The 57671-nt window shown below is 71.6% G+C and carries 48 protein-coding genes, 3 tRNA genes and 1 pseudogene (2 of these 52 cut by a window edge); 19 read left to right on the forward strand and 33 right to left on the reverse strand.

The genetic code is table 11. The features are described from left to right. Both MWU75_RS00785 and MWU75_RS00790 read left to right on the forward strand, forming a co-directional pair. On the forward strand, positions 1 to 478 hold the 3' portion of the coding sequence (locus tag MWU75_RS00785) for an MDR family MFS transporter (protein ID WP_247087492.1). Its footprint begins 1154 nt before the window's first position; the window shows 478 of its 1632 coding nt (coding positions 1155-1632); the start codon falls outside the window, past its left edge; it ends in the stop codon at positions 476 to 478. Between the two features lie 53 nt (positions 479 to 531). After that, positions 532 to 1092 carry a dihydrofolate reductase family protein gene (locus MWU75_RS00790; RefSeq protein ID WP_247087494.1) on the forward strand — a complete coding sequence of 187 codons (561 nt, stop codon included), beginning with the start codon at positions 532 to 534 and terminating at the stop codon, positions 1090 to 1092. 323 nt (positions 1093 to 1415) lie between these two features. Here MWU75_RS00790 and MWU75_RS00795 read toward each other — a convergent pair whose 3' ends face one another. Beyond that, positions 1416 to 3284 carry a glycoside hydrolase family 15 protein gene (locus MWU75_RS00795; protein WP_348647716.1) on the reverse strand — a complete coding sequence of 623 codons (1869 nt, stop codon included), beginning with the start codon at positions 3282 to 3284 and terminating at the stop codon, positions 1416 to 1418. 167 nt (positions 3285 to 3451) lie between these two features. On the opposite strand from MWU75_RS00795, the gene MWU75_RS00800 reads away from it, so the two are divergent. After that, entirely contained in the window at positions 3452 to 4654 is a 1203-nt protein-coding gene (locus MWU75_RS00800; protein WP_247087498.1) for an NAD(P)/FAD-dependent oxidoreductase, read from the forward strand. Here the strand turns inward: MWU75_RS00800 and MWU75_RS20145 are convergent. From MWU75_RS20145 to MWU75_RS00830, 6 genes and pseudogenes are all read right to left on the reverse strand, one after another. Then, positions 4632 to 5666 (reverse strand): annotated as a pseudogene (locus MWU75_RS20145) (helix-turn-helix transcriptional regulator); the annotation flags it as partial. The gene MWU75_RS00800 and the pseudogene MWU75_RS20145 sit on opposite strands and share 23 nt — an antisense overlap. A 146-nt stretch (positions 5667 to 5812) precedes the next feature. After that, positions 5813 to 6661: an amino acid ABC transporter ATP-binding protein gene (locus MWU75_RS00810; RefSeq protein WP_247087500.1), complete on the reverse strand. Its 849-nt coding sequence runs from the start codon at positions 6659 to 6661 to the stop codon at positions 5813 to 5815. Further along, positions 6658 to 7509: an amino acid ABC transporter permease gene (locus MWU75_RS00815; protein WP_247087502.1), complete on the reverse strand. Its 852-nt coding sequence runs from the start codon at positions 7507 to 7509 to the stop codon at positions 6658 to 6660. Before MWU75_RS00815 ends, MWU75_RS00810 begins: the two co-directional genes overlap by 4 nt. Then, positions 7506 to 8435, reverse strand: coding sequence for a transporter substrate-binding domain-containing protein (locus tag MWU75_RS00820; protein ID WP_247087504.1), 930 nt, complete (start codon positions 8433 to 8435; stop codon positions 7506 to 7508). The genes MWU75_RS00815 and MWU75_RS00820 overlap by 4 nt, the downstream gene beginning before the upstream one ends. Positions 8436 to 8512: 77 nt before the next feature. After that, positions 8513 to 8586 (reverse strand) — tRNA-Phe (locus MWU75_RS00825). Positions 8587 to 8767: 181 nt separating this feature from the next. Then, positions 8768 to 10225, reverse strand: coding sequence for a CotH kinase family protein (locus MWU75_RS00830; RefSeq protein ID WP_247087506.1), 1458 nt, complete (start codon positions 10223 to 10225; stop codon positions 8768 to 8770). Between the two features lie 246 nt (positions 10226 to 10471). On the opposite strand from MWU75_RS00830, the gene MWU75_RS00835 reads away from it, so the two are divergent. Continuing rightward, on the forward strand, positions 10472 to 10996 hold the full coding sequence (locus MWU75_RS00835; protein ID WP_247087508.1) for a transferase: 525 nt from the start codon (positions 10472 to 10474) through the stop codon (positions 10994 to 10996). Positions 10997 to 11185: 189 nt separating this feature from the next. Here the strand turns inward: MWU75_RS00835 and MWU75_RS00840 are convergent, their stop codons facing one another. The 3 genes from MWU75_RS00840 to MWU75_RS00850 form a co-directional block, all read right to left on the reverse strand. Further along, positions 11186 to 12553 carry a hypothetical protein gene (locus MWU75_RS00840; protein WP_247087510.1) on the reverse strand — a complete coding sequence of 456 codons (1368 nt, stop codon included), beginning with the start codon at positions 12551 to 12553 and terminating at the stop codon, positions 11186 to 11188. A 208-nt stretch (positions 12554 to 12761) separates the two neighbouring features. Continuing rightward, positions 12762 to 12838 (reverse strand) — tRNA-Asp (locus MWU75_RS00845). Positions 12839 to 12894: 56 nt separating this feature from the next. Next, a tRNA-Glu gene (locus MWU75_RS00850) sits at positions 12895 to 12967 on the reverse strand. A 154-nt stretch (positions 12968 to 13121) separates the two neighbouring features. Here MWU75_RS00850 and MWU75_RS00855 point away from each other — a divergent pair. Beyond that, positions 13122 to 14834, forward strand: coding sequence for a BTAD domain-containing putative transcriptional regulator (locus MWU75_RS00855; protein WP_247087512.1), 1713 nt, complete (start codon positions 13122 to 13124; stop codon positions 14832 to 14834). Between the two features lie 79 nt (positions 14835 to 14913). On the opposite strand, the gene MWU75_RS00860 is transcribed toward MWU75_RS00855, so the two are convergent. Continuing rightward, a complete protein-coding gene (locus MWU75_RS00860) occupies positions 14914 to 15165 on the reverse strand; it encodes a nickel-binding protein (RefSeq protein WP_247087514.1) in 252 nt (83 codons plus the stop codon). Between the two features lie 323 nt (positions 15166 to 15488). Then, on the reverse strand, positions 15489 to 16517 hold the full coding sequence (locus MWU75_RS00865) for a PHP domain-containing protein (RefSeq protein WP_247087516.1): 1029 nt from the start codon (positions 16515 to 16517) through the stop codon (positions 15489 to 15491). 84 nt (positions 16518 to 16601) lie between these two features. Here MWU75_RS00865 and MWU75_RS00870 point away from each other — a divergent pair, with 84 nt between their 5' ends. From MWU75_RS00870 to MWU75_RS00880, 3 genes are all read left to right on the forward strand, one after another. Next, a complete protein-coding gene (locus MWU75_RS00870; RefSeq protein WP_247087518.1) occupies positions 16602 to 17063 on the forward strand; it encodes a GNAT family N-acetyltransferase in 462 nt (153 codons plus the stop codon). A gap of 325 nt (positions 17064 to 17388) precedes the next feature. After that, positions 17389 to 18285 carry a glycerophosphoryl diester phosphodiesterase membrane domain-containing protein gene (locus MWU75_RS00875; RefSeq protein WP_247087520.1) on the forward strand — a complete coding sequence of 299 codons (897 nt, stop codon included), beginning with the start codon at positions 17389 to 17391 and terminating at the stop codon, positions 18283 to 18285. Beyond that, the gene (locus tag MWU75_RS00880; RefSeq protein WP_247087522.1) at positions 18249 to 18875 is read left to right on the forward strand and encodes a glycerophosphodiester phosphodiesterase family protein; all 627 of its coding nucleotides are present in this window, start codon (positions 18249 to 18251) and stop codon (positions 18873 to 18875) included. Before MWU75_RS00875 ends, MWU75_RS00880 begins: the two co-directional genes overlap by 37 nt. A gap of 37 nt (positions 18876 to 18912) precedes the next feature. Here MWU75_RS00880 and MWU75_RS00885 read toward each other — a convergent pair whose 3' ends face one another. Genes MWU75_RS00885 through MWU75_RS00895 form a run of 3 tightly spaced genes read right to left on the reverse strand, consistent with a single transcriptional unit; the run spans position 18913 to position 21742 of the window. Continuing rightward, positions 18913 to 19680, reverse strand: coding sequence for a DUF4097 family beta strand repeat-containing protein (locus MWU75_RS00885; protein ID WP_247087524.1), 768 nt, complete (start codon positions 19678 to 19680; stop codon positions 18913 to 18915). After that, positions 19677 to 20339 (reverse strand): response regulator transcription factor, encoded by a 663-nt coding sequence (locus tag MWU75_RS00890; RefSeq protein ID WP_348647727.1) that lies wholly within the window; start codon positions 20337 to 20339, stop codon positions 19677 to 19679. The genes MWU75_RS00885 and MWU75_RS00890 overlap by 4 nt, the downstream gene beginning before the upstream one ends. A gap of 8 nt (positions 20340 to 20347) precedes the next feature. After that, entirely contained in the window at positions 20348 to 21742 is a 1395-nt protein-coding gene (locus MWU75_RS00895) for a histidine kinase (protein ID WP_247087528.1), read from the reverse strand. A gap of 131 nt (positions 21743 to 21873) precedes the next feature. On the opposite strand from MWU75_RS00895, the gene MWU75_RS00900 reads away from it, so the two are divergent. Further along, on the forward strand, positions 21874 to 24096 hold the full coding sequence (locus MWU75_RS00900) for an MMPL family transporter (protein WP_247087529.1): 2223 nt from the start codon (positions 21874 to 21876) through the stop codon (positions 24094 to 24096). Between the two features lie 144 nt (positions 24097 to 24240). On the opposite strand, the gene MWU75_RS00905 is transcribed toward MWU75_RS00900, so the two are convergent. Continuing rightward, positions 24241 to 24744: a MarR family transcriptional regulator gene (locus MWU75_RS00905; protein WP_247087531.1), complete on the reverse strand. Its 504-nt coding sequence runs from the start codon at positions 24742 to 24744 to the stop codon at positions 24241 to 24243. A 50-nt stretch (positions 24745 to 24794) separates the two neighbouring features. On the opposite strand from MWU75_RS00905, the gene MWU75_RS00910 reads away from it, so the two are divergent. Continuing rightward, positions 24795 to 25376 carry an AhpC/TSA family protein gene (locus MWU75_RS00910; RefSeq protein ID WP_247087533.1) on the forward strand — a complete coding sequence of 194 codons (582 nt, stop codon included), beginning with the start codon at positions 24795 to 24797 and terminating at the stop codon, positions 25374 to 25376. 37 nt (positions 25377 to 25413) lie between these two features. Here MWU75_RS00910 and MWU75_RS00915 read toward each other — a convergent pair whose 3' ends face one another. Beyond that, positions 25414 to 26139 carry a DUF2461 domain-containing protein gene (locus MWU75_RS00915; protein ID WP_247087535.1) on the reverse strand — a complete coding sequence of 242 codons (726 nt, stop codon included), beginning with the start codon at positions 26137 to 26139 and terminating at the stop codon, positions 25414 to 25416. Here MWU75_RS00915 and MWU75_RS00920 point away from each other — a divergent pair. Then, positions 26138 to 27067 carry a GNAT family N-acetyltransferase gene (locus MWU75_RS00920; protein ID WP_247087537.1) on the forward strand — a complete coding sequence of 310 codons (930 nt, stop codon included), beginning with the start codon at positions 26138 to 26140 and terminating at the stop codon, positions 27065 to 27067. The two genes, MWU75_RS00915 and MWU75_RS00920, sit on opposite strands and share 2 nt — an antisense overlap. Before the next feature lie 212 nt (positions 27068 to 27279). After that, a complete protein-coding gene (locus MWU75_RS00925; RefSeq protein ID WP_247087539.1) occupies positions 27280 to 28542 on the forward strand; it encodes an MFS transporter in 1263 nt (420 codons plus the stop codon). Between the two features lie 78 nt (positions 28543 to 28620). On the opposite strand, the gene MWU75_RS00930 is transcribed toward MWU75_RS00925, so the two are convergent. The 7 genes from MWU75_RS00930 to MWU75_RS00960 form a co-directional block, all read right to left on the reverse strand. Continuing rightward, on the reverse strand, positions 28621 to 29604 hold the full coding sequence (locus MWU75_RS00930) for a glycine betaine ABC transporter substrate-binding protein (RefSeq protein WP_247087541.1): 984 nt from the start codon (positions 29602 to 29604) through the stop codon (positions 28621 to 28623). Between the two features lie 100 nt (positions 29605 to 29704). Beyond that, positions 29705 to 30625 (reverse strand): proline/glycine betaine ABC transporter permease, encoded by a 921-nt coding sequence (locus MWU75_RS00935; protein WP_247087543.1) that lies wholly within the window; start codon positions 30623 to 30625, stop codon positions 29705 to 29707. Then, on the reverse strand, positions 30625 to 31881 hold the full coding sequence (locus tag MWU75_RS00940) for a glycine betaine/L-proline ABC transporter ATP-binding protein (protein ID WP_247087545.1): 1257 nt from the start codon (positions 31879 to 31881) through the stop codon (positions 30625 to 30627). The genes MWU75_RS00935 and MWU75_RS00940 overlap by 1 nt, the downstream gene beginning before the upstream one ends. A 280-nt stretch (positions 31882 to 32161) precedes the next feature. Continuing rightward, positions 32162 to 35428, reverse strand: a complete 3267-nt coding sequence (locus tag MWU75_RS00945) for a S41 family peptidase (RefSeq protein WP_247087547.1) — start codon at positions 35426 to 35428, stop codon at positions 32162 to 32164. A gap of 239 nt (positions 35429 to 35667) precedes the next feature. Then, entirely contained in the window at positions 35668 to 37047 is a 1380-nt protein-coding gene (locus MWU75_RS00950; RefSeq protein ID WP_247087549.1) for an SPFH domain-containing protein, read from the reverse strand. Next, complete coding sequence (locus tag MWU75_RS00955) at positions 37040 to 39130, reverse strand: SPFH domain-containing protein (RefSeq protein ID WP_247087551.1); 2091 nt, start codon at positions 39128 to 39130, stop codon at positions 37040 to 37042. The genes MWU75_RS00950 and MWU75_RS00955 overlap by 8 nt, the downstream gene beginning before the upstream one ends. 519 nt (positions 39131 to 39649) lie before the next feature. Next, positions 39650 to 40621 carry a type IV toxin-antitoxin system AbiEi family antitoxin domain-containing protein gene (locus MWU75_RS00960; protein ID WP_247087553.1) on the reverse strand — a complete coding sequence of 324 codons (972 nt, stop codon included), beginning with the start codon at positions 40619 to 40621 and terminating at the stop codon, positions 39650 to 39652. A gap of 371 nt (positions 40622 to 40992) precedes the next feature. On the opposite strand from MWU75_RS00960, the gene MWU75_RS00965 reads away from it, so the two are divergent. From MWU75_RS00965 to MWU75_RS00985, 5 genes are all read left to right on the forward strand, one after another. After that, positions 40993 to 41994 carry a pirin family protein gene (locus MWU75_RS00965; protein ID WP_247087555.1) on the forward strand — a complete coding sequence of 334 codons (1002 nt, stop codon included), beginning with the start codon at positions 40993 to 40995 and terminating at the stop codon, positions 41992 to 41994. Between the two features lie 12 nt (positions 41995 to 42006). Next, entirely contained in the window at positions 42007 to 44256 is a 2250-nt protein-coding gene (pabB, locus tag MWU75_RS00970) for an aminodeoxychorismate synthase component I (protein ID WP_247087557.1), read from the forward strand. A gap of 12 nt (positions 44257 to 44268) precedes the next feature. Further along, entirely contained in the window at positions 44269 to 45123 is an 855-nt protein-coding gene (locus MWU75_RS00975) for a hypothetical protein (RefSeq protein WP_247087559.1), read from the forward strand. Positions 45124 to 45334: 211 nt separating this feature from the next. Next, positions 45335 to 45820, forward strand: a complete 486-nt coding sequence (locus MWU75_RS00980) for a hypothetical protein (protein ID WP_247087561.1) — start codon at positions 45335 to 45337, stop codon at positions 45818 to 45820. Between the two features lie 31 nt (positions 45821 to 45851). Then, positions 45852 to 46700 carry an aldo/keto reductase gene (locus tag MWU75_RS00985; protein WP_247087563.1) on the forward strand — a complete coding sequence of 283 codons (849 nt, stop codon included), beginning with the start codon at positions 45852 to 45854 and terminating at the stop codon, positions 46698 to 46700. A 57-nt stretch (positions 46701 to 46757) separates the two neighbouring features. Here MWU75_RS00985 and MWU75_RS00990 read toward each other — a convergent pair whose 3' ends face one another. The 5 genes from MWU75_RS00990 to MWU75_RS01010 all read right to left on the reverse strand — a co-directional run bounded on the left by MWU75_RS00990 (position 46758) and on the right by MWU75_RS01010 (position 51974). Continuing rightward, positions 46758 to 47366: a hypothetical protein gene (locus MWU75_RS00990; RefSeq protein WP_247087565.1), complete on the reverse strand. Its 609-nt coding sequence runs from the start codon at positions 47364 to 47366 to the stop codon at positions 46758 to 46760. Between the two features lie 491 nt (positions 47367 to 47857). Beyond that, a complete protein-coding gene (locus MWU75_RS00995) occupies positions 47858 to 48484 on the reverse strand; it encodes a response regulator transcription factor (protein ID WP_247087567.1) in 627 nt (208 codons plus the stop codon). Between the two features lie 46 nt (positions 48485 to 48530). Continuing rightward, positions 48531 to 48854, reverse strand: a complete 324-nt coding sequence (locus tag MWU75_RS01000; RefSeq protein ID WP_247087569.1) for an ATP-binding protein — start codon at positions 48852 to 48854, stop codon at positions 48531 to 48533. Continuing rightward, complete coding sequence (locus MWU75_RS20150) at positions 48851 to 50038, reverse strand: histidine kinase (protein ID WP_247087571.1); 1188 nt, start codon at positions 50036 to 50038, stop codon at positions 48851 to 48853. The genes MWU75_RS01000 and MWU75_RS20150 overlap by 4 nt, the downstream gene beginning before the upstream one ends. Positions 50039 to 50129: 91 nt before the next feature. After that, positions 50130 to 51974 (reverse strand): lipase family protein, encoded by a 1845-nt coding sequence (locus tag MWU75_RS01010; RefSeq protein WP_247087573.1) that lies wholly within the window; start codon positions 51972 to 51974, stop codon positions 50130 to 50132. Positions 51975 to 52171: 197 nt separating this feature from the next. On the opposite strand from MWU75_RS01010, the gene MWU75_RS01015 reads away from it, so the two are divergent. Then, positions 52172 to 53173 carry an ATP-binding cassette domain-containing protein gene (locus MWU75_RS01015; RefSeq protein ID WP_281496635.1) on the forward strand — a complete coding sequence of 334 codons (1002 nt, stop codon included), beginning with the start codon at positions 52172 to 52174 and terminating at the stop codon, positions 53171 to 53173. Next, positions 53170 to 54018, forward strand: a complete 849-nt coding sequence (locus tag MWU75_RS01020) for an ABC transporter permease (RefSeq protein ID WP_247087577.1) — start codon at positions 53170 to 53172, stop codon at positions 54016 to 54018. The genes MWU75_RS01015 and MWU75_RS01020 overlap by 4 nt, the downstream gene beginning before the upstream one ends. A gap of 87 nt (positions 54019 to 54105) precedes the next feature. Here the strand turns inward: MWU75_RS01020 and MWU75_RS01025 are convergent, their stop codons facing one another. The 4 genes from MWU75_RS01025 to MWU75_RS01040 form a co-directional block, all read right to left on the reverse strand. Further along, positions 54106 to 54618, reverse strand: coding sequence for a hypothetical protein (locus MWU75_RS01025; RefSeq protein WP_247087578.1), 513 nt, complete (start codon positions 54616 to 54618; stop codon positions 54106 to 54108). A gap of 75 nt (positions 54619 to 54693) precedes the next feature. After that, complete coding sequence (locus tag MWU75_RS01030; protein WP_247087580.1) at positions 54694 to 56796, reverse strand: MMPL family transporter; 2103 nt, start codon at positions 56794 to 56796, stop codon at positions 54694 to 54696. A gap of 183 nt (positions 56797 to 56979) precedes the next feature. Continuing rightward, the gene (locus tag MWU75_RS01035; protein WP_247087582.1) at positions 56980 to 57192 is read right to left on the reverse strand and encodes a dodecin; all 213 of its coding nucleotides are present in this window, start codon (positions 57190 to 57192) and stop codon (positions 56980 to 56982) included. Between the two features lie 85 nt (positions 57193 to 57277). Next, positions 57278 to 57671 carry the 3' portion of a class I SAM-dependent methyltransferase gene (locus MWU75_RS01040; protein ID WP_247087584.1) on the reverse strand. Its footprint extends 212 nt past the window's final position, so the window shows 394 of its 606 coding nt (coding positions 213-606); its start codon lies beyond the right edge, outside the window — the gene reads right to left on this strand; its stop codon occupies positions 57278 to 57280.

Below are 57671 nucleotides of genomic sequence, written 5' to 3' on the forward strand. Positions count from 1 at the left end.
CTTCGTCCTGGGTGCCGGGCTGGGTCTGGTGATGCAGACCATCGTCCTCGCCGTGCAGAACGCGGTCGACCCGCACGAGCTGGGCACCGCCACGAGCGCCAACAACTTCTTCCGCGAGATCGGTGCGGCCGTCGGCATCGCGCTGTTCAGCAGCATCTTCACCTCCCGGCTGGTCACCAACCTCGAGGGTGTCTTTGCCGGCGTGCCGATCCCCGAGGGGGGCGGCGGGGCGGAGTCGCTGACGCCTGAGATCGTCAAGAACCTGCCCGAGCCGCTGCATACCGGCGTCATCGAGGGGTATGCCGACGCGCTGGCTCCCGCGTTCTGGTATCTCGTGCCGCTGCTTGCCCTGGGCTTCCTCCTGACCCTCTTCCTCAAGGAGATCAAGCTCTCGGACATCGCGGGAATGGTCGCCCGTGGCGAGGCGGTCACCGAGCCGCCGGCACCGGTCCTGGACGGTGACCCCGCGCACCGATGAGTTCCTGAGGACGGACCGGTCCACACGACATACTCGCCATCCCAGGAGGAGCCATGCGCAAGATAGTCAGTGGACTGTTCCACTCCCTCGACGGTGCCGTCGAGAGCCCGGACCAGTGGCAGTTCGACAGCTTCGACCCCGAGCTGGAGGAGTTGATGATGCGGACCATCGGCAGCATCGACGAGACCGTGATGGGCCGGGTGACCTATGAGGAGTGGGCCGGCTACTGGCCGTCCCCGGAGCGGGAGGCGGACGATGAGTTCGCCACCTTCATCAACACCGTGCCCAAGCACGTGGCCTCGACCACGCTGACCGGGCCGCTGGAGTGGCAGAACTCGACTCTCATCGAGGGCGACCTGCACGACCACGTCCGCTCGCTGAAAGAGCAACAGGGCCAGGACATCGGCGTGCAGGGCAGCACCAGCATCGTGCGCGACCTGTTCCTCGCCGGGCTGCTCGACGAGCTGATCCTGATCACCCACCCGGTGGTGGCTGGCGGCTCCTTCCGGCGCCTGTTCCAGCCGGGTGATCCCACCACCCGGCTGGAACTAGTCGACCTGGTGCGGACCTCGGCCGGCAACGCGGTGCAGACCTACCACCTGCGTCGCGACTGACCGCCGTCCTCGCCCCAGCGGGCGCCACACACCAGTTGCGCCACACCTCATTTGCGCCACAGGCGCCCAGTCGCACCTCCGCGCGGCCACCGCCACTCGTCTTCGAGCGCCCCCGCGTTCTTCGAGCCGACTGCAGTCGGCCTGAGGAACGGTGAGGGGCTCGAAGTAGTGGGAAGCCGCCGTGTGCGGGGCCGAAGTAGTGGGGAGCCGGCGTGGGGAGCGAAGTGGTGGGAGGCGGCGCGGGGACCGAAGTGGTGAGCTCGAAGTGGGCGAAGCGGTAGGGGAGCCGGCGTGGGGGCGAAGCGGTGGGGAGTCGAACTGGCTCAGCGGCCGATCGGCTCCTCCCCGCGCGACACCGCGTCGTGGTGGGGCTCCACCCTTCGTGCCCGGCCCTCTGCGTGCTCGGCTGCCTTCTGCAGGCCGCTCAGGCGCCGGGCCGTGTTGACCAGGCCCACGTGGCTGAACGCCTGGGGCGTGTTGCCCAGGTGGCGGCCCGAGACGGGGTCGACCTCCTCGGCGAGCAGCCCGAGGTCGTTGCGCAGTGCGAGGAGGCGCTCGAAGTGCTCGCGGCCCTCGTCGACCCGCCCGATGCCGGTGAGGGCGTCGGCCAGCCAGAAGCTGCACAGCAGGAAGGCGCCCTCGTCGCCGGGGAGCCCGTCCACGCCGTGCTCGGTCCGGTAGCGCAGCACGTAGCCACCCTCGGTCAGGTCGCGCTGGACCGCCTCGACCGTGCCGACGACCCGCTCGTCGTCCCACGGCAGGAAGCCCACCTGCGGGATCAGGAGTAGCGCGGCGTCCAGGCCGGGCGAGCCGTAGTACTGGGTGAACGTCCCGCGGTCGACGTCGAAACCCTCCGCGCAGACCTCGTCGTGGATCTGGGAGCGCAGTGCCTTCCACCGGTCGACAGGGCCCTCCAGCCCGAACTTCTCCACCGCCTTGACCGCACAGTCCAGCCCGGCCCACGCCATCACCTTGGAGTGCACGAAGTGACGGTCTGGCCCGCGGATCTCCCACAGCGACTTGTCCGCGCGCTGCCAGTTGCCCTCGAGGAAGTCGAGCATCGCCAGCTGCAGGTCCCACGCGTCGGGCGCGGCCGACAGGCCGGACTCCCGGGCGATGTGGAGCATGTCGAGGACCTCGCCCCAGACGTCCAGCTGGAACTGGCCCGCGGCACCGTTGCCGATCCGGACCGGTGCTGAGCCCTCGTAGCCGGGCAGCCAGTCCAGCTCGTACTCCGGCAGCCGGCGACGGCCGTCGATGCCATACATGATCTGCAGGTCTGCCGGGTCGCCGGCGACGGCACGCAGCAGCCAGTCGCGCCAGGCGCCAGCCTCCTCGACGAAGCCGGTGCCGAGCAGCGCCTGGAGGGTGAACGTCGCGTCGCGCAGCCAGCAGTAGCGGTAGTCCCAGTTGCGCGAGCCGCCGATGTCCTCCGGCAGGGAGGTCGTGGCGGCGGCGACGATGCCACCCGAGGGGGCATAGGTCAGGCCCTTCAGCGTGACCAGGGACCGGCGCACCGCCTCGTCCCACCCGCCGTCGTAGGACAGGTGGGAGGTCCACTCCTCCCAGTACCGCTCGGTGTCGGCGAGCACCCGCTCTGGGTCCCGGCGGACGGGCTCCGGGTCGTGGCTCGGGTGATGGGTGAGGACGAACGGCACCCGGTCGCCCGCGGCGACCTCGAAGTCGGCGGAGGTCGTCAGGTCGTGCCCGTGGACGTCGATGGGCGTGTCCAGCCACACCGAGTCCGGTCCGGCGATGGCCGAGAGCTGGTGCCCGTCGCGCCGGACCCACGGGACGACGCTGCCGTAGTCGAAGCGCAGCCGCAGGTCGGTGCGCATCCGGACTCGCCCGGACACTCCCTCCACGATGCGGACCACGTCCGCGGCATTGTCGCGCACCGGCATCAGGTCGATCACCCGGACGCTGCCCTCCGGCGTCTCCCACTCGGTCTCCAGGATGAGCGAGTCGTCGCGGTACTGCCGCCGCGTGCACCGGTCGGCCCCAGCCGGGGCGAGACGCCAGAAGCCGTGGTCGTCGGTGCCGAGCAGCTTGGCGAAGCACGCACCGGAGTCGAACCGGGGCAGGCACAGCCAGTCGATCGAGCCGTTGTTGCCCACCAGCGCCATGGTGTGCAGGTCGCCGATGACCCCGTAGTCCTCGATCGGCAGTGCCACGCGTCCTCCGTCCCACACCGTCGCGGCCCGACGGCACTCTCCCGTCCTACCGGTCGAGCGCCCGACCCGCAACCGAACGGTCCCGCCACCCCGTGGGAAGACCCCCCAGGTGGGGGGTGGTGCCGACGCGCGTGGTGCCGGACGGTGGATTCAGCGGCCGATCCTCGGCCGGGTGAGGGAGCGTCATGGACGACGAGGTCATGGTGATCGGCGGGGGACCGGGAGGGTTGTCCTGCGCGGCCGAGCTCGGGGCGCGCGGGGTCTCCGCGACGGTGCTGGAGCGCGGCGACGGTCCGGGGGCGGCCTGGGCGAGGCGCTACGACGCGCTCCGGTTCAACACCAGCCGGCGCAACTCCCACCTGCCGGGAGCGCCGTTCCCCCGGGAGTGGGGCCAGTTCCCCACGCGCGATCACTACGTGGACTACCTGAGGCAGTATGCCGAGGCGCGCCGCGTGCGGGTCCGCACCGGTGTCGACGTGGGCCGGTTGGACCCGGTCGACGACATGTGGCGGGTGACCACCAGCCAGGGGGAGGCGACGGCCCGCCACGTGGTCGTGGCGACCGGCCTGGCGAACCGCCCGGTGCTCCCGGGCTGGGCGCACGACCCGGCCTTCGGCGGGACGGTGCTGCACCCGGACGACTACCGCAACCCGGCCCCCTTCCAGGGGCAGGACGTGGTGGTCGTCGGGGCCGGCTCCTCGGGGCTGGAACTGTCCCACGACCTGGCCACCGGGGGAGCGGGCCGGGTCAGTCTCGCCATCCGGACGCCACCCAACATCCTGTTCCGCGAGGTCGGCGGCGCGCCCTCCGACCTGCCCGTGCCTCTGTTCCTGCACCTGCCGGACTGGCTCGTGGACCGGATGCTCGCTGCCCTGCAGCGACGGGTCGTCGGTGACCTCACGGCATACGGACTGCCGCCCGCGCCGGAAGGGGCGATCACCGGCCTGAAGCGCCGCGGCGCCGGAACGGCGGTGGTGGACCCGGAGGTGATTGACTCCATCCGGGAGGGACTCATCAGGGTGGTGCCGGCTGCGACGGGCCTCGACGCGGACGGTGTGGTGCTGGCCGGCGGGCAGCGGCTGCGTGCCGACGTGGTTCTGGTGGCGACCGGCTATGCCACGGGCCTGGAACCGCTCGCCGGCCACCTGGACGTGCTCGACGATCGCGGGATGCCGTGGGCCAGGTCCGCGGAGGAGGCGCTGCCCGGGCTGCGGTTCGTGGGCTATGTGTACCGGCCGGGGCTCACCGGCTTCGTCGGGCGACAGGCTCGGCGGGTCGCACGCGAGATCGCGGCTCGTGGGACAGCAACGCCGCCAGCTCGGGACGGCTGGACACCCCCAGCTTCGCGAAGACCGACTTCACGTGACCGCGCAGGGTCTCCGGGCTGATCCAGAGCTCCCGGGCGATCTGGCCCGTAGACATCCCGTGGAGCAACAACTGGGTGACCTCGCGCTCGCGGTCGGTGAGCTGGTGGAGGCCGAGCAGCAGGGGCGCCAGGTCGGCCCGCCGGGCGGGCTCGAGCACGAGCGCGGTGGTGCCGCGCTGACCGTTGCCGTCCCCGTCCGAGAGACGGACCCCGCGCACCACCAGCCACTCGCCGTCCCGGGAGCGCGCCCGCGCCATGGCGGGCTGGTCCAGCGGGGCGCCAGGCGACCTGTCGTCAGCCGAACCGTTCGGTGACGCGTCGCCCGCCGGGCCCGCGGCCAGGACACGGGCCTGCTGGGCCACCTCGTGGAGCACGATCGCGGCGTCAACCTCCTGGGGTTCGCCGAGCCAGGCGGTCGCCTGCGCGGTGAGTGAGACCACGGCTCCCTCGTCGTCGAGGACCACCATGGCGGGTGACTGTCCCGGCTCGCCGCCCGTGAGGTCGCCGAGCAGGTAGCAGGTGCGGATGCCGTTGCCCACGTGCGGCGCGATGGCAGCGACCAGGTCGACCTCCTCGGCGGTGAAGAAGGGGTCGTCGGCCCGGCGGGTCAGGCAGGCGTGGCCCCACGCCACCCGTCCGGTGGCGAAGACGGCCCGGAGCTCGTCGCCGTAGCCGTGCGGCCCGTAGATCCGCGCCCACCGGGTGCTCTGTGCTAGGTCGCCGGCGGTGCTCGCGCTGAGGGCGACGGCCGTCAAGCCCTCCCGCGCCAGCTCCCAGAACTTGTTGAGGTCGTCCTCGGTGAGCTCGCACGCGATGAGGTCACGGTGCAGGTCGTGGTCCACGTCCTCGCCGTAGACGGCGTTGATGAGCATGGTGTCCGGGTCGATGAGGATCCACCCGGCCGCCGCGTAGGGCACCTCGGTCCGGACCAGGGTGGCCACGGACTCGAACAGTTCCAGGGGGTCCTGCGCACGCGCGCACACCCTGGCCACCCGTTCGACCAGGCGGTCACGATGGCTGCGGTGCGGCAGCATGCTGTGCCATTGTGCCGCGTCTCCCGACGCGGGTCCACAGGCGTCCGCCGCGGTGAGGCGCGCAAAACCAGTACGAGAATGCCTGGGGGCCTGCAAAACCCCTGCGAAAATACGTGAGGGGCCCGCAAAACCCCTGCGAAAATTGGTTAGAGGCGGCCGGCGTCGATCACGCGGCGCAGGAACTCCTGGGTCCGGGGCTGGGTGGGCTCGCCCAGCACCCGGGCGGGCGGTCCCTCCTCGCACACCACCCCCTGGTCGAGGAAGACCACGTGGTCGGCGACCTGCTTGGCGAAGCCCATCTCGTGCGTGGCCATCAGGATCGTGGCGCCGCCTGCCGCGAGCTCGCGCACGAGAGCGAGCACCTCGCCGACCAGTTCGGGGTCCAGCGCCGAGGTGATCTCGTCCAGCAGCAGCACCCGGGGCTCGACCGCGATGGCGCGGGCGATCGCGGCCCGCTGCTGCTGCCCGCCGGAGAGCCGGTCGGGGTAGGCGTCGGCCTTGTCGGCCAGTCCGACCCTGGACAGCAGCGCGTGCGCGCGCTGCCGGGCCTCCTTGGGTGCCACGCCGTGCACCACCCGGGGCGCGAGGGTGATGTTGTCGAGCACGGTCATGTGCGGGAACAGGTTGAAGGCCTGGAAGACCACGCCGAAGCGGGCGCGCACGTCGTCGGCATCGATCCGCGGGTCGCTGATGTCCTGGCCGTCGAGCAGGATCTGCCCGTCGCTGATCGGCTCGAGCACGCCGGCGCAGCGCAGCAGGGTCGACTTGCCGGAGCCGGAGGACCCGATGAGGGTGACCACCTCGTGCTCGGCCACGGTGAGGTCGATCCCTCGGAGCACCTCAGCGTCGTCATACGCCTTGACCAGGCCGCGCACGTCCAGGACGACGTCGTCACTGCGCCGCGGACCCGGCGGAAGATCGAGGGAGGTGTCCCGCGCGGCCGGGCCTGGCGGCATACTGCCGTCGCCGGTGGAGGACCTGAGCCGCCGGATCACAGCATCGCCCCGCTCTGCTCGCGGCGCGCCGCTCGGGCCGCGGCCCAGTCGGCGGCCCGCGCGGTGGGGACCGACAGCAGGACGAAGAGGAGGGCGGCCACGACGTAGGGAGTGAAGTTGAAGGTGCTCTGCGAGGCGATCTGCGCGGCGCGCACAGCGTCCAGGGGACCGAGCAGGGAGATCAGGCCGACGTCCTTCTGCATCGCGACGAAGTCGTTGAGCAGCGGGGGCGTGACCCGACGCACCGCCTGGGGGAGCACGACCAGCTTCATCGACTGGCCGTAGCTCAGGCCGAGGGAGCGGGCGCCGAGCCGCTGGCTGGGGTGGACGCTGTCGATGCCGGCGCGGAAGACCTCCGAGACGTACGCCGCGTAGGTGAGCACCAGGGCGATCGTGCCCAGGTAGACCGGGTTGATCCGCTCGTCGGTGAAGCGGAGCGCCGGCACGCCGAAGCCGATGAGGTACAGCAGCACGATCAGCGGGATCCCGCGGAACAGATCGACGAACCCGGTGGCGAGCAGACGCAGCGGCAGGAAGACCGGCCCCCGGAGCGTGCGCAGCACCGCGATGACCAGCGCCAGCACGAGGGTGGCGACGGCCGCGACCGCGAGCACCCGGATGTTGAGCCACAGCCCCTCGAGGATCTTGGGCAGTGAGTCCCACGCGACCTGCGGGTTGAGGAAGGTCGCCTGGGTGCGCGGCCACCCGGGGGCGCTGGTGACGGCCAGGTAGAGGACCGTCGCGAAGACCAGCGTGCTGACCAGTGCGGTCAGGGTCGAGCGCCGCGAGCGTCCCGCGCGCAGCCTGCGGCGGGACAGCTCGAGCGGGGTCGGGTGATCCAGGCTCACTGCAGCTCGGGGGCCCCCGCGACGTCGGCGAGCCACTCGGTCGCCAGGTCGTCCAGGGTGCCGTCCTCGCGCAGGGCGTCGACGGCCTGCGTCGCGCAGTCGGTCAGCGGGCTGCCCAGGTCGAGGACGAAGCCGAGCTGCTCGGTGTCACCGGTCAGCGGCAGCTGCCCCACGATGACGCCGCCTTCGATCTCGACCGCGGTCAGGTAGAACGCGGTCGGCAGGTCGACCACGATCGCGTCGACCTGGTTGTTGTCGAGGGCGAGCTTGGCCTCCTCGTTGCTGTTGAAGATCAGCGGGTCCTGGGTCGGGGCGATGGACTCCTCGATGGAGGCCAGGCTCGTGGTGCCGACCTGGGCGCCGAGGAGGGAGTCCTTGAGGTCGGCCAGGCTGGTGGCGTCGGCCGCGCCGGCCCCCTCCTTGGAGACCACCGCCTGTCGCACGTCGTAGTAGCCCGAGGTGAAGTCGACGGCCTGCCTGCGCTCCTCGGTGATGGAGAACTGGTTGATCGCCAGGTCGAAGTTCTTCGGGCCGGGGGAGATGGTCGCCTCGAACGGGTTGCGCACCCACTCGACGGTGTCGGCCTCGAAGCCGAGCTGCTCGGCCACCGCGTAGGCGACGGCCGACTCGAAGCCCTCGCCGTTGGCCGGGTCGTCGTCCACCATCCACGGCTCGAAGGCCGGCTCGGAGGTGCTCAGCGTCAGCGTCCCCGCGGTCACCGTCTCCAGCGAGTCTGGGGAACAGGCGCCGGCGTCCGCGGTGTCCTCACCGGCGTCAGCGGTCTGGTCTGCGTCGTCCGCGGTGTCCTGGGTGTCGGTCTCGACGGCATCCGTCGGCTCTGGCTCGTCGGCGCCCCCGCCGCAGGCGGTGAGCAGGACGGCCGTGGCCGAGAGGGTGGCGAGGAGGGAGAGGCGGGTGCGGGCCATGTCGTGCTCCAGGGTGTGCGCTGAGTATGTCGTCCGGTCGTCTCGGGCGTGAGCGCAAGCGTATCCCCCTGTTGAGGTGGCCAGGGGCGGGGTCGAACCGCCGACCTTCCGATTTTCAGTCGGACGCTCGTACCAACTGAGCTACCTGGCCGGGTGTGCGTGGGCCGAGGGTGACGTGGCCTGCGCACACAACACGCCGGAGCGATCCGGCGCGGGATCACTATACCCGAAACGCGGGAACCTCCTGTTTCGCGCCAGCAGCCGGGCCGACGCCCGCAACGGCCCGACACCCGCACGACCCTCCGACGCAGGCCCGTCCTTGCGGCTACACCTCAGGCACTGCGGGCGCCGTCGCTGGTTGTGCTGCTCTGGTCGGTGTTGCCCTCGAAGCGGCGGCTCGGCGTTTGCTGCGGCGTCGTCTCCCCGGACAGGACGGCGCTGATCTGCTCGGCCTCGGATGTCACCGTGTCGGCCTCGACAAGGTCCGACGCGTGGTGGGTCAGCACGTCGACCCAGCCGTCCAGCACCTGCTGCGCCACACCGCTGTCGACGAGCTCGGCCTGAAGGTCGGCCAGGGCGTCGCCGTAGAGCGCGGCGAAATCGGCGTTCGCCTCGAACCGCTCTGCCAGGATGTTGCCGCCCATGCCGCCCATGTCGCCTGGTCGGCCGCCGGGGAACCCGTCCTGCTGGTCGTCCGGCGGGGTCATGCCCTCGGGGAGTTCGCCGGGGTTCTCCGGTGGGGTCATGCCCTCGGGGAACTGACCACCGGGGAACTGACCACCTCCCGCCCGCCCGCCGCGGTCATCGCCCATCTGGCCGCCGAAGGCCAGGTTGTGGTCCCAGGCGACCACGGTCATCACCCCGGTGTCGGCATCCCAGCGTAGGAAGGAGTTGTTGCCCGGACCGGCGATGTCGTCGAAGTTGCCCACCAGGTCCTCGAAGGCCAGGTAGCGCGCGAAGGACTCCACGTCCACGTACTCGTCGAGATCGGCGGCGAAGTCCTCGTCGCTGGAGTTGTTCACGAAGTCCAGGAACTCCACCAGTGGGGCATAGTCCTCCTCGCCGGCCTCGACGTCGAAGGCCTCGGTGTAGGCGGTCGGGTCGTCGCCCCGGTAGCTGTAGTCGCCCTCTGCGTCCGCCTTGTAGAGGATGCCCTCGGAGCTGAAGTTCTCCTCGTCCCAGGTGTCGTCGAGGTTCTGCACCACGAGTCGCAGCTCGGACTCACTGCCGTTGACCGTGAAGGTCGAGGCCACGGCGTGCTCGGAGGCCAGACCGGCCGCCTCGAGCAGATCGAGCGCCACCGCCTCGTTGAGCGAGGTCTGGCTGTTGTTGGCACGCACCACGAAGTCGGTGTAGCCATCGAGCTGCTGGCTGTCGACATACTTGTCCAGCCGGATCCGCCACGGCAGCGTCACCGGATCGGTGTCGGCGGTGGCGCCCCGGAGGCTGGAGTTGCCCTTCAGCTTGGCCCCGACGTTCTCGAAGGTCTCACCGTCGATGGTCACCGTGGCCGTGATCCATTCCTTGTCGCCGGAGGACACGTAGGTGTCGATCATCGCGGCGTACTCGGCGTCGTCGAGCTCCAAGGAGAACGAGTGCAGCGTCGAGGCGTCGAATACGGTCTCCTCGGTGCCTGCGCTGGCGCCGGTCGCGGTCAGGTCGGCCTCCCCGTCGACGGCCGGGTCGGTCGGCGGCGGCTCGCTGGTCGGGGTCCCGGTGCAGGCTGCCAGCGCGATCGTCGCGGCCAGCGCCAGCAGTGCGGTGCCACGAGGGCGGGGACGGTGTGTCATGACAGCTCCTTCTGGTGTGGAGCCCCCACTTCACCCCGCGGCGCTCGGCGGAGCCTGTGCCATCCCTGTCAGTGACCTGTGACGTGCGCAGTTGTCCTTGATCCGCACGCCGAGACGGTGTGACGACGCACGCACCGACGTCGGGAACACCACACGTTACTGGAGCGTTTACCTACACGCCGGACGGATTCCGTGACCATTCGGCTTCTCTTACCCCAAACGACATCCCCGAGGGAGGGATCAACTGTGGCGAGGCGTCGCAAGAAGTACATCGAGATTGAGGAAGTGCCCGGCAAGCCGCTGCGCTACTGGCCGCACGTGCTGGGAGGCGGGCTGGTCGCCGAGGGTGCCGTGGTGGACCCGCAGGCCTACGTCCACGAGTCGGCCTACGTGGACCCCGGTGCCCGCGTGCTCCGAGGTGCCCGGGTGAGCTCCGGTTCCTGGGTCGCCGAGGACGCGTTCGTCGATGAAGACGCCGTTGTCGGCACGAACTCGTGCGTCGGGCGTGGCTCCCGGCTGGGTCGGGGGGCCCGGCTCGGCATGCGAGCGATCCTGGGCGACCGCGTCCGGGTGGCCGACTTCCACACCGTCGATGCGGACGAGCGGGTGCCCGCCGGGGCCGTGCTCGGTGTGACGCAGGAGCCGGTGACCACGTCCGCGACAGCAGTGAACCCGCCTGCGCAGCGCGTGCCCGCCCCCGCGAAGGCGGCGGACAAGCCCGCCCAGCGCGTGCCGGCCCGGGCCAAGGAGCTGGACCGCAGCGCCGCCTGACCCCGGTTTCGCGAACTGGTATAAGGACCTGCAGAAATGGTCGCGCGGTTGATGTCGCATTCGACGTCAACCGCGCGACCTTTTCTGCCTGTCGCAGGGAGGGACGTGCACGTGAACGCATCCTTCCCCGATCTGCCGGCGGGTGGCGGGAACGATCCATGCACGTGCACGGCCAGGGAGGGTGGGGCGTCAGCCCGCGGCGTTCCAGGCGGCGGCGATCGCCTCCAGGTCGGGGATGGTGAAGATCGAGTCGATGTCCTCGGCGGTGAGCGTCGGCGCGGTGGTGAGGTCGACCGAGTCCCGGTGATCCTCGCCGTTCGTGAGGTTGACGCGTAGGCCGTCGGGCAGGATGTCCCGCAGCTCCGGGACGGTCTCGACCACGGGCCGCGCCAGGGTGATGCGCACCCCGGGCACCGAGGGCTGGCCCGGCTGCGGGCTGTCCGGGTCGAAGACCGGCAGCGGGGAGGTGACCCAGACCCGCGTGACGTCCTCGCTGCTCAGCAGGTCGAGGAAGAGCGGCAGCAGCTCGTCGTCCCCGCCCGGGAAGCGCACGAAGCGGTTCCCGGCGTCGGCGTCAGGCAGGGAGACCTGGATCCGCAGGGTGAGGTCCTCGTCGAACTCCGGGTGCTCCATGGCCGCGTCGTAGATCCCTCGGACCGCAGCGGGGTCCCGTGTCGCCACCGCCACGCTCATGTGGTTGGGGTCGACGGTGACGGAGGTGACCCCCTCCACCGCGCGCAGCGCGTCGGGGATGTGCGCCAGGTCCGCCATGGCAGCTGCCTTCTCCGGGCTCAGGCTGCCCTGCATGAGCGTGACGGGCAGGCCGGGACCTGCCGCCGCGGTCGCGGCCTCCTGGGTCGCCTCCAGCTCGGCGGTGGGGGTGACGGCGACTCGCAGCCCCTCGTCGGTCAGCTCGAAGGTGACGATCTGTTGCTCGGCGGCCACCGCGTCGAGGGTGGCCTGCAGGGTGTCCGGCAGCTCCGGCCAGGAGTGGTCGATCGTGCCCGTGGGGGTGTTCACCTCGGCCTCCAGGCGCAACTCCCCGTCGCCGTCCCAGACCTGTCGCACCACCTCGGCATCCCGGGTGACGTCCGCCAGGGTGCCCTTGTAGACGGAGTGGCTGCCGTAGATCGCCGCCGGGCACAGCCAGCTGCCCTGCAGAGCCAGCCCGTCGGCATACAAGGCATCGCGCAGCGACTGCATCTGGTCCTGCTGCTCGTTGTCCAGGCAGACCCCGACCCCGTTGGCGACCAGGCCGATCGGCTGGTAGTTGCTGTTCGCGTCGGGAGCCCACGTGGTCAGGTCGTCCAGGATGGTCGCGAACACCTCCGGCGGGGTGTCGTCGGCCAGGACCAGCGTGCCGGCCATCTCGCCGCCGACCCACGGCAGCTTGTCCGAGGCCGCTGTCAGGGTGTCCACGACGTGGTCGGGGTAGGTCTGGGTGAAGTGGTCGATGAACTCCTGCTCCGCCTGGTGCCCGGGGTCGATCCCGCAGCCTGAGGTGAGCACGACGAGGGAGGCGGTGGCAAGGGCCGCGAGCGATCGTGTGGTCCGCATGGTGACGGATCCTTCCGGGCAGGTGTCGAGGTTGCCCGTATGACGTGGGATCGGGTCAGGCCGTTCCCCCCGGGCTCGACGCTCCGGAACCGTACCAAAGGACGGGCGTGGACGCAGCGGACGGCGAGGCACGCCGGGCGGCCCGCGGGTCGGGGGACGGGCCGCGGAACAACAAAGCGCCGCCACCCGAGATGGGTGACGGCGCCGGTGGCGACCCCGACGGGACTCGAACCCGCGACCTCCGCCGTGACAGGGCGGCGCGCTAACCAACTGCGCTACGGGGCCTGGTGTCAGGCCTTCCTGCGTGCGGTCCGTAGACCGCGATCTGGTCCGAAGACCAGTATCCCCAACGGGATTCGAACCCGTGTTACCGCCGTGAAAGGGCGGGGTCCTAGGCCACTAGACGATGGGGACCTGTCCTGCAGGCCCCCCGCCGCCAAGCGCAGCTCGGATCCTTCGAGGACGTCCGGAAGCATACGTCAGCCACGGACCAAACTCCAAAGTGAGTCCTCGCGGCGACCGGTGGGCGCGACGTCGGACTGTCGCCGTCCGGCGTTATGTTGGTGTTGTGGCTGGGGCCCAGCTCCGCGTCCACCTCCTGGGCGGCTTCGCCGTCTCGGTGGACGGGCACCCCCTGCCCGTGACGGCGTGGCGGCAGCGCCGGCCGGCCGACCTCCTCGCGCTTCTGGCGCTGACCCCGGGAGGCGGTATGCCGCGCGACCAGGTGATCGAGGCGCTGTGGCCCGACCTGGGGCCGGCGGCGGGCGCCGCGAACCTGCGCAAGGCCGCGTTCCACCTCCGGCGGCTACTGGAGCTGCCCGAGGCGTGCGTGCTGGAGGAGCGCCGGGTCGGGCTGCTGCCCGGGGGTGAGGTCAGCACCGATGTCGACGACTTCGTGGGACCCGCGGAGAGGGCGCTGGCTGCGGGTGATCCAGCCGGGTGCCGGGAGGCCGCGCAGGCCTATCGCGGCCCCCTGCTGCCCGACGATCCCTATGCGGACTGGGCGGAGGAGCACCGAGTGCGGCTGCGCGATCTCTACCTGGAGCTGCTGGAGGCCGGGCGGATGTGGGGAAGGCTGGTCGCGGAGGATCCGACGCGGGAGCTCGCCCACCTGGAGCTCATGCGCGCACACCTGGCCCGCGGCGACCGTGCCGCCGCGATCCGGCAGTTCGGCCGTGCCCGGCAGGTGCTCCGGGATGAGTTGGGCGTCTCGCCGGGCACCGAGCTGACCGGCCTCTACGAGCGGGCGCTCGAGGCGGAGGGCCGGGCCGCCGCAACGCCCGCGATGCGGGCCCGGGCACTGCTGATGTGGGGCGGCATCCACTACGAGCGGTCCGAGCTCGCCGAGGCCGAGCGCGCGGCCCGTGAGGCGAAGGCCCTGGCCGTGGACGCCGGCCTGACCACCGAGCTCACGGGAGCCAGCGAGCTGCTGGGCCTGACGGCATACTCCCGTGGTGCCTGGAAGGAGGTCTTCGCCGAGGAGTTCCTGACCATGCTGTCGGCGGCCCCGGAGCTGGTGCCCTTCCTCTACGACGCGAACATGTGCATGGTGGAGTTCGCCCTCGGGGAGGCCGACGGGCTGCGTGCGGTGAGTGAGTATGGCGCGGGCCTGCTCGCCGAGGGGGAACGTAGCGACGCGGTGGCGGCTCGCGCGCTGGGTCGGCTGCTGCGGGGGGAGGCGGGGGTGCTGGGCGGTGAGCCGCCGGACGCGGTGCGTGCGGATCTCGAGGTGGCGCTCGAGCTGCACGACGACATCGGTGCGGTGACGGGCCGGACGGTCGCCACCGAGCGGCTGGCACAGCTCGCCAGCGTCGACGGCGACCCGGCACGGGCGCAGCGCGGGCATCGCGAGGCGCTGGAGGCCGCACGGGCGAGTGCGGTGCCGCAGCACCTGGTGCCGTGGGTGCTCGGCGGCATGGTGGAACACGCTCCCGACCTGACCCGTGCGGTCGAGCTGCTCGATCAGGCCGAGGCGGTGTGCGCGGACCTGCAGGTGTGCGCACCGTGCGCGATGGGGCTGCGCGTCGCGGGCGCCAGGGTCGGTGCCGCGCACGGTGACCGTGACCGGGCCGAGGAGCTGCTCGCGCTGGCCGAGCCCGTGGCTCAGATGTGGACCGGCGGGCCGTGGCACGCGGCCCTGGCCGAGGCCCGGGCGCACCTCCTGGCGGGATCTGGTGAGCCCGCTGAGGTGGCTGCTCAGCTGGCCGCGGCCGCCGAGCAGTTCGAGGCTGCCCAACGGCCGCGGGAGGCGGCGCGCTGCCGTGCCGGGGCGGCACTCTGAGACGGGCCGGTGCACGCGTGATGGGGCGGTGCTACCGATCTGATCCGCTCGTTGCCCGCACCCGCGTGCCCACGCTCGGTCAGCCCTGGACGACCGGGTGGATCTCGTCGGCCAGCAGGCCGTGGGCCTCCCGGTGGACCGCCGCCGCGGTCTGCGCGTCGGGAGCTTCCACGAGGCAGAAGATCTTCCCTGCCTCGGCGTCGAGCCAGTAGTTCAGGTACTGCGTCCCGTACTTGTCCTGCACGGACAGGTCGGCCTGGTGGGCCTGGGCGACGGCTGCCGCGTCGGCGCCCTCGGGGATGGTGTGGTGGACGTCCATGAACAGGGCCATGGCGGTGCTCCTTCCGGTGGTGTCGAGGTGCCTCTCACCTCGTGCCACCGACGCTAGGCAGCGGGCCGTTCCCTGGGCGTTCCCTGGCGACGGGGTGCGCTCGCTGGTCGGCCGCGCTCACCGGTTGGCCCGCGCTACTGCCCACGGCACGCTGCCGGGCTGCGTCTTCGAGCGCCTGGGCGCTCCTCGGGCCGACTGCAACCAGCCCGAAGAACGGGGAGGCGCTCGAAGACGAGCGAGCGACTCGGGAGGCTGACCGCCGTCCAACGCCTGGGATCAACTGTGTGGTGGTCGGAGGGAGGGGAGCGGTGCAGTCGCCCTGCTCAGGTGCCTGGGTTCGCCCAGGCGAGGAGCTGCTCCAGCGGCCAGGTGTTGACGATCCGATCGAGGGGGACGCCGAGTCGCTCGGCGCGCTCGCAGCCATAGGCCTGGAAGTCCAGCTGCCCGGGGGCGTGCGCGTCGGTGTTGATGGCGAACAGGCAGCCCGTCTCGATGGCCAGTGTCAGCAGGTCGTCGGGCGGGTCGGTGCGTTCTGGCCGGCTGTTGATCTCGACGGCCGTGTTGCTCTCGACGCAGGCCTCGAAGACGGCGGGCGCGTCGAAGCTGCTCTGCGGGCGCTTGCCGCGGTCGCCGGTGATGAGCCGGCCGGTGCAGTGACCCAGGACGTTGGTGTGTGGGTTGCGCACGGCGTCGACCATGCGGCGGGTCATCGCCGCTGACTCCATCTTCAGCTTGCTGTGGACCGAGGCGACCCGGACGTCGAGCTGGTCCAACAGCTCCTCGCTCTGGTCCAGGGCGCCGTCGTCGAGGATGTCCACCTCGATCGCCTTGAGCAGCCGGAAGTCCGGACCGACGGCGGTGTTGATGGCGTCGACCACGCCCAGCTGCTTGGTCAGCCTCGCAGCCGTGAGCCCGTTGGCGACGGTCAGCCGGGGGGAGTGGTCGGTCAACGCGAGATAGGAGTGGCCGAGCTCCATCGCGCTGGCCACCATCTCCTGGATCGGGGACCCTCCGTCGGACCAGTCGGAGTGGCTGTGCAGGTCGCCCCGCAGCACGGCACGCACCGCCTCCCCGCCCTCGACGAGGGGGCCCCCGACCTCCGCCTCGAGCTCGGCGAGCTTGTCCGGCACCCGACCGGCGCAGGCCTGCTCGATCACGGCGGCCGTCGACGGGCCGATGCCGTCCAGCTGCTTGAGGGTGCCCCGCCGCACCCGCTCGTGGACCTCGGTCTCCGGGATCGCGAGCAGGGTGTCCGCGGCCTGGCGGTAGGCCTTGACGCGATAGGTCGAGGCACGGCTGCGCTCCAGCAGGAACGCGATCCGTCGCAGGGCATCAACCGGCTCGATGGTCATGAGGTCGACGGTAGTTCACGGCCTCTGGTGCCGCCCTCCTGCGGGACGGGCGGGGAGACGGGCGTCCCGGCATACTGTGGGAGCGTGACCGGACCACAGTTGCGCGTCGCCCGCTTCGAGGACCTGACCGCCCGCGAGCTGCACGATCTGCTGCGCCTGCGCGTGGATGTCTTCGTCGTGGAGCAGGAGTGCGCCTACCCCGAGATCGACGGGCGGGACACCGAGCAGGGGACCCAGCACCTGTGGATCGAGGTGGGCGGCGCCCTGGCCGCCTACGTGCGGGTTCTTGAGGGGGACGGCCACGCGATCATCGGCCGGGTCGCGACCCACCCCGAGCACCGGGGTCACGGGCACGCCGCGGAACTGGTCGAGGTCGCGCTGGACCGCATCGGTGACCGGCCCACGCGGATCGGCGCCCAGGCGCACCTGGAGCGGTGGTACGGCCAGTTCGGGTTCGTGCGCTCCGGTCCGGACTACGTGGAGGACGGGATCCCGCACCTGCCGATGGTGCGCGACGCACCGGGCGGGGGACAGCACCGCGGGTGAGGTTGTGAACTTGCAGTGACTCCCGAGCCGGTCCGGCCCCGGACGCGGGTGGAGATCGGGCGCGCCCTGCGGACCGCGCTCCGATTGCTCCGTGCCCGGTGGGTCGTGGTCGCCGTCGCGATGCTTGGCGTCCAGGGGGCACTGCTGTGGACCATGCCTCTGCTCACCGCACTGGTGCGCTGGACGCTGCACCGCCTCGGGATCAGCGGGGTGAACCTCTACACCCTGGACACCGTGGTCACCTCGCCGCTGGCCGTGCTCGTGCTGCTGGTGATCGCCTGGGTGGCGACCCTGCTGGTCTTGGCGCGAGATCACCCTGTTCGCGGTGATCGGTCACCTGGCGCTCGACGGCGGACCGCTAACCTTCACCGCCGTCCTGCGGCGGTCCTGGCAGACGGTCCGCAAGGCGGCCAGCTGGCAGGGTCTGCTGCTGGTCCCGTACCTGACGGTGCTGCTCCCGGTCTCGGGGGTGGGGTTCGCCTCGGTGATGACCGAGCGGGTCGCGCTGCCGAAGTTCATCAGCGGCGAGCTGCTGAAGACCGTGCCGGGGACGGTGCTCTACGCGGGGGTCTGGGTCGTCCTCTGCTACGCCATGCTGCGCCTGCTGCTGTTCCCCGCGCTCCTGGCCGGCTCGGACATCACCATCCTGCAGGCACTGGGCCGCAGCGTGCGACTCACCACCTGGCGCACGCTGCTCGGCTTCGGGGTGGTCGGGCTGGGTGCGGTGCTGGTCGCGTCCCTCGTGCTGACACTCCTGGCGGGTGTCGGCGTGGTCCCGGTCGCGCTGACCGGCACCCACACGGCGGCGGGGGTCGTCCTCGGACTGCTGGAGCTGGCGCGCTTCGCCGTGGCCGGACTCACCACGGCCTTCGTGGCGTTCTTCTTCGTGGCCTACGTCCGCCAGGCGCACGGCCGACCGGTGGAGGTGCCACGGGCCGGTGTCTCCAGCCGAGGCACCCGGGTGGCGGCCCTGGGGCTGGTCGCCGTCGCTGGGCTGAGCGCGCCGCCCACGGTGGTCACCGCGGCCGACGCGGCGGTCCTGGCGGCGCAGGTGGACCCGCGGATCATCGGGCACCGCGGCAACCCCTCGCAGGAGGTGGAGAACAGCATCGCGGGGCTGCGTTCGGCGCAGGCGGCTGGTGCCGATGTCGTCGAGACCGACATCCAGGAGACCCGGGACGGGGGGTGGGTGGTGATGACGACGTCGGGCTCGGCCGGTTGACCGGCGACGACCGGAACGTCTATGAGCTGACCGAGGAGGAGGTCACCTCACTCACGCTGCGGCAGAACGGGCAGAGCGCCCCGGTGCCGACGCTCGAGGCGTTCGTCGAGGAGGCTGACGACCTGGGGGTCCGGTTGCTCGTGGAGGTGAAACCGCACGGCCGCGAGCCGCCCGGCTTCGCGCGCCGCATCGTCGCCCAGCTGGACCGGCTCGACCCCGACCACACCCACATGATCCAGTCCCTCGACCGGAGCCTGATCGAGGAGATCGCCCGGCTCGACCCCGAGCGTCCGACGGCCTATGTGGTGGGCTTCCAGATCGGTGAGCTGCCGCCCACCAGCACGGGGGCGGTGGTCATTGAGGCCTGGTCCGTCAGCGACGAGATGCTGGTGGATGCCCACGCGCAGGACCGCGATCTCTACGTCTGGACGGTGAACGACCTCGGCGACCTCACCGATCACCTCGCTCGCGGCGTGGACGGCGTCATCACCGACGAGGTCGCCCGGGCGTCGGCGGCCCGGGAGCGGTTGGTCTCGGGCCCCGTCCCTCTCTATGTGGAGCGGGCCCGCGGGCTGGTCACCCTCGGGTAAGCAACCCCCGCCGGCACCAGAGACGGTGACCGGGCGCCTAACCCCGGCGCAGGGTGATGTCGCCCACGGCGGTGCGCACGTCGATCGTCCGCGTCGAGGCCTCGTCTGTGGCCAGGGTGTTGCGCACCTCGCCCACCGAGGCCGTCGCCACCACCCGGTAGGTGGCGTCGCCGGGCACGGTTATGGTCACATCGCCCGTGGAGGAGCTGGCCTGGAGGGCGACGGGATCGGCGATCAGCTCGAGGGTCACGTCCCCGACGCTGCTGCGCGCCGTCACCTGCTCGCTCCCGAGACCGGTCGCCGTGAGACCACCCACGCTGGAGGTCAGTGACAGTGGCCCGGTGACGTTCTCCACCGTGACCTCGCCGACCGCGCTCACCACGGTCACCGCGGTGTCGGCGGGCACCAGGATCTCCCACTGCACCGAGCAGGTCGCCCACCAGCGGTTCTGACAGGTGTCGGTGAGGGTGGCGGTGCCTCCGTCGACGGCGACCTCGGCCTGCGCGTCGACCAGTCCGGAGCGCAGGGTCGCCTGGGCACCAGGCTGCTCGCCGGCGCCCACGGCCCGGATCTCGACGTCACCGACATCGCTGTCCACGGTGAGCTCGGACAGGTCCGCGGGCAGCGCGTGGCTGGTCCGCTCCGTGCTCTCCAGGAGGCGGCTCGCGGTGGGCACGGCCAGGGCGAGCACGATGAGCACGGCCACGATGCCTCCGATGATGACGATGAGACGTCGGCTCGAGGGGGCCATCGGGGGGCGCGGGGGTGTCGGCGCCGTGGTCGGTGGGTTCTGGGTCGTCGTCATGACTGCTCCTGGCTGCCGTGGTCGAGCCACCGCAGCACCGCCAGGACCCTGCGGTGGTCCTGGTCGGTCGGGGGCAGGTCGAGCTTGGTGAAGATGGAGGAGACGTTCTTCTCCACCGCGCCCTCGCCGATGAACAGGCGCTGGGCGATGGCGGCGTTGGTCCTGCCCTGCGCCATCAGGCCGAGCACCTCGCGCTCGCGGGGCGTCAGCCGGTCCAGGGGGTCGGCGTTGCGGGCCCGCGACAGCAGCTGCATCACCACCTCGGGATCCAGCACCGTGCCGCCGCCGGCCACCTCCCGCAAGGCCGCGATGAAGTCGGCGGTGTCGGCGACCCGGTCCTTGAGCAGATAGCCCACCCCCTTGGCCCGGCTGGCGACGAGCTCGGTCGCGTACTGCTCCTCGACATACTGGCTCAGGACCAGCACCGTCGTGTCGGGATAACGCTCCCGGACCTCCAGGGCCGCCCGGATCCCCTCGGAGGTGAAGGTCGGGGGCATCCGGACGTCGACGACGACCAGGCCCGGCCGGTGCTGCTCGACCGCCTCCAGAAAGGTGACGGCGTCCGGGCAGGCGGCCACGACCTCGAAGCCGCCCTCGGTGATCAGGCGGACCAGCCCGTCGCGCAGCAGCGCCGAGTCCTCGGCGAGCACGACCTGCACAGGCGTTGTCATCGGGTCTCCTCCGGGGCGGTGTCGGGGGTCGGTATGTCGTGGCGCGGGTCGGTGGTGCCGGTCCCGGTCGGTGGTGGGCCCGGCGGGGGTGGGCCATAGGGGTCGGCAGCGGGCACACGTCGGGCCGGCAGGAGGATCTGGACGCGGGTCGGGCCACCGCCGGGGGACTCGAGGTGGATCACGCCGTCGACCGCCATGACGCGCTGGCGCAACCCGTTGAGTCCGCTGCCGCCCCGCGGGTCCGCGCCGCCGACCCCGTCGTCCTCGACCTCGATCACCAGGGCGGGTGGCGTCAGGCCGTGGTCCAGGGCCAGCCGCACCCGGGCGCGGTCGGCGCGGGCGTGCTTGGCGACGTTGGTGAGCAGCTCGGACACGCAGAAGTAGCCGATCGCCTCGGTGGTCGGGTCCAGCCGACCGATCTGCGCGGCCTCGACGGTGACCGGCACCGCTGACCGGGCTGCCAGGGCCGACACCGCCGCGTCCAGCCCGCGGTCCGCCAGGATCGGCGGGGTGATCCCGCGGGCCACGTGGCGCATCTCGGTGATGGCCTCCTTGGCCGCCAGGTGGGCCTTGTCGAGCAGCTCCCCGGCGCCATCGGGGTCGCGGGCGAGCCGTTCCCGGGCCATGCCCAGGTCCATCGCGATGGCGACCAGACGCTGCTGCGGCCCGTCGTGCAGGTCCCGCTCGATGCGTCGCCGTTCGACCTCCACGGAGTCGACGGTCTCGCTGCGCGAGGTGGTCAGTGTCTCCACCCGTTCCGACAGGTGCGCGATCTGCTCCTCAGGGTCCTGCCCCAGCAGGCTGCGCGCCAGCCCTGCGTCCACCTGCGTCAGGTGGCGCGCGGCGAACGGCGCGACGAGCAGGACCGCCAGTGCGGCGATCCACGCCGCCGCGACAGCGCCCGGCTGCTCCAACGGGACCAGGCCGAACAGGCGCGCCTCGTCGTGCGTCACGAGGGTGCTGGTGAGCGGCAGGGTCAGCACCGCTACGCAGGTGGCCAGGGCGAGGCTGGTCAGGGCCCCGGTCAGCAGCCCCCAGAGCGCGTGCAGGCCGGAGTATGCCGCAGCTCGCCGGTGCGCGCTGCTCACCCCCAGCGTGGTCACCCACGGCGGCTCGCCGGAGGTCTCGCGGGGGACGATCCGGTGGCTCGTGAAGGCCTCGATCCGGCTCCGCTCGCCCTTGGCGAACAGCCAGGTCAGCCACAGGGTGGGCCACAGCAGCAGCAGTCCCAGGCCGGCGGCTGCGAGCAGGATGACGCCGATGAGCAGGCACAGGACCAGGGCGAGCGCGACGAGCCCGGTCAGCAGGTTGAGCACCAAGAAGGCCACGTGCGCCCAGCCCTGCCACCACTGGCGGAGCAGGCCGGGACGGGGGAGCGCGGTGCTGGACATGCCCCAACCCTAGGAGCGGGACGCGCCGGCCAGCAGCCCGTTAGCAACCGCGTCGTGGTGGGGATAACCCCCCGAGCGATCAGGGTGGTCACGCCAATGTCTGCGAGTCGTCATCTCTGCAGGCTGGAGACATGATCCAGAACCCGACTGAAGTGATGTCGCCGCCCCGTGCCCCGCAGGCACGGAGCGAGTCCGCGGCCGAGGACGTCGCCTACCGTCCCGAGCTGCCACGCAGCCCCGTCGCGCTGTTCTCGGCCCGGCACAAGTGGCTCGTCCTGGCCACCTCCCTGCTGGTGGTCCTCGGAGGCGTCGGACTGCTCGGCACCCTGGGGATCACCACGCAGCACGTCAACGAGCAGCTGGTCGGTGACTCCGCCGTGGCCATGGAGATCATGGACGGTGCGGACTTCGGGGACGCACCGACCGAGTTCGTCATCGTCACCGACCCCGCCGGTGCGCTCGACCCGGGCCGCGCCCAGGCTCTGGGCGCCGAGCTGGTCGCCACCTACCAGGACACCCCGGGGGTCACGAGTGTGGGGGAGCCGTTCCCGGGCGTCGACGGGAGCCTCGTGCTGCCGCTGGAGTTCGCCGCGGACGCGGACGGCGCGGCCCTGGAGGTTGACGGCTCGCTCGAGGCCACGAGCGACCTGGCCGACCAGCACCCCGATCTCACGGTCGGCCAGTTCGGCCAGACCTCGCTGGACCAGGAGATGAACGAGACGGTCGGGGAGGACTTCGAGCGCGCCGAGCTCTTCGCGATCCCGGCCACCCTGATCATCCTGCTGCTCGCCTTCGGCGCCGTGCTGGCCGCCGGCGTGCCGCTGCTGATCGGGCTGGGCAGCGTGGCGGTCGCGCTCGGCCTGACGGCTGTCATCTCGACCTGGGTGCCGGTCGACCAGAACAGCCAGGCCATCGTGCTGCTGATCGGCCTGGCGGTCGGGGTCGACTACGCCCTGCTGATCGTGCGACGGGCTCGGGAGGAGCGGCACGCCGGGGCCTCGGTGCTCGACTCGATCGGCATCGCCGGGGCCACCGCCGGCCGGGCCGTGACGATCTCCGGGCTCACCGTCGTCATCGCGATGTCCGGGATGCTCGTCGCGGGCGGGATGTTCACCTCGCTGGGGCTGGGGGCCATGTTCGTGGTCGCCGTCGCGGTGGCGGCCGCGATCTTCGTGCTGCCCGCCGTGCTGGCCCTGCTCGGAGACCGCATCGAGGCGCTCCGGCTGCCGTTCACCCGGCGGCGCGAGGCACGCCGCGGCACGGACCGCTCGCTCTGGGGCCGTCTGGCCGGCGCGGTGACCCGGCGGCCCGCCACCGCCCTCCTCGTCGTCGGAGGCGCCATGGTCGCCCTGGCGATGCCCGCACTCGGGATGAAGACGGCCATCGGGGGCGTGGAGACACTGCCGCAGGATCTGGCGGGCGTCCAGGCCTACCAGCAGTTCCACACCGCGGTCCCGGCGGAGGGCGATGCCCTGCAGGTCGTCGTCTCGGCTCCGGCGGAGGCCGCCGACGAGGTGGAGGCGGCGCTCCTGGGAGCCGCCGACCGTGCCGAGGGAATCGAGCTCGTCTCGGACGCCGCGGACCAGGTCGACCAGTCCGTCGACGGCACGGTCACCGTCTGGAACATCGGCGTGGAGGTCAGCAGCAGCGACGAGCGGTTGAGCGCCGTCGTCGAGGACGTCCGCGGGGAGGTCCTGCCGCAGTTGCGTGCCGACCTGTCCGACGTGCCGGGCGCCGAGGTGCACCTGGGCGGGCAGGCCGTCGTCACCGACCTGACGTCGTGGATGGACGACCGGCTGCCCTGGGTGGTGGGCCTGGTGCTGACCCTGTCCCTCGTCGTCATGCTGCTGTCGTTCGGCTCGCCGTCCCTCGCCCTGGCCACCGTGGGCCTGAACCTGTTGTCGGTCGGCGCGGCCTACGGCGTCCTGTCGCTCGTCTTCGGCGGCACCTGGGCCGAGGGGCTGCTCGGGTTCACCTCCACCGGCGCGGTCGCCTCGTGGATCCCGATGATGCTGTTCGTGCTGCTCTTCGGCCTGTCGATGGACTACCACATCTTCGTCACCAGCCGGGTCCGCGAGGCCTTCGACGGGGGTCACTCCGCGCGCGAGGCCATCCGCTACGGGGTGGCACGGTCGGCCGGCGTGGTCACCGCGGCGGCGGCCGTGATGGTCGGTGTCTTCTCGATCTTCGGGACGCTGTCCATGCTGGAGATGAAGCAGCTCGGCGTGGGCCTGGCCGTCGCGGTCCTCGTCGACGCGACCGTCGTGCGCGGCGTGCTGCTGCCCGCGGTGCTGGCGCTGCTGGGGAAGCGGGCGCACACCGGCCCCGCGTGGCTGCCCAAGCTGCACCACTGAGAGCGGGACCATCTGAGGCCATCCGCGAGGGCCGACCCACCACGGGCCGGCCCTCGTCGCCGCGGTCTGGGGCGCTCTGGCGCCCCCGGCTTCCCCACGAGATCCGGGTGGGGACGGCGGTGCCGCTGTGGCAGGCGGGCCGCGCTAGGTCCCGGGCTGGTCGCCCACCAGCCCGGCCCGAGCGGTCGCGCCGGCCTCCGCCGTGCGCCGCAGGAAGTCGGCGATCAGGTCGAGCTGCTCCGGGGTGTAGGCCGCGCACAGCGAATCCATCGCATCGTTCATCCCGGCGTAGTGGCCGATCAGCTCGCGGTTGCGGTCAGGGAGGGGTTGCACGCGCACGGTGCGCCGGTCGGTGGCCTCCGGATCGCGCTGCCGAGTGATCCACCGAGCCCGCTCGAGCCGGTCGAGGATGCCGGTGAGCGTGGCCGGGTGCAGCCCTGTCAGCCGGGACAGCGCCGAGGGGGTGATCGGCCCGTGCTGGTTGATCAGGTCGAGGCAGTCCAGGTCGGCGTCCTTGAGGGCGACCAGGCCACCCACCTCATGCTGGAGCACGGCCAGCTGGCTGCGCAGGGTGCGGAGCGCCAGTTTCACCTGGGTGGTTGACGATCGCTGGCGGCGCCGCTCTTGTGCAGATAGTTCGAAACTCATAACATATCCTCCACGAACAATATTGCTCTCAATCTACCAAGGGGTGACCCATGGACAAGCCAGAGACCAGACGGTTCGTGCGAGGAGATATCGTCCCGCGCCGTGTGCTGACCACCATTGACGGGACCCGTGTGGCCGTCCCCGATGCCGATGCCCTGATCCACCTGCAGTTCCGCCGGTTCGCGGCCTGCCCGATCTGCAACGTCCACCTGGGGACCCTTGTGCGCCGTCATGAGGAGATCAGTGCGGCAGGGGTGATCGAGGTCGTGGTCTTCCACTCAGAGGCCAGTGCCATGCGTCCGCACCAGGCTGGCCTGCCGTTCGCTGCGGTTGCCGACCCAGAGCGCGTCCTCTATGACGAGTTCGGCGTCGGGCGGTCGGTGCGCTCGCTGCTGAACCCCCGGGCGTGGACGTCCCCACTCAATCCAGCCGCGTGGCAGGTCGCCGCACGGGAGTGGCGCGACCCGGACTCACGCCCCTTCCAGGTGCGCGGTGGCTCGATCACGGGCCTGCCCGCCGACTTCCTCATCGCACCCGGCGGGGCGGTGCAGGCCGTCCGTTACGGGCAGCACGCCAACGACCAGTGGAGCGTTGACGAGCTGTTGGACCTCGTGGAGTCCGACGCGGCCTGACAACGTCCGGTCATCACGCCGTTTGCCCTCAGGGCCCTCAGGCGCTCACGACCGGGCGCAGCCACTCCAGCAGCGGACGCACAGCGCGCCAGTCCACCCGCACCTGCTCCACCAGCCGGGGCGTGGTGACGATGTCGGCGTCCTCGACCCACCGCATCGCCGAGATCGTCCGGTGCCGCAGCAGGTCGATCCGCTCGTGGTCGCGAGGAAAGCCCCGCGGCGCGGTCTTGAGTCGGTCCCCGCCGACCTCCCACCCGGCCTCCCGCAGCTCCCCGACCAGGCGCTCCAGCTCGGCCCCGCGCGGTCCGGCGACGTCCGTCCGAAACGCCGCCAGCACCGCCGGCTCCATCTGGTAGCACCCGCCCCCGAGACGGAACCCCTCGGCCGACACCTCGGCATACCAGCCGGTGCGTGAGCCGGTGGTGACGTATCCACCCTGGTGCGTCTTGTAGGGGCTCTTGTCCGCGGAGAAGCGCACGTCCCGGTTCGGCCGGAACACCTTGCCCGACCCGAACTCCTCCTCCAGCTCGGCCAGCAGCGCGGTCATCGGGCCGCGCACGCTGATCTCGTAGCGCTCGCGCTGCGCCCGCCAGAACCCGGTGCTGTTGTCCAGCTCCAGCTCGGCATAGAAGTCGGTGGCATCGTGCGGGAAACCCTCGAACGTCATGGGCGACAGAGTATGCCGCGAGCCGGGGCCGTCGACCCGGTCACCGGCGGCGCGGGCTGGGACGGAGGCCTGTCCCGGGTGCAGAATCGTCCCCATGTCCCTCACCTGGCGAACAGTGACCCGTGACGACGTCCGTGCGGTGGTGGCGTTCACCAACCTGGTCGGCGAGCGCGACGGCACCGGGGAGGTCACCACCGAGCAGGCGACGACCGAGATGTTCGAGGCGCCACGGTTCGACGTCTCGACCGACGTGGTCACCGTCTGGGAGGACGACGAGCTCGTGGGGCTGGGCAGCGTCTTCTGTCGCGACACGGTGGTCGAGGGGCGCGCGATGGTCAGCGTCCAGGGTGCTGTCCACCCCGACCACCGCGACCGCGGTCTGGGCAGCGAGCTGTTGAATCGGCTGGAGGCCCGTGCCCGCGAGCTGGCGACCGAGCGGCTCCCCGGAGAGCCCGTGCGGCTGCGCACCTCCGGCGGCCTCCCGGACTCCTCGGCCCAGCGGCTGCTGGAGGACCGCCGATACCGGCCGGACAACTACTTCATCACGATGCAGGTGCAGCTCGCAGACTGGGTCGACCAGGGTGAGGAGACCGCCGCGGTCCGCCCGGACGCAGAGCAGCTGAGCGCCACCCGTGACGCCCACAACGACGCGTTCCGCGACCACCGCAACTTCAGCCCGATCCCGGAGGACCACTGGGAGTTCTGGGGGAAGTCCTCCACGCAGCGGCCCGAGCAGAGCCGCGTCGTCGTCGAGGGCGATCGGGTGCTGGCCTACTCCCTGGTCGCCGAGCACGAGCCCGGCGTGAGCCACGTCGAGCTGGTGGGCACCCGCCGCGAGGCCCGCGGCCGCGGTCTGGCCCGCCAGGTGCTGCTGAGCTCGCTGCGGGCTGCCCGTGCTGCGGGTCAGCGGGTCAGCGAGCTCGAGGTCGACTCGACCAGCCCGACCGGCGCCGACCGCCTCTACGTCTCGGTCGGCTACCAGCCGGTGCGGGTTGTCTCGCGCTACGTCCGCGACGTCGACTGACGAACCGCTGCAAGCACACAAGTCGGCGCGGCGTGTGCCGAATCCGCGCCCTGGCGTGCTTTCTGCACATGCCGGCCCCACGCCTTGATGTCACTGGTGGTCGGGCGACCCGCCGGGAGCCGGTATCATGGGAGCTGCACAGGGACTTCACGCGCCAGGGGCTGGGATGGCGCGAGTCCGCTGTACCCCCCTCGGAGGTTCTGTTGTCACCCGTGGCGTCCTACCGTCACCTCTTCTCGCTCACCGGCCCGTTGTATGTCGTCGTGGCCTTCCTCGGTCGCCTGCCGCTGGCGATGTCCCAGCTCGGTGTCCTCCTGCTCGTCTCGGGCGTGACCGGCTCCTACGGGGCCGGCGGTGCGACGGCGGGTGCGCTCGCCGTCGCCAACGCGATCGGTGCGCCGGTGGCCGGCGCCCTCACCGACCGGCTCGGTCAGCGCCCGGTGCTGCTCGTGCAGTCGGTCGTCGGCTCGCTCGGACTGTTCGCGGTGGTCGCGCTCGCCGGCACCTACGAGAGCGGCGACCCGTGGTGGCCGCTCACCCTGGTCGCCGCCCTCGCCGGTGCCTTCACCCCCCAGGTCGGGACGATGGCCCGCGTCCGCTGGCGCCCGATTAGCCGCCGGGCGGGCCGGGAGAAGCGCGAGCTCGTGGACGCCGCCTTCTCCTACGAGGGTGCCGCCGACGAGGCCTCCTTCGTCCTCGGCCCGGCGCTCGTCGGCCTGGTCGGCGCGCTGCTGAACCCGTCCGCCGCGATCCTGGCTGCCGGCATACTGCTGCTGCTGTTCGGGACCTGGTTCGCCGTCCACCCCACCGCCGGCCTGGTCGGCCCCTCGACGGTGAGCGCGCAGGCCGCCGCCCGCCTGCTCACCCCGGCCCTCGTGCTGCTCGCGCTGGTGCAGCTGTCCGTGGGCATGGTCTTCGGGTCGGTCCAGACCGGCACCTCGGTGCTGGCGACCGCCGCCGGGGAGCCGGGTCTCACCGGCCTGTTCCACGCCCTGCTCGGGGTGGGGAGCGTGGTCGCGGGCCTGGCAGTCGTCGCGGTGCCGGAGACCTTCGCCTATGAGCGCCGGCTGCGGCTGTTCACCATCGCCCTGGCCCTGCTGTCGCTGCCGCTGCTCGCGGTGGATGGTCTGGGATTGCTCGCCGTGGTGCTGCTGGTCCTCGGGCTGGCGGTGGCGCCGACCATGATCACCACGTTCACCGTGACCGAGCGGATCACCGATGTCCGGCGCCTGGGGGCGGCGATGACGATCCTGGCGGCGACGACCGGCATGGGGTATGCCGTGGGGTCCAGTGTCGCCGGGCGGCTCGCCGACTGGGGTGGTCACCGGCCGGCCTTCGCGGTCACCGTGGCCGCGAGCTTCCTGGCGCTTGGCCTGGCGCTGACCGGTGCGCGCACGCTGCGGATGGCCCAGGCCCGTGCGGCCGCGGCCCCCGAGCGGGTCCCCGCCGGGTCGGTCCCCTCTGTGTCCGCCTGACAGAGCAGGGCCCCGACCGCTGGTGCGGTCGGGGCCCTGCCCGTCCAGGACCGCCGGGTGGCCGTCCGTCGGGGTCTGTCAGCTCGCGGGGATCACGTCCGGGAACTCCTCGAGCCAGGCGTCGATGGCCTCGGCCTCGTTGCCCTCGCCGAACTCGTTGACCACCATGTCCTCGAGAGCGCCATACTGCTCGTCGTTGAGCTTGATGGAGCCGATGATCTCGGCCGCCTGCGGGAACTCCTCGGAGAAGCCCTCGGTGGCCAGGAAGTGCAGGGCCTCGGGCTCACCCAGGGCACCCTCGGGGTCCTCCAGGTCCTTGACCGGGAAGGCGCTGTTGGCCCAGAACGGCTTCCAGAGGGTGACCACGATGGGCTCCTCGTTGTCCGTGGCGTCCTTGAGCTGGGCCAGCATCGCGGTCGTCGAGGACTCCACGAGGGTGAAGTCGTCCAGCCCGTAAGCCGGCATCACCGACTCCTTGGTCGTCCGGGTCAGGCCGGCGCCCGGCTCGATCCCGATGATCTCGCCGCCCAGCTCGTCCACGTGGTCGGGCAGGTCGGCGATCGACTCGATGTCGCTGTAGGTCGGGACCGCGAAGGTGAGCTTGGCGTTGTCGTAGTAGGAGCCCAGGTCCTCGATGCGGTCGCCGTACTCCTCCATGTAGTCGGCGTGCGTGGCCTCGGGCCAGGCGCTCGGATACATGTCGACGTCGCCGTTGGCCACCGCGGAGTAGAGCAGGGCCGCCTCGGTCAGGGTCTGCATCTCGACGTCGTAGCCCTCCTCGGTGAGGAGGTGCTCAAGCAGGTAGGCGGTGGACAGGCCGTCCGTCCAGGACGGGATGAAGCCGAGGGTGATCGTGCCGGAGGCCTCGCCTCCCGCCGCCTCGGTGTCGGCGGAGTCGTCGGCCATGTCCTCGGAGCCGTCGTCGCCGGCGCCCTCCTCGGCCTCGGCCTCGGTGCCCTCGGAGTCGCCGCCGTCCTCGGAGCCACAGGCTCCGAGGATCAGGGAGAGGGCGAGCGCGGACGTGATCACGCCCGCGGCGCGTCGGTTGCGCTGCAATCTCATGGGATCGTTCCTTTCTTCCTTCTGGAGCCGGCACGGGCCGGCCTTGCTCGGACAGTCGGGGGTCTCAGATGCAGTTGGGGGTCTCAGGTGCAGTTGGGTCTCAGATGCCGGTCGTCACGCGCTGTGCCACGGATCGACCCCTGCTGCGCCGGATGAGCGCGCCCAGGGACTTGTCCGACCCCGACCCGCCGATGGAGGCGGTGAGCCGGTCGAGGTAGATGGCCAGGACGACGACGGACAGGCCGGCCTCGGCGCCCAGGCCCACATCGAGGCGGGCGATGGACTCCACGATGAGCTTGCCGAGACCGTCGGCCCCGGCCATGCCGGCGATGACGGCCATCGACAGGGCGAGCATGATCACCTGGTTGACGCCGGCCATGATCGTGGGAGTGGCCAGCGGCAGCTGGATGCCGCGCAGGATCTGTCGGGGGGTGGCCCCGAAGGCCTGCCCGGCCTCGACCGTCTCGGCGTCGACCTGCCGGATGCCCAGCTCGGTGAGCCGCACCCCGGGTGGCAGCGCGAAGACGATCGTGGACAGCAGGCCCGGCACGAAGCCGATGCCGAACAGGATCACGGCCGGGACCAGGTAGACGAAGGCAGGCATGGTCTGCATGAAGTCCAGCACGGGCTGCACGATGTTGCTGACCACGCGGTTGCGGGCGGCCAGCACGCCGATCGGGACGGCGATCAGGACCGCGACCACCGTCGCGAACACGACGATCCCCAGGGTCTGCATGGCCGCCTCCCACATGCCCATGGCCACCACGGCGGACAGGCCGAGCGCCGAGCCCACGGCGAACTGCCACGAGCGGAGGATGAGCCCCAGCAGGACCAGCACCACGATCATCAGGTCGGGCGGCACGAACAACAGGGCGTCGATCAGCCCGTTGATGAGGGTCTCCAGGACGTCGCTGAACGTGCGGAAGATCTCGCGGAAGTTGCCGGTGAGCCAGTCCACCCCGCTCTCGACCCAGTCGCCGACCTGGATGCTCGGGATGACCGTGCTCTCCTGGTCCTCCATCAGACCACCTCCGCCGTGCTGCCGTCGATCGGGGTCTGTATGTCGTGAGGAGATACCCCGGGCGTCTCTCCGTTGCCGCCCGGTTGCCCGTTGCCCATGGCCGCCAGGAGGGTCACGTCCGGGATGACCCCCAGGAGTCGGCCGGCGTCGTCGCGGACGATGAGCGGGGCCGGGCTGCTCGCGGCCTCTGCGAACAGGTCGTTGAGCGTCGTGTCGGGGGAGGTGAACCGCAGCCCGTCCCGATAGAGCGGGAGGGCGTCCTGCCCGTCGTGCACGGCGGAGGCTACCCCGTGCGACCACAGGAGCCCCTCGACCGTGCGGTCCCGGTTGACGACCAGCAACCAGTTGAGCTGGTGCTCGCGCATGAGCTTCTGCGCGGCGCGAGGGCCTGCGCCCGACCCGAGCAGGGCCACCGGCTGTTCCATGATGTTGGCGGCGGTGAGGACCCTCGTGCGGTCGACGTCCTGGACGAACTCGGCGACGTAGTTGTTGACCGGGTTGTTGAGGATCTCCTCGGCGGTGCCGATCTGCTCGATCCTCCCGTCGCGCATCATCGCGATGTGGTCTCCGAGACGCATGGCCTCGTTGAGGTCGTGCGTGATGAACAGGATCGTCTTGTCCAGGCGCTGCTGCAGGTCGATGAGCTGGTCCTGCATCTCGCGGCGGATGAGCGGGTCGAGCGCGCTGAACGCCTCGTCCATCAGCATGATGTCGGTGCCGGCGGCCAGCGCCCGGGCGAGCCCGACCCGCTGCCGCATTCCCCCGGAGAGCTCCGACGGCAGGGAGGCGCCCCAGCCGTCCAGCCCCACCATCCCCAGGGCCTCCTCGGCGCGGGCCTCGCGGTCGCTGCGGTTCACCCCCTGCACCTCCAGGCCGTAGGCGGCGTTCTCCCCGACCGTGCGGTGCGGCAGCAGGGCGAAGTGCTGGAAGACCATGCTGACCTTCTCGCGGCGAACCTGCCGCAGGGCGGCCCCGTCGAGGCTGCTGATGTCGGTCCCGCCGATGACGACGGACCCGGCGGTCGGGTCGAGCAGGCGGTTGACGGTGCGGATCAGGGTCGACTTGCCCGAGCCGGACAGACCCATCACCACGAAGATCTCCCCAGGATCCACCGAGAAGGTGGCGTCAATGACGGCCGGGGTCAGGCCCCGTGCGCGCAGCTCCTCCCGGTCGCGTCCCTCCTGCAGGGCTCGGACGCCCCGCTCAGGGCGGCGCCCGAAGATCTTGAATACTCCGTGGGCCTCTATCGCAGACACAGGTCTCCCGTTGTCGGTGTCACAAACTCTCGGCACCCACACCACGAAGGACGGCCAAGACACTCAGGGGCCGTCACGAAAAGCGCAGACTCGGCATGCCGAGACCTCTCGACCGTAGCAACCTGGGCGACCAGGTGCCACAAAGTCACCGGTTGGTCACGCCGGGATCACAAACAGGTCAACGAAATTCGAGTGCTCAGGAGGACGGTGGTGCCGTGGTGCGCCACCCGCGGCGGAGCGTCAACGCACCCGTGGTTGCGGCAGCTCGGGCGGCGGGACGTCAGCGCACCCGTGGTTGCGGCAGCTCGGGCGGCTGGGCGCTCGGTGTCTCCTCCAGCCGCGCCAGCACCTCGGTGATCGCCCGGTCCAGCTGCGGGTCGGCCGCACCGAAGAAGTCGCCGGGGGAGTGGACGACCTCGATGTCGGGGTCGACGCCGTGGTTCTCCACGCCGAAGCCCTTGCCCTCCAGCCAGAAGGCATAGCGCGGCTGGGTGATCCCGGTGCCGTCGACCAGGTCGAACCGTCCGTCGATGCCCACCACGCCGCCCCAGGTCCGGACCCCGACGACCGGGCCGATGCCGAACGCCTGGGCGCCGGCGTTGACGATGTCGCCGTCCGACCCGGAGTTCTCGTTGGCCACGAGCACGACCGGCCCCCGGGGGGCTTGGTCCGGGTAGGTGTAGGCCGACGCGTAGTGCCGGCCCAGCCCCCAGCCGACCACGCGACCCAGCAGCCGGGAGAGCACCATCTGACTGGTGTGGCCACCGCGGTTGTAGCGCACGTCGGCGATCAGCCCCTCGGCCTGGGTGGCCCGTCCCAGGTCCCGGTGCAGCTGTGCCCAGCCGGTGCTGGTCATGTCGGGCACGTGGAGGTAGCCGACCCGGCCGTCGGAGTGCTCCCGGACGTAGTCCCGCCGGGAGCGGACCCAGTCCTGGTAGCGCAGGACCTCCTCGTCCTCCAGCGGCACGACGACCACCCGACGGGCCTGGCCGTCCCGGCGAAGAGTGAGCTCGACGGGCTTGCCCGCGGCGCCCACCAGGCGGGGGGCCGGCCCGAAGGCGGGGTCGACGGGGCTGCCGTCGACCGCCACGACCACATCACCCTCGCGGGCATCGACACCGGCTGCGCGCAGCGGGGAGCGGGCGTCGGGGTCCGTCGTCTCCCCGGGCAGGATCCGGTCGATCCGCCAGCCGTCCTCGACCCGCGACAGGTCCGCACCGAGCAGCCCCAGCCGGCGCGACTGGTCACCCAGCGGCTCCGCGGGAGTGACGTAGGCGTGCGAGGTGTTCAGCTCGGCCACCACCTCCCAGAGGAGGTCCACGAGGTCGTCGTGGGTGCGCACCGCCGCCACGAGCGGGCGGTAGCGCGCGACGACCCCCTCCCAGTCGACGCCGTCCATGTCCTCGCGCCAGTAGTGGTCCCGCATGATGCGGGCGTTCTCGTCATACATCTGGAGCCACTCGGCCACCGGGTCGATCTCCAGCCGCAGCCGGGACAGGTCCACGCTGACGGACTCGCCGGAGTCCTCCTCCGGCTTGTGGTCGCTGGGCTGCACCGACACCTTCTCCTTGGCCCGCACGACGACCTTCTCGCCGTCCCCCGAGACGGCGTAGGTGTCAGCCGCGTCGGCGACGGTGGTGACCCGGCGCTGCTCGAAGGACCAGTAGTCCAGCGTGTCGGTCATCGGCTCGCCGCTGACCCCGGCGCGACGCGTGCCCAGCACACCTGCCTCGCCCGCGACCTTGACCCACAGCACACCGCCCTTGGCGGACCGCAGGTCCCGGTAGTCGCCCGAGGGGACGGGGAAGGGCACGAGGCGGTCCTCGGCGCCGTCGACGTCCAGGTCGGGGCTCGTCGGTGGCTCTGTGGACGAGTCGGCCCCGGCCCCGGACTCGCCCGCGTCCTTGTCATCCGGCGGCTTGCTGATGCGCCAGCCCTCCGCGCTCGGGCCGAAGGGGGCCGGCTCGGTCGCCGAGAGGGGCAGCAGCCACGGGCGGGTGGACCGGCTGAAGGACAGCATGAACTCGTGGGTGTCGTAGGTCGGGTCGAAGGTCCGGTCGGACAGGAACACCAGGTAGCGCCCGTCGTCGGTGAAGGCGGGAGACCGGTCGTTGAGGTTGCCCTCGGTGAGCGCGACGGGCTCGCCGCCGCCCGCCAGGTCCGCGACGACCAGCTGGAAGCGAGCACCCTCGCGGGTGGGTCGGGCCCAGGCCAGGTAGCGCCCGTCGGGGGAGAAGGTCAGCGAGACCGGCTCACCCTCCGGGGAGTCACTCAGCTCGCGGACGGACCCGTCAGCGACGGTGACCAGGCTGACCCGCCCGTCGTGGGAGACGGTCGCCACCCGCTCCCCGGCGGGGTCGGAGGCAGTATGCAGCACGCGGCCCAGCGCTCCGCCGCACAGTCTGCGGGGTGGCTGGCTCCCGTCGAGGTGGTGCACCTCCAGGGCGTCCTCCCCGTCGGCGTCGGTGACCAGGAGAGCCTGACCGGTCCGGCCGAGCAGCTCGGGCTCGCGCACCCGGACGGCCGAGTCCGCGACCAGCGCGCGGGCCGGCCCCTCGCGGTGGCTGAGCCAGAAGGCGCTACCCCGCCAGCCGACCAGGCTGCCGTCGCCACCGTGGTCCGGCACGATCGTGTGCAGCCGGTCGGTGGGGTCGGCGGAGCGGGTGAGGGGCCGCGGCCCCGGCAGGTCGATCTCGACGCGGTGCGGGGTGCCGTCGAGGTCCTCGAGCAGCCACAGCGCACCGCGGGAGTGCCAGACGATGCGGGCGCCGTCGCTGCTGGCGTCACGGACGTAGCCGTCCTCCGGACCCTGCTGGGTGAGCTGTCTCGGCTCGCCCTGACCGGGGTCGTCCCAGACCCAGAGGTTGGCCTGGTCGCTGCTGATGGACGGTGTCCCGTGCGACGGATTGTCGGCCGAGGGGGAGCCCGCGCCACGGTCCGAGACGAAGACCAGGCGGTCACCGACCCACAGCGGGTCGACCAGTCCCGCCGCCTCGGAGGGCAGCAGCCGGGTCCACTCACCGCCGCCGGTCGGGTCGAGCCAAAGGCGGGATGCCGTGCCGCCGCGGTAGCGCTTCCAGTGCGCGGGCTGCCGGCTGCCGGGCGTGCTCAGGGCCACCGCGCCGTCCGCTCGCTCCGCCACGCCCCACGCCGGTCCGTAGCGAAGCCGCTCGACCGAGCCGTCCAGGGAGACGGCCCGCACGGTCAGGTGTCGGAGGTTGGCCTCCCCGGCGTGGGAGGCCGCGAGGACCCGGCCGTCGGTGGTCCAGCCCAGCACCAGGGTGTTCTTCGCGCCCCACCAGGTGAGGCGTCGCGACTGTCCGGTCGCGACGTCGACCGCCACGACCTCCGGGTGCCCGTCGCGGTGCGAGACGTAGGCGATGTGCTGCCCGTCCGGGGAGAAGCGCGGGTTGCGGGCCGGGGACCCGTCGTCCGAGACCCGCCACGCCCGTCCCCCCGCGGCCGGGGCCAGCCAGACGTCGTCAGCCGCCACGAAGGTGAGGAGGTCGCCGTGCAGATGGGGGTAGCGCAGGTATGCCGAAGTCACCTACCCCAAGGTACGTGTCGCCTCCTCTTCCAGTGTTAGGTTCCGGTCAAGGTTGGGCAAGGAGTCGGCCACCTCGACCGAGCCCGTCGTGGTGCGTTGTCACCGCCACCGAGCCCCGCACGGTGGGCGCCGCCGTCCTCACCTCCCCCGAGCGTGCGGACGGCGGGCTCCGCCATGCTCCCCCATGCACGGACCCCGGGTCGCGACGAGGCGACCCGGGGTCCGTGCACGGTGGATGACTACTGGTTGCGTCCCCGGACGGCCTGGACCGCACGCTGGGCGACGTTGCCGGCGGCCGCGGCGACCTCGTCGGAGGACTGCTGCGCCGCCTGCCGCACGGCCTGCCGCGGACGCGACGCGGCACCGGCCTGGATCTGCGGGAGCAGCTGGGCCATGAGCAGCGTGGACAGCGCCGAGTTGTCGCCGGTGCCGGCGTCCGTGTGCACGATGACCGGGCGGGGTGCGTTCTCGGCCAGGTTGGCGCCGACGTCGAGCCGGCGCCGAGCCAGCTCGTAGCCGAGCACGGCCCGGTTGTCGCGGTACGCCGTCGCCAGCTGCTCCTGGGCCTTGGCCTCACCCTGGGCGGCCACCAGGTTGGTGCGGGCCTTGGTCTCGATCTCGTAGCGGATCGCCTGGGCCTCGGTCTCGCGCTCCTCGAGCATCTGCGCGACGTCCTTGCGGGCCTTGTTCAGCGAGGCCTTGACCTCGACGATCTTGGCGTCGCGGATCTTCTTGGACCGCTCGATCTCCATGAGCAGGGTGTCGATCCGCCGCTTGCGCGTCAGCTCCCACTCCTTCTCATAGGCCACCAGCTCCTTGGCCACACGCTCGCGGGTGGCCAGGTGCTCGCGGTACTGGTCGGGCAGCTGCACGTCCGGGATGTTGCAGCCCATGATCTGCACGCCGTAGCGGGTCAGCTGACGGTTGAGCAGGTCCTGCATGTCCTTGACGTCGCTGCCGCGCAGGTCGTAGGCGCGCTCGGTGCGCACCTGCCGGCTGCGCTGCCGGATCGCGTCCTGGACCGAGTTGGACAGCACGAGGTCGAAGTTGCCGGCCCCGATCGTCTGCACGAACCGGATCGCGTCGACGATGCGGAAGCGCAGGAAGAACTCGATCGACTTCAACGGGACGTTCTCGTGCGTCGGGGAGGACAGCACGGGTGCGGCGTAGGGGATCTCCGTGGTGACGTCGACGACGTAGGCGACACGTGCCCACGGGTGCCAAAGGTAGTGCCGACCCGGTGCCAGCCCCGGACCGCTGATGGCCCCGAACTTGGTCAGCACACCGACGGTGCCCTCCTCGATCTCGACGATCGAGGAGCGCCACCACCACAGCGCGGCCAGGATGAAGGCCAGGATCGCGACGATGACCGCCGGGACCCCCCAGTTGCCGCGCATCAGCATGAAGCCGCTGATCAGGGCCCACAGGCCGAACCACACCAGGGTCGTCCAGCGCAGGCCACGGTTGTCCCGGGGTATGACGACGGGCACCAGGGCGCCGGAGTCACCTCCGCGCAGCAACCGGGCGACGTCGCTCCAGCCGGAGACGACCTCCTTGATCGAGCTCATGCCCTGGGCGCGCACGGCGCGTGTCGTCTGCTCCACCATCTGCTCAGCCACGGTCCTCACCCTCGTTCTTCATCTCGTCGTGCTGCGGGCGCTCCGGGTGCCGCGGCGGCTGACCCGGGGGCGGGGGGAACTGGCCGGGCGGAGGTCCCTGGGGGAACTGGCCCTGCGGCGGTCCCTGGGGGAACTGGCCCTGCGACGGTCCCTGGGGACGCTCGCCCTGCGGCGGCCCCTGCGGGAACTGGCCCTGCGGAGGTCCCTGGGGACGCTCGCCCTGCGGAGGTCCCTGGGGGAACTGTCCCTGCGGAGGTCCCTGGGGACGCTCGCCCTGCGGGGACTGGCCGGGGTCGGACACGGGAGCGGACGGCATACTGCTGGGGCCGGAGACGGGAGCGGACGGCATACTGCTGGGGCCGGAGACGGGAGCGGACGGCATACTGCCGGGGTCGTCGCCGCGCGGTGATTCGGCCCGCTCGGGTGCGCCACCGGAGGTGCGCACCTCCTCCAGGTCGGCCGTGACGTGCTCGTCGCTGACCGAGCGCCGGATCTGGTCCAGCACCTGCTCGCCCTCGGGGTCGTCGACCGGTTCGGACGCCGGGATGATCTCAACCTCGGTGGCCTCGGGGGCCTGCAGCAGGACCTCGATCTCGTCCTTGCGGCCGGCGACGCGCTGGGCGATGTCGGCTTCGCGAGCCCGGATGGCCTCCATGTCCTCGGCGGAGAACAACTTGTCGTCCTGCCCACCGACCAGCTCGCGGGCGATCTGCAGGTAGTCGACGCCGTCGGCCTCGCCGCCCACGCGCACGATCTGCGGCAGCGAGCCGGCCAGGCTCTCCATCTTGTCCAGCATGTCCTGCTGGTAGCGGTAGTCCAGGATCTCCGGGGCCAGCGCCGCGCTCAGGGCACGGATGTCCAGGGCCTGGGCCTCGAGCATGGCCGCGTTGGCGTGCGCGGTCGACTCCGACTCGACGAAGCGCTGACGGGCCATCGCGTTGGCGCGGTTGGTCTCGCGCTCGAGGGCGGTGTCCATCTGCGCCTGGTAGCGGGCGATGTCGGCCTGGATCGCCGAGAGGTTCTCGCTGAGCGAGGCGAGGTCCTTGTTCAGGTCACCCTCGTTCTGCTCCTTCTTGAGGTTCAGCTCGTACTCGTAGGTGTAGGCCTCCTTGGCCACGCGGATCATCTCCGGGGCGGCCAGGTCCATGCGGTACTCCTGCGCGGACGGCTCGGCGTGGGTGATGTTGGCCGTGGTCAGCTCGACCGCCGGGGCGAACTGCGCGTTGAGCTGCTCGAGCAGGCGCGCGGTGCTCTCACCGACCAGGTCGTAGATGCCGGAGGCCTCCTGGTCGTAGATGAGGGACCGGGTGGTCTCCGAGATCGCGTTGTTGAGCTTGTCCTGGAACCCTTGGACCGCGCCGAGCACGAAGACGAACTCGCGCGCGCTGACGATCCGGAACTGCAGGAACAGGTCGACCGAGGCCTGGACACCGGACTTGGTGGGCGCCTGGCGGATCGGGGCGTTGAAGGGGTACTCACGCGTGGTGTTGACGATGTAGGACACCCGCTTCCACGGGTTCCACAGGGTGACCCGGCCGGGGCCGACCTCGGCCTCGACCTTGCCGAACCGGCTGATGAGCGCGGTGCAGCCCTCGGGCACCATCACCATGCCCTGGCGCCACCACATGAACGCGGCCAGCAGCACGACCAGGACCCAGTAGTGCACGCCGAAGACGCCCGTGCTCATCCCGTCGAAGGGGAGCAGCACGACATAGCCGACGATGCCGACGATGACCATCAGGATCACCGGCATCATGGCGCGGATCTTGCGCCCGCGCGGCATGACCATCGGCGTGATGACGTGCACGGGGCCGCTGGGACCCATCTCGAAGTGGCTGCGGCTCAGCTTCTCGGCCGCGTCGTCGAGCGAGACGCTCTCGGAGGCGATGCGGGTGCCGGCCGAGCCGCCCTCCCCGCGCGCTGCCGGGAAGTCCCGGGCGTTGAGGTCGAAACCTGCACCGCCGGACGCGCCCGCGCCGCCTCCCATGGCCTGCTGGAGCGACTGCCCCACGACGTCACGGACGTCCGCGCCGCCCGCAACCTGCCGGGCGGCCTCGATGAACTGTTGTGATCTGTTGCTCACGCCATCTTCCCCTCTGTACTTCCGTCGGGCACGACCTCGCCGCGCGGCACCGAGTCTTTCACAGGGGCAGACGTGATCGGGAGGCCAGCGGTTCCGTGGCGGTGTCGGTGTGCCGTGGGCCGGCTGCCGCTTGCGCGCCCGGCTGTCGCGAGGTCCGAGGCTTCGTGAGTCGACTACGCCGAGTTCCTGTCCCAGCGGGTGATGCCGTGGCAAGGGTGCCCCCGAGTGCCGGCTGTGGTGCGATTCCAGGGGATCTGTAGTGCCCGGCGAGTGTCATCGGCTGCGCTCAGTGGTTTTGGTCGTGCAGTTCTTGTCGCATGCGACCAGATCCGCGTGACCAAAACTGCCGGTCGCAGGTGATGGGCCCCCGCTGGCGCCACCCAGCGGACTCCACCTGGCACGACTCAGCGGACTCCACCCGGAGCGAGGCGGCGCCGGAGGAAGGCCAGCGTTCCACGACCCAGCGGGCTCCACCCGGCGTCACCCGGCGGGCTCCACCCGGCGCCACCCAGCGTGGCTCTACCCCGGGCTACCGACCCGGCGGGCGCCGGCCTCCTCGAGGCCGCGTGCGACCTGGTCGAGGAACTTCTCGGGCTGCGTCCGCAGACCGAGCACCGGGATGCGCAGCGTGATGTCCTGGTTCAGCGCGATCTCGTTCTGGCGGAACGCGTCGCTGACCATCGCCATGCCCAGCTGGTGGTGACAGCCATCGACTTCGACGTGCAGGTCGAGGTCCTCCCAGTAGACGTCGAGGTAGTAGTGACCGTTCGGACCCTCGCGGAGCGTCTGTCGAGACGGAGCGGGCAGTCCACGGTCTCGGCACAGCGCCGCAAAGTCGAGCTCGCCCAGGCTGTGGGCGCCGTCGCAGATGTCCCGGATGACGGCCGTCAGGAAAGCTGCCCGAGGTGAACGCTGCACCCGCTGCCACTCGGCAAGCAGGTCCTGCGGGCGTACAAGGCGTTGCTGCACCGTCATGGCGAGGATCGTCGCGGACTGCCGGTCAGAAGTGGCCTCCTGGGCGGCGCGAACGGCCGCGACAGCGGGCGCCGTGCGGGGCAGTCCGGCGGTCATGACATCTCCGAGACGGCGCGGGTAGCCTGGTCGAACGCCGGGTAGCGGATGCGCCGTGCACCCGCTCGGCAGTGAGACCCTGATCTGGTCGTGGCTCAGGGTCCAGTTCTTCAGGCCCGCCTCGATCAGTGCGGCCTCCCCGTCCAGGACCGCCCCGGACCCGGACTCCCATACCGCCCACCACCTCCGTGCTCTGCCCTCCGTCCTGCTCACGGTGACGCCGATCGTGTGGCGGCCGAGGCGTGTCCACCGACCGGCCTCCACCTCAGCCCGGATATCGGCGTCAGTCAGCCCGGCAGCACGAAGGTCCTTGCGCCGCGCCACGCCGTCATGCTGGTCAGCCACCGTCCGGGCGAGTCTCTGGCGACGGGCGATGACCTCCCGACGTGTCGTGGAGAACCGTGACCGCTTCCTCTTCATCGGATCAGGATGCCGGGTTCGGGCCGTGCCCGGGCCGGCCTGTGGATAACGGTTGTGCACTGCAGAATTGGTCGCGTGGTTTCAGTCGCATGCGACAAGATCCGCGCGACCAAAACCGCCGGTCGTTGGGGGTGGGTGGCCGTGGAGGCGTCGCAGGGGGGCGTCGCGGGGGGCGAGTCGCAGGGGAGTGCGCTGTAGGGGGAGTGCGCTGCAGAAGGAGTGCGCTGTCGGGGGCGTCGCTGGGGGTGAGTCGCCGTGGGGGGCGTCGCTGGGGGTGAGTCGCCGTGGGGGCGTCGCAGGGGGAGTGCGCTGTAGGGAGCGGCTGCCGCAAGGGGAGCCGGGAGTGCGCCCGAGTCGCTAGTCTCAGGAGCATGAGCAACCTGGAGGTCGCACCGCCCGAGGTTCTCTGTGGCGGTGAGGCCGATGTCGAGTCCACGTCCGCGGTGGAGGTGATCCCGCCGCGCGAGGTGCCGCTCGGCGGGCCGCGCGCGATGCTCGTCAGGCGCACCCTGCCCACGCGCGGGCGCACGACGATCGGTGCGTGGTGCTTCGCCGACCACTACGGCCCGGACGCCGTGGACCAGACCGGAGGCATGGTCGTCGCGCCGCACCCGCACACCGGCCTGCAGACCGTCTCGTGGCTGTTCACCGGCGAGATCGAGCACCGCGACAGCACTGGCGTCCGCGCCATGGTCCGCCCCGGGGAGCTGAACATCATGACCGCGGGCACCGGGATCTCCCACTCCGAGGTCTCCACCGACAGCACCCGGGTCCTGCACGGGGTCCAGCTGTGGACCGTCCTGCCCGAGGAGTCGCGCTTCGAGGAGCCGGGCTTCGAGCACTACGTCCCCGAGCCCGTCGACCTCGCCAGCGGGGGCAGGCTCTCGGTCTTCCTCGGCTCGCTCGAGGTGACCGACGACGACGTGAGCGGGCCGATCAGCTCCAGCGCCACGACATACTCCCCGCTGCTCGGTGCCGAGCTGACCCTGCAACCCGGGGCGGTCGTGACCCTGAGACTGGACCCGACCTTCGAGCACGGGGTCCTGGTCGACGGCGGGCCGGTCTGCGTCGGGCCGGAGCAGATCGCGATGCACGACCTGGCCTACGTCGCGCCGGGGCAGGAGACCGTCGACATCCACGCGGGCGAGCACGGCGGCCGGGTGATCATCCTGGGCGGCACACCGTTCGAGGAGCAGATCGTCATGTGGTGGAACTTCATCGGCCGCGATCACGACGAGGTCGTCGCCTACCGCGAGGAGTGGCAGACCCGCGTCGAGCAGGGCGCGCAGACCCGCTACGGCCTCTTCGACTACGACGGGGACCCCCTGCCCGCGCCGCCGTTGCCCGGGGTGCGCCTGCGCCCGAGGGGCTGAGGTTTGCCGCGTGTGCTGCTGATCGACAACGTCGACAGCTTCACCTACAACATCGCCGACCTGCTGCACCGGGTGCTCGGGGAGGCGCCGACGATCTGGCACCACGACCACACCGCGGACGACCTCAGGGGCTTCGACGCGATCGTCGTGGGGCCCGGCCCGGGACGTCCCCAGCACGCGGCCGACATGGGGCTGAGCACCCTCGCCCTGCGCCAGCGGGACGTGCCGGTGCTCGGGATCTGCCTCGGGCACCAGGGGATGGCGCACCTGGCCGGTGACGCAGTCGTCGAGCTCCTCCGTCCGGTCCACGGGCAGGTCAGCAAGGTCGTGCACGACGGGACGGGGCTCTTCGCGGGGGTGCCGTCGCCGTTCTCGGTGGTGCGCTACCACTCCCTGGGGGTCCGGCCGGAGCCGTCGTCACCGCTGGTGGTGACCGCGCGCGCCGCCGATGATGGGGTGGTGATGGGGCTCGCGGACCCGGCCGCCCGGCGCTGGGGCGTGCAGTTCCACCCCGAGTCGGTGCTGTCCGAACACGGCGAGGCGATCGTCACCAACTTCCTCAGTATGTCGGGGCTCGAGTTGGCCGGTTCCGCCGAGCCGAGCGCGGGTCGGGACGGAGTGGTCGCCGTCGGCGACGTGCACCGTCCGCTGCCGACGGGGCGGGCGGGTGCGCGGGCGGTGCAGGCCACGTCCGTGCTGCTCAGCCCGGACCGGGTGGAGTCCCCGGGCGCGTCCCCCGACACCTGGGCCCTCCACCAGGCGCTGTACGCCGACAGCCCCACCTCCTTCTGGCTCGACGCCTCCTCCTCGGCGCGCTGGTCGGTGATGGGTGACGCGAGCGGGCCGCTGTCCTATGTGCTCACGCACCGGGTGGGGTCCGGTCCCGAGCGGTCCCCACTCACTGAGCTGTCCACCGGCGAGCGGCTCGAGGGGCCGCTGCTGCCGAACCTCGCCGCGCTACGCGGTCGGCTGGAGGTGCACCGTGGGGACGACCTCCCGGGACCGTTCCGGCCGGGGTTCGTGGGCTATCTCGGCTATGAGCTGAAGGCCGAGCTCGGTGGCAGCGCCGCGCACCGCTCCGCGTTCCCGGACGCCCGGCTGGTGCTCGCCGACCGGGCGGTCGTGGTCGACCACCAGGACGGCACGGTCCACGCGGTCTATCTGTGGGACGAGGCGACGCGCGCGGAGCAGCAGACCTGGATCGAGCGCGTGCGGCAGGTCCTGACCGTTCGTGAGGACTGGGCAGGTGCACGGGTTCTACCCACGGATCCCCCCGGCACCGGGGTAGAACCCGGGCACGTGCCCGGGGCGGGTCAGGGCGGGGATAGTCAGGGCGGGGATGGTCAGGGCGGGGCGGGTCAGGGCGGGGAGGGTCCGGACGGTGAGGCAGGGGGAGAGCCGGCCTTCCGGCATACTCGCGCGGCCTATCTGGACCTCATCGACCACTGTCAGGCGCAGATCCGGGCGGGGGAGTCCTACGAGATCTGCCTGACCAACGCCGCGACGTGGCCGGGGCGGGTCGAGGAGACCGCGCTGGCCCGGGCCATGCGGGAGGCCAGCCCCGTGCCGTTCGCCGCCTGGCTGCGCGGACAGGGCCCGAGCGTGCTCAGCGCCTCGCCGGAGCGGTTCGTGTCGGTCTCCGCCGACGGGGTGGTGGAGGCGCGGCCGATCAAGGGGACCCGACCGCGCGGGGCCGACCCCTCCGCCGACGCCGCGCTCGCCGAGGAGCTGCGCACCAGCGTCAAGGACCGGGCGGAGAACCTGATGATCGTCGACCTGCTGCGCAACGACCTGCACCGCGTCTGCCGCTCCGGGTCGGTGCACGTGCCCGGGATCTTCGAGGTCGAGAGCTATGCCACCGTCCACCAGCTGGTCTCGACCGTGCGGGGTCAGCTCGCCGCGGGCATGGACTGCCTCGATGTGATCGGCACCTGCTTCCCCGGCGGCTCGATGACCGGTGCGCCGAAGGTCCGGACCATGGAGATCCTGGACCGACTCGAGGGCGGGCCGCGTGGGGTGTACTCCGGCGCCCTGGGGTGGATCGGGCTGGACGGCGCGATGGATCTCTCCATCGTCATCCGCACCGTCACGGTGATGGACGGTGTGGCCGAGTTCGGCGTGGGCGGCGCCATCACCGCACTGTCCGACCCTGCCGAGGAGTATGACGAGACGCAGGTCAAGGCGCGGGCCCTCACCTCCGCGCTGCGAGCGTCGACCGTCGGGGTGAGCGGCGGCCCCATGGAACCGCGCGCCGACGGGTAGCGTCCCTGTGCCATGACTCGAAAGATACTGACGCGGCGGGCCGGTGGGGTCCTGGCCGCGACCGGACTTGTCCTGGCCCTGGCCGCCTGCGCCGACGATCAGCCCCAGCCCTCGGCCGGTCTCCCGGCGGAGTCCACTGCCGAGGGGGAGGCGGACGGCGGGGAAGCAGCGACGTCCGAAGAGACACAGGGCGCCGGCGAGGCCGAGACGTCTGAAGAGGCGGCGGAGACGGCTGAGGGGACAGCGGAGACGTCTGAAGAGGCGGCCGAGACGGCTGAGGGGACAGCGGAGACGTCGGAGGCACCCGAGACGGTTGCGGCTGCCGACGTCGAGGCGGCCCGGGCGGGTCTGGCCGCCTACCTCGAGGCGAACATGCCGGCCACCCCGCAGACCAGCACCAACATCCCGGGGTGCCCGGTCATCGAGCGGGCGGCGCTGGAGGAGGCGCTGGCCGGAGCGGGCTACCCGGGGACCTCGCTGGAGGGGTGGGGCACCGAGATCGAGTGGGACGAGTACGAGGGCGTCGGGGAGGACGTCATCGGCATCGTGTGTGGCGGTGACAGCGACGGGAGCCCGAACGACTCGGACTTCGGGGTGGCGGCCGGGATCATCGCAGTCGACCTCAAGGGCACGGGCGCCGTGCCGGAGGACATCCTCGGTGACACCGAGCTCGTCCCGGGACCCGAGGGTCTCGGTGGGGAGATCGCCAGTCTGTGCCAGGACGACACGTTCTGCCTCGCGGCCTGGATCAGCGACGACCTCGTGCTCGGCACCGTGCTCAACACCGACGGGGCCAGCGCGGAGAGCGCCCGGGCCATGCTGGACGCCACGCTCCCGGAGCTGCTCGAGACGCTCGCCGCCAACTAGGCCAGCGGCCGCCGGCTATGTCCTGCAGCCTCAGGGCTCTGACGCTGGGGGTGCAGGACGTAGTCCGTGCCGCAGGTGGTCGCGGCCGACACTCGCCCGCGCGACTCGACCACCCCGGGGCCGCGCGGGCGACCGGTCCTGCCGCTGGATAGGTGGTGTCCCCACCAGTCACGGGACCACACGGTAGTGCCCGACGTGGCAGCATGCGTAGGTGGACACGAGCCGGATCCTGCACGAGGGGCACGCCCCCACGCCGTTCACCGCAGAGCAGATCCGGACCCACTGTCCGGACGGCCTGCGGGTCACCCTCGCCGTGGAGAGCCCTGAGGGGACCACCTTCCACACGGACACCTTCCGGGACGGGGACCGCGAGGGGGTCACCCTGGAGTCCTGCCCGTCGGACGCTCAGGGCACCCCGACCGGCCCGGCGCGCACCACCCGGGTGACCTGGCTGGATCTGCAGGAGCACGCGTCCTTCCCGGCCGAGCAGACCGCCGTCGGTGAGGAGACGATCACCGGGCCCCTCGGCATACTGCCCTGTCTGCGGTATGACGTGCGGCTGGCTGCCGGGCCGGTCACCTTCTGGTTTGCTGTCGGCCACCCGGGCATGCCGGTGCGGTTCGAGGGACAGGGGTCGGTGACCGAGATGGTGGACCGGGTGCTGCTGCCTGAAGCGAGCGCGGCACCGCCGGAATAGCAGCCGGTGTCCGCGACGTAAACTCGCGGGCATGACGAACCCCAGTATCCCGACCATCGAGCTCAACAACGGCGTGACGATCCCCCAGGTTGGGTTCGGTGTCTTCCAGGTTGCCGACGGCCAGACCCAGCAGGTTGTCGAGCAGGCGCTCGAGGCCGGCTACCGGCACATCGACACGGCCGCGGCCTACTACAACGAGGCGGGCGTCGGGGCCGCGATCAGGGCCAGCGGTCTGCCGCGCGAGGAGGTCTTCGTCACCACCAAACTGCGCAACGGCGACCAGGGGGCGGAGAGCACCCTGACGGCCTTCGAGAACAGCCGCAAGGCGCTGGGTCTGGACGTGGTCGACCTCTACCTCGTTCACTGGCCCTATCCGAGCGCCGATCTCTACGTCGAGACCTGGGGGTCCTTCGAGAAGCTGTATGCCGAGGGCGCCGTCCGCGCGATCGGCGTCTCCAACTTCCTCCCGCAGTTCCTCGAGCGGCTGCTCGCGGAGACCGACGTCATGCCGGCCGTCAACCAGTTCGAGCTGCACCCGACCTTCCAGCAGCCTCACACCCAGGAGGCCAGCCGGGCGGCGGGGATCGCGGTCGAGGCCTACTCCCCGCTGGGCCAGGGCAAGGACCTCCACGACCCCACGGTGACCGCGATCGCCGAGCGGCTCGGCGTCACCAGCGGTCAGGTCGTGCTGCGCTGGCACGTGCAGCAGGGCACCATCGTGATCCCGAAGTCGGTCACGCCGGAGCGGATCGCCAGCAACCTGGACCTGTTCTCCTTCGAGCTGACCGACGAGGACATGACGGCGATCAGCGCGCTGGACACGGACGAGTTCATCGGTGCGGACCCGGCCACCGCAGCGTTCACGCAGGTGCGCAGCTGACGGACTCCGGCTGCGGCATGGACTGATCGACCTCCACACTCCAGCGACCGGGTGAGGTCAGGCCATGGCCGAGGCCGGCTCGGCCTCCGGGAGCGCAGCGCGGGACCGCAGTGACAGCACCGTGATGATGAGCAGCCCGAGCGCCAGAAGCCCGGCACCGAACGAGCCGATAGCCGGGGTGGAGATCGCGCCGAGGATCATCAGAACCGCTCCGACCCGGCTGTGTCCTGCGCGCCACAGGGTGATGGCGAAGACGATCATCGCGACCATGAAGAACACCCAGATGCCGAACATCGAGACCTGGAGCATGCCGCCGTCGGTGGCGTTGACGATCTCTGGTGCCTGCGGAGTCAGCCAGGTCAGCACGAACCCCTGCACATAGTGGCTCACCGCCTGCAGGGCCAGGGCGATCTGCACCAAGGGCACGACCCAGGCCGGGGGTGTGCCGCGCTGGCCGGCGTGAACCAGCGCGGGCACCAGGGGAATGAGCAGGGTCAGCAGGAACCAGCTGATCCCCTGGGCCCACCCGAAGGCCGGGACCGAGGCGGTGTCGCTGAACTCCTCAGCGGGAGCCAGGATCCAGAACGGGCTTAACACGAAAGCGTTCAGCACGAGGGCACCGAGGACGGCGATCACTACGGACTGCGTGCGGGTGACAGTGGCCACGGGACTTCCTTCCGGGAGGGCCGGGCTGGTCCCGACCGCTGGGGCACCACGCTGGCGTTCCCGGTTTCCCGGGCGACAGGGGCGCAGTTCCCGATAGGGACGTGGTGCCGTGCCGGGTGGTCCTGCTGCGTGCCGGGTGGGCCTGCTGCGTGCCGGGTGGGCCTGCTGCGTGCCGGGTGGTCCTGCTGCGTGCCGCCGTGTCGCTGTCCCGGGCCCCGAGGTTGTGACCAGTGGATTTGGTCGCGCAAAAGATGTCGCATGCGACCAGATCCGCGTGACCATTTCTGCTGAGCGTTAGGGAGGGGCGCTGGGGAGGGTCGCTGAGCGTTGGGGAGGCGCTGAGCGTTGGGAGGGGAGGGGCGCTGGGCTGGGAAGGGGCGCTGGGGAGGGGCGCTGGGGAGGGGCGCTGGGCTGGGGAGGGGCGCTGGGGAGGGGCGCTGGGGAGGGCGCTGGGCTGGGGCGCTGGGCTGGGGAGGGGTGCCGCGAGGGCGTTACTGCGCGTCGCGGGCGAGGGCGACCAGCTCGGCGCGGGTGCGGGCGCCGGTCTTGGACAGCAGGGCGCTCACGTGGTTCTGCACCGTCTTGGCCGACAGGTAGAGCGAGCGCGCGATCTCGTGGTTGTCGCGACCCTGGGCCACCAGGGTGAGCACCTCGGACTCGCGCGCCGACAACCCGGGCAGGATCGGCTCGTCGGAGGTCAGCGTGCGGCGTCGCACCGCCTCACCAACCGTGCCGCTGAGCACGGTGTCACCCTCGGCGACCGCCCGTACGGCCCGGGCGATGGCACCGTGACCAGCCCCCTTGAGCACGTATCCCCGCGCCCCTGCGTCCAGCGCCCGGGCGACCACGGACGGTTCGTCGTGCATCGTCAGGGCGAGGATGCCCAGATCCGGGCGGGCCGCGGAGAGGCGCCGGGCGGTGGACACCCCGTCCAGGACCGGCATGTCCAGGTCGAGGACGACCACGTCGACCTCGACGTCGGGGCGCTCGATGAGTCGCAGCAACTCGGCTCCGTCCGCAGCGACTCCGACCACCTCGATGTCGCCCGTCGACTCGAGCAGCAGTTGCAGGCCCTCCCGGAAGACCGGGTGGTCATCGGCCAGCGCGACCCTGATCACCGCAGCACCTCGCGGACGCGGGTGCGTGAACGCGGGACGAACCCGCTCATCGCAGAGCCCCAGGTAACTCGAACCGCACGACCGTGCCCCCCTGCTCGCTATCGGCGACACTCAGCCGCCCACCCTCCTCGACGATCCTGGTTGCCATCCCCGACCGCCCCACGCCTGCCGGTGCCCCGCCCAGGCCACCACCGTCATCGGTGACCTCGGCGAGGAGGCGACTGCCCGACATACGCACGGAGATGTGCGCCCCGGTGCCGCCGGAGTGGCGGGCCGCGTTGCGGACCGCCTCGGTGATGACCAGGTATGCCGTGGCCGAGGCCTTCTCGTCGAGCGGGGGGAGCGGGTCGGGGTGGGTGGTCAGCGTCACGGAAAACTCTCGGAGTATGCCGCCAACTGGGTGTGCAGCGCGGGGGCCAGGTCGCGGTCGGCCAGGGCGGTCGGGCCCAGGTTGTCGATGAGCCGCCGCACCTCGGTGAGGGCACCCTCGGTCGCGGTCCCGATCGAAGCGAGCAGGTCGTCAGCGCGGGCGGCGTCCCCGGTGGCCAGGACGTTGCGGGCGGCCTCGGCGCGCATCGAGATGGACCCGAGGACCGGGCCGAGGGAGTCGTGCAGCTCGCGGCGCAGACGTTCTCGTTCCTGGTCGCGAGCCAGACGGAGCTTGTCGTAGCGGCGGCGGAGGTCCAGGTCCCACAGTTCCTCGCGCAGCACGGCGGTGCCAATGCCGATCGGCAGCAGCAGGCCAGCGACGCCCTGCAGGATCTCACCGGTCTCGCTGGCCAGGGCCAGCGGGGCGCTGATGCCCACGGCCACGGCCGCCATCGCGACCCAGCGCAGCGCGGCCCGCTCCCGGGTGCCGGCGCGGCGCCAGCGCACGACCGGTGCGGTGGCGGCCAGCAGGACCAAGCCCGGCAGCACCAGGAAGAGGGCACTGAGCAGCCCGTCGGAGATGCCGGCGAGGGCCGGCACGCCGAACGGGTTGGTCAGCGGTGCCAGGAACGCGTCGGCGCCGAGCTCGCCGGGCAGGAGCGCGGTGACCAGCACGGTGAGGCCGGCCCAACCCAGCACCGCCCACTCGGCAATCCTCCATCGGGGGCTGGGCAGGCTCCCGGTCGGGAAGCGCAGCAGGGTCAGCATGGACAGTGCCTGGGCCGGGATCCACATCCAGTTCGTGAGCCACCCCGCAACAGGTGCCCACGGGCTGCCACGGTCCAGCAGCCACCACGCCCCGAACATCACGAAGTTGCCCAGCATCCACGCCAGGCCGGTGCCGAGCATGAGCCAGGCGATGGTGGAGCGGGGAAGCTGCTTGGCCAGGACCGTGCCCGCCACCGCGAGGCCGACCAGCCCGACCGCGAGGAGGGCCGCCGCCACGGAACTGTTGAGCTGCTCGGCCTGCTCGGTCGGCATGCTCACGACCCCGATGAGTGACGTGGCAGCGGTCAGGACGGTCAGGGCCAGACACACCGGCGCGAGCACCCGCAGCCAGGCGTCGGGCGCCGGTCGCCCGGCCGCCAGGGTGCCGGTCGCCGAGAGAGCTCGGGCGTCACTCACGTCCACAATCTAGGGCGTGCGCTTCCCGGCGGGTAGGGGTTGATCTCCCGGTGACCGGGAAGCGTGGGCCGGTAGCCGCGGGCCACCCGCCTCAGCCGCACCCACCGGTCACCGGATTGCCCTCGAACCGGTCGGCGGTCCACTCCAGGAGGTCCTCGATCAGCTCGGACTCCGGCTCGACGAGTGAGAGGTGATCGCGACCGGGATACGTCCGGTAGGCCAGGGACTGTCCCGCCGAACAGAGCCGGTCGACATACTGCCGCTGGTCAGTCGGCAGGATCAGGTCGTCCGCCTCTCCCTGGGCGAGCAGCACCGGCATGGGGAACGGGCCGGTCGGGACGTTCTCGCGGAGCCGCTCGCCGAGGGCACCCTCGGCCGGCGGCCGCGCGTAGACCGACCGGTCACGTGCCAGGGAGAATACCGAGACCACGGAGGCCAGGATGCTCGGCTCGGCCAGGCACCGCGTCGACATCTCGCGCACCAGGGTGCGGGCCGGAGCGATCACCTGCTCGTCGAGCGTGATCTCGGGGTAGTGCGCGGCGTAGGCGGCGATGACGTAGGAGGCGAAGAGCCCGCCGACGCTGGAGCCCGGCAGGCTCTCGGCGAGCGCCACGACGTCGGCTGCCGGCGCCATCGCCACCACGCCGCGCAGGGTGAGCTCGGGGGCGTAGTCGGCGGCCAGCTGCCCGGTCCACAGCGCCGCGTGCCCGCCCTGGGAGTGACCCCAGACCACCGTGTCGGGGGAGAGGTCGACCTCGGAGAACTGCTGTGCGGCGCGGATGCCGTCGAGCACCGAGTGCGCCTCGCCCGGGCCGATCAGGTAGGGATGGGGACCGGGTGTGCCGAGCCCGGTGTAGTCGGTGGCGACCAGCGCCCAGCCCCGGTCGACCACCTGCTCCAGGGCCGGCATCGCGCCCGCCTCGAACGGGTGCTGCAGCAGGCTCGGGGCGCACTGGGTCGCGAACCCGGTGGTGCCGTGGGCCCAGGCGATCACCGGCGGCGGCCCGGCCCCCACGCCCTCGGGCACGAGCACGATCGCGCTGGCCGTGGCGGGGGCGCCGTCGGCCGCGGTCGTCGTGTAGAGGATGCGCCACCCGGTCGCCCCCTCCGGCACGTCGCGGGTGAACGGCTCGCTGCGCAGCAGCACGCCGGGCTCGTCCGGGACCTCGTCGGGCGTGGCGTAGAACGCGTCGACAGCCGGAGCCCCGCTGCGCGCCTGGACCCCCAGGAAGGCCGCGCCGAGGGCGAGGACCAGCGCCAGGGCCCCGCCCACCAGCTGCAGCCAGGGCCGGGCCCGTCCGGGGCCGGTCCCCGAGGCCGGGGAGTATGTCGTGCGGTCGGCTGGCCGAGCCACCGCGGGTCGGGTGGTCGCCCGCCGGACCAGCCGGATGCCGAGCATGACCAGACGCACCGCGAAGACGACCGCGACCGCCAGGAGCGTGAGGTCCGGCCAGCGGACCGCGAGGACGCCGATGACGATCTCCGCGGCGCCGAGCAGGCCGCTCGCCACCCGCCCCGGGCTTGTTTGCAGCGCGGTGACGGAGGTATCCGCCGTCCCTCCCAGTGGTGCGCCCCGCACCGCGGTCCAGATCCGGGAGGCGCCCGAGACCACGAGGACGACGCCGACGGCCAGCGCCAACAGGTCGAAGGAGGTGCGCAGCCAGACCAGGACGAGCAGGCCGAGCACCAGCCACCCCACACCGCGGGCGACATCCCACCGGGTGCGCTCCTCCCGATCGGTCAGCAACGCGACCGCACCCGTCACGACGAAGGCCGCACCCAGGGTGAGGGTCAGCGCGGAGAGCGAGGTCAGCGGCCGGGTGGCCAGGAGCACGCCGACGACGACGGCGACCACGCCCAGCACCAGCAGCAACCAGCGGGGCACCCGGTCGAGCCATGGCGCTGGCCGCTCCTGGTCAGTCGCGGACACACCCACGCCGGGCAGCGTACTGGCACACCGGCGGACGGGACCGGGAAGCACTGTCGGTGCTGCGCGTCATACTCGCAGGAGAGCACCAACCAGCTGGGTCAGCGCCGACCCGGTCCCGAAAAAAACCCGATGAGTTTCCGCGCCGGAGCAGGTCTACTGGGAAGTCGGCCTTGGAAGCGACGACGCAGAGTGAGGGAGTGCGGATGAGCGACATCATCGTGGCCAGTGGACTGGTCAAGAGATACGGCGAGGTGACGGCCCTGGACGGGCTGGACCTGAGGGTGCCGGAGGGGACCGTGCTCGGTCTGCTCGGGCCCAACGGTGCGGGCAAGACCACAGCGGTCCGCATCCTGACGACGCTGCTGCGTGCAGACGAGGGACAGGCGACCGTGGCCGGCATCGATGTCGCCCGGGACCCGCAGGGCGTGCGCTCGCGGATCGGGCTGTCGGGGCAGTATGCCGCGGTTGACGAGCACCTGACCGGTTTCGAGAACCTCGACATGGTCGGTCGGCTCTACGGGCTGGGGCGCACCCGGTCCCGCGAGCGGGCGCGCGAGCTCCTTGAGCGGTTCAGCCTGGCCGACGCCGGGGACCGGCCGTCGAAGACCTACTCCGGCGGCATGCGCCGCCGGCTCGACCTGGCGGCGGCGCTCGTGGCCGAGCCCCCGGTGCTGGTGCTGGACGAGCCCACCACCGGGCTGGACGTGCGCGCCCGGCAGGAGATGTGGGACGTCATCCAGGAGCTGGTCAGCGGCGGCAGCACCCTGCTGCTCACGACGCAGTATCTCGAGGAGGCCGACCTCCTCGCCGACGACATCATCGTGATCGACCACGGGCGGGCGATCGCCCACGGCACCGCCGACCAGCTCAAGAGCCAGGTCGGCGGGGAGCGCGTGGAGCTGGTCGTCCAGGACGAGGGCGACACCCGGGCGGCCTTCGCGGCGCTGGCGACCGTCGCCACGAGCGAGGTCCAGCGCTCGGGCGGCGGCAAGCGGCTCAGCGCCCGCGTCGACGCCGGTCAACGCGCGCTGGCCGACGTGCTGCACCGGCTCCAGGAGGCAGGGGTCGAGGTGCTCGACATCGGGCTGCGCCGGCCCACCCTGGACGACGTCTTCCTGGAGCTGACCGGCCACGTCGCCGAGGAACGAGACAACGAGGCCGACCAGGACCGTGAGCTGGTCGGCTCGAAGGAGGGATCCCGATGACCACCCTGACCGAGACTCGCCGTCCCGCCGCCGCGGGCCGGCGGACCACCCCGGCGACCGTGCTCGCGGACAGCTGGGTCATCGCCAAGCGCAACCTGATCAAGATCAAGCGGGTCCCCGAGATCCTGGTCTTCATCCTGATCAGCCCGATCATGTTCGTGCTGCTGTTCGCCTACGTCTTCGGCGGTGCCATCACGCCGGCCGACCCGGAGGCCTACCGCGAGTTCCTGATCGCCGGCATCTTCGCCCAGACCGTCGTGTTCGGCTCGACGTTCACCGGCGCGGGGCTGGCCGAGGACATGCAGAAGGGCATCATCGACCGGTTCCGGTCGCTGCCGATGTCGCGGGCCGCGGTCCTCATCGGGCGCACGGCCTCCGACGTGGTCTACAACGTGCTGACGCTGATCATCATGGCGCTGACCGGCCTGCTGGTCGGGTGGCGGATCCGCAACTCGATGTTCGACGCGCTGGCCGGGTTCGCCCTGCTGCTGGTCTTCGCCTACGCGTTCAGCTGGGTGATGGCCTATGTCGGTCTGCTGGTGCCGAGCGTCGAGGTGATCAACAACGCCTCGTTCATCGTCATCATGCCGATGACCTTCATCTCCAACGCGTTCGTGCCGCTCGAGTCGTTCCCGACACCGTTGCGGATCTTCGCGGAGTGGAACCCGGTCTCGACCGTCACGCAGGCCTCGCGCGACCTGTTCGGCAACAACCTGCCGATGTCCGCGCCCTCGGACGCGTGGTCGCTGCAGAACCCGGTGCTCTACACCCTGATCTGGACGGTCGTCATCGTGCTGATCTTCGCGCCGCTGTCGATCGCCCGCTACCGGCGGACCTCCGCCTGAGACAGGTTCGCGTGGGCCGAGGGGCCGGGTCAGCGTGACCCGGCCCCTCGGCATACTGCAGGAGAATGGTGCCCGGCCTGGGAGGGCTCAGTCGTTCTGGTCGAGGCCGATCACGACGATCTCTGCGGACTCGTGCAGCCAGGTGAAGGTCAGGACCGTGCCGTCCTGCTCGTGCGACCAGGCGTCGATGGTGAGGGCGTTGTCCGGGATGGCCAGGGCCAGGCGGTAGAGCTCGCCGGGGTGACGTGCCCGGGCCAGCAGCACGGTGCTGTCGGCGAAGGCGAGCCGGCCGGTGTGCGGACCGGGAGCCGCTCGGATGGCGCGCAGGGGCACGCGCCGGGTGGACAGCACGCGCAGCCGGAGCTCCAGGAGCGCCTCCAGGGTGTGCGCCCCCTCGGCCTCGACTGCCGCGAACTCCCGCGCCAGCTCGGCCTCGTCCTCCGGGGCCACGTCGGGGTCGTCCGGACGGCGGGGCCCAGGACGTGGTGCGCGGGGCTCGCGCGCCGAGGTGCCACGACGCTGACGGCGGTCCCGCAGCGCGCGGACCACGCCCAGGCCCAGCACGAGGGCCAGGGCGAGGACCAGCACCGCCCACTCCATGCCTCCAGTGTTCCGCCCCGCTGGGTGGGGCGCCACGGAGTTAGCGCTGAGAGAGCGCGGATCGTGGGGCCGCGATCACCCCGCGGAGGCAGGGACGCGGTCGACGTCAGAGCGCGCCGGTCCGTCGGGCTCCTGCGGGCCCACGCGGCGGGGCCACCAGAAGCGCTCGCCGAGCGTGAGCACGATCGCCGGCACCAGGATGGTGCGGACCAGCAGCGTGTCCAGGAGCACGCCGATGCAGATGACGGCGCCCACCTGGGCCAGGACGACGAGGGGCAGGACGCCGAGGACCGCAAAGACCGCGGCGAGCAGGATGCCGGCGCTGGTGATCACGCCACCGGTCGCGGACAGCGCCCGCAGCACCCCCTCCCGGCTGCCGACGTGACCGGCCTCCTCCAGGGTGCGGGTGATGAGGAAGATGTTGTAGTCCACGCCGAGGGCGACCAGGAACAGGAACGAGTAGAGCGGGACGATCGCCTCGAGGCCGCTGAAGCCCAGCAGCCCGGTGAACAGCCACCACGAGACGCCGAGCGCGGCACAGAAGCTGGCGATGACGCTGGCCACGAGGATGACGGGCGCCACCACGGAGCGCAGGATCGCGGCGAGCGCGAGCAGCACCAGGATCAGGATGATCGGCAGGATCACGAGGCGGTCCCGGGAGCTCGCGTCGGAGGCGTCGGCCGCCTCTGCGGCGGTGCCGGTCACATAGGTCTCCGGCACGTCCGTCGTCACGGTGCGGACCTCGTCGAGGGCGGCGCGCGCCTCGGCCGATTCCGCAGGGGTGGTGAGCACCAGGCTCAGCTGGGTGACCCCGCCGCCCTGGGCGCCGAGGCTGACAGAGCCCACGGGCTCCAGTGCCTCCAGGTCGGTGATGAGCTGCTCGACGGTGGCCTCGTCCTCGGTCGCGGTCACCACGACGGTCGGGTCGGCCGCGCCCTCGGGGAAGGACTCCGCCAGGCGCTCGGCAGCGACGATCGCCTCGGGCTTCTCGGTGAACTGCTCCGAGGCAGGCAACCCGAGCTGGAGCTGCGTCAGGCCGAAGGCCATCGCCGCGAGCAGCGTCAGGGTGCCGACGATGAAGGTCCGTGGCCGGACCGCCACCTGGTCACCGATCCGTCGCCAGGCCGAGCGCCGACCGGCCTGGCTCTCCTCACCGACGCGCGGCACCTTCGGCCAGAAGATCCAGCGGCCGAACAGCACGAGCGCCGCCGGGAGCATCAGCAGCACGAAGGCGGCGGCGACGATGATGCCCACGGCGCTGGCCAGCCCCAGACCGCGGGTGTTGGGGAAGACCGAGAGCAGCAGGGTGAGCACGCCCACGACGACCGTGGCCGCGCTGGCGAGGACCGCCTCCGACGTGCGGCGCAGCGCGCGGGCCATCGCCCGGTGCCGGTCCTCGTCGGTGCGGAGCTCGTCGCGGTAGCGGGAGATCAGGAGCAGTGCGTAGTTGGTCCCCGCGCCGAAGACCAGCACCGAGAGGATGCCGATGGTGGACTCGTCCCAGGGCACCCCGAAGAGGGCGAGCACCTGGGTGGCGAGGATCGCGGCGGTGCGGTCGGCAATCGCCACCACTGTGAGCGGGACCAGCCAGAGCGTGGGGCTGCGGTAGGTCACCAGCAGCAGCAGCGCCACGACGGAGGCGGTGAAGGCGAGCAGGGTCGTGTTGGCTCCGGCGAACACCTCGGTGAGGTCGGCCCGCACCGCCGCCGGACCGGTCACCTGCACGTCCACGCCCTCAGGCGTGGCGTCGCGGAGCGAGGTGCGCAGGTCGCTCACCGACGCGGCGACCTCGGTCGCGGTCCTGGCCGGGACGTTGACGACCGAGATCGCCGCCGTCCCGTCCTCGGAGGGCTGGAGGAAGGCGGGCGGTCCCGGCACCCCGGTGTCCAGACCCTCGACGACCTGCTCGAGCTCGCCGACGGAGGGGCCGATCTCGGAGTCCGCGCTGAACAGGATGATGGCGGTCGCTGTGTCCTCGGTGGGGAGCCGCTCCTGTAGCTCCACACCCTGCGTCGACTCGTACCCCACGGGCAGGGTGTCCGTCGGGTGGGGGTCGCGCTCGGCCTCCCCGAGCCCCGCCATCACTCCAGCGCCCACCAGAAGGCCCAGCAGGGCGACGATCCATGCGGTGCGCCTGCCGGTGACGGTGTCGATGAGCCGATCGATGACGGCGCCCAAGGGACCACTCCTCATACAGGTTGAAAAAGGTTTGTCCAACCTTAGGTCACAGAGTCAGGCCGGGCGCACGCAAACTACGGCATCGACCTGTGACGGCCGCACAGCGCCTTCCCCATAGTCGCCGCGCCGACCCGCCGTCACCCCCCGAACCCGGCGGTGGCAGCTGCGGCTCGGGGGACTCTGCTACTTCTCGACGCGGAAGCCGAGCTTGATGCCGACCTGCCAGTCCGCGACCTTGCCCGCGTCGTCGAGGTGTCCGCGGATCTCGGTCACCTCGAACCAGTCGAGGTTGCGCACGGTCTGGCTCGCAGAGGCGAGGGCGTTGTTGACGGCGGACTCCACACTGTCCGGTGAGCTGCCCACGAGCTCTGAGATGGCATAGACGTGGTTGGCCATGGTGATCCTCCGGGGCGTCGGGCCGGACGCCGGTCGCCCGGCTCTTGCTCCAACGTAGCCCTCACGGCGCCTCGCGCAACCGCTGTCAGGCTGGCCGCAGGACCGCGACGAGGAAGGGTGAGTCGGTGCGGAACGGGCGCAGGTCCCACGTGGACAGCAGCACGTCCGGCACCAACCCGGCGGCCTCCGCGTCCGCCAGGACCTCGGTGAACGGGTAGCCGCGGCCCTCCCCGTAGCCGATCACGACCCGCCCCTCGGGAGCCGTGTGCTTCCGGAGCCGGGCCAGCACGTCCCGGCGGGTGCTCGGTGCCAGGAAGGCGACGACGTTGCCGGCGCTGACGACCACGTCAAACGGATCGAGTATGCCGTGGGCCGGCAGGTCCAGCTCCGCCAGGTCCCCGGTGATCCAGGTCGGGCCGGGATGGTCCTCCTCGGCCGCGCGGACCAGCACGGGGTCGACGTCGACCCCGACGACGGTG

Source organism: Ornithinimicrobium sp. F0845 (assembly GCF_023015765.1).
Classification (GTDB): domain Bacteria; phylum Actinomycetota; class Actinomycetes; order Actinomycetales; family Dermatophilaceae; genus Ornithinicoccus.

Bases quoted from the DNA above. Each gene is read 5' to 3' on its own strand.
- MWU75_RS00790 (WP_247087494.1), top strand. From the start codon at position 532: ATGCGCAAGATAGTCAGTGGACTGTTCCACTCCCTCGACGGTGCCGTC.
- MWU75_RS00800 (WP_247087498.1), top strand. From the start codon at position 3,452: ATGGACGACGAGGTCATGGTGATCGGCGGGGGACCGGGAGGGTTGTCC.
- MWU75_RS00820 (WP_247087504.1), bottom strand. From the start codon at position 8,435: ATGGCCCGCACCCGCCTCTCCCTCCTCGCCACCCTCTCGGCCACGGCC.
- MWU75_RS00830 (WP_247087506.1), bottom strand. From the start codon at position 10,225: ATGACACACCGTCCCCGCCCTCGTGGCACCGCACTGCTGGCGCTGGCC.
- MWU75_RS00840 (WP_247087510.1), bottom strand. From the start codon at position 12,553: ATGCGGACCACACGATCGCTCGCGGCCCTTGCCACCGCCTCCCTCGTC.
- MWU75_RS00860 (WP_247087514.1), bottom strand. From the start codon at position 15,165: ATGGCCCTGTTCATGGACGTCCACCACACCATCCCCGAGGGCGCCGAC.
- MWU75_RS00865 (WP_247087516.1), bottom strand. From the start codon at position 16,517: ATGACCATCGAGCCGGTTGATGCCCTGCGACGGATCGCGTTCCTGCTG.
- MWU75_RS00885 (WP_247087524.1), bottom strand. From the start codon at position 19,680: ATGACGACGACCCAGAACCCACCGACCACGGCGCCGACACCCCCGCGC.
- MWU75_RS00895 (WP_247087528.1), bottom strand. From the start codon at position 21,742: ATGTCCAGCACCGCGCTCCCCCGTCCCGGCCTGCTCCGCCAGTGGTGG.
- MWU75_RS00900 (WP_247087529.1), top strand. From the start codon at position 21,874: ATGATCCAGAACCCGACTGAAGTGATGTCGCCGCCCCGTGCCCCGCAG.
- MWU75_RS00905 (WP_247087531.1), bottom strand. From the start codon at position 24,744: ATGAGTTTCGAACTATCTGCACAAGAGCGGCGCCGCCAGCGATCGTCA.
- MWU75_RS00910 (WP_247087533.1), top strand. From the start codon at position 24,795: ATGGACAAGCCAGAGACCAGACGGTTCGTGCGAGGAGATATCGTCCCG.
- MWU75_RS00920 (WP_247087537.1), top strand. From the start codon at position 26,138: ATGTCCCTCACCTGGCGAACAGTGACCCGTGACGACGTCCGTGCGGTG.
- MWU75_RS00915 (WP_247087535.1), bottom strand. From the start codon at position 26,139: ATGGGGACGATTCTGCACCCGGGACAGGCCTCCGTCCCAGCCCGCGCC.
- MWU75_RS00930 (WP_247087541.1), bottom strand. From the start codon at position 29,604: ATGAGATTGCAGCGCAACCGACGCGCCGCGGGCGTGATCACGTCCGCG.
- MWU75_RS00935 (WP_247087543.1), bottom strand. From the start codon at position 30,625: ATGGAGGACCAGGAGAGCACGGTCATCCCGAGCATCCAGGTCGGCGAC.
- MWU75_RS00960 (WP_247087553.1), bottom strand. From the start codon at position 40,621: ATGAAGAGGAAGCGGTCACGGTTCTCCACGACACGTCGGGAGGTCATC.
- MWU75_RS00965 (WP_247087555.1), top strand. From the start codon at position 40,993: ATGAGCAACCTGGAGGTCGCACCGCCCGAGGTTCTCTGTGGCGGTGAG.
- MWU75_RS00975 (WP_247087559.1), top strand. From the start codon at position 44,269: ATGACTCGAAAGATACTGACGCGGCGGGCCGGTGGGGTCCTGGCCGCG.
- MWU75_RS00985 (WP_247087563.1), top strand. From the start codon at position 45,852: ATGACGAACCCCAGTATCCCGACCATCGAGCTCAACAACGGCGTGACG.
- MWU75_RS01015 (WP_281496635.1), top strand. From the start codon at position 52,172: ATGAGCGACATCATCGTGGCCAGTGGACTGGTCAAGAGATACGGCGAG.
- MWU75_RS01020 (WP_247087577.1), top strand. From the start codon at position 53,170: ATGACCACCCTGACCGAGACTCGCCGTCCCGCCGCCGCGGGCCGGCGG.
- MWU75_RS01025 (WP_247087578.1), bottom strand. From the start codon at position 54,618: ATGGAGTGGGCGGTGCTGGTCCTCGCCCTGGCCCTCGTGCTGGGCCTG.
- MWU75_RS01035 (WP_247087582.1), bottom strand. From the start codon at position 57,192: ATGGCCAACCACGTCTATGCCATCTCAGAGCTCGTGGGCAGCTCACCG.